This is a genomic window from Aeromonas bivalvium (assembly GCF_000819765.1).
GTDB classification, from domain to species: domain Bacteria; phylum Pseudomonadota; class Gammaproteobacteria; order Enterobacterales; family Aeromonadaceae; genus Aeromonas; species Aeromonas bivalvium.
Genome location: NZ_CDBT01000054.1, coordinates 154,684 through 212,321 on the forward strand (window position 1 = coordinate 154,684; position 57,638 = coordinate 212,321).

Below are 57,638 nucleotides of genomic sequence, written 5' to 3' on the forward strand. Positions count from 1 at the left end.
CAGCGTCAGCTTCTGTATCCACAGCTATGACTGCGACAAGACCCGCAAGGTGCTGGAGCGCGAGTTCGAACTGGAATTCAAGAACCAGCTGCTGGACCCGCTCGAGATCATGCAGGATCTCGCCATCATCTCCCTCATCGGCGATGGCATGCGCACGGCCAAGGGGATGGCCGCCCGCTTCTTTACCTCTCTGGCTCAGGCATCCATCAACATAGTCGCCATCGCCCAGGGCTCGAGCGAGCGATCCATCTCCGCGGTCGTGCGCTCTGGCAAGGTGGCTGAGGCCATCAAGGCGTGCCATCAGAACTTCTTCGGCAGCCAGCAGTTCATCGATCTCTTCGTGGTCGGGGTGGGCGGTGTCGGTGCGGCCCTGGTGGATCAGATCGCCCGCCAGCAACCGGTACTGGCGGAGCAGGGCACCGGCCTGCGGGTGGTCGGCATCGCCAACAGCCGCCAGATGGTTGCCAACAAGGATGGCCTGAGCCTCGCCAACTGGCGTGAACAACTGGTGGAAGCGCAAGGCAGCTTCAGCCTGGAGGCGGTCAAAAAGCTGGTGGAAGAGAGTCACCTCATCAACCCGGTGATCGTCGATTGCACCTCGAGCGAGGCGGTCGCCGTCCAGTATGCGGACTTCCTGGCGGCCGGCTTCCACGTGGTCACCCCGAACAAGAAGGCCAATACCGGGTCGCTCGATTACTACAAGGCGCTGCGCCGCACCGCCCGTCAGACCCGCCGCAAGTTCCTGTACGAGACCAACGTGGGCGCGGGCCTGCCGGTCATCGAGAACCTGCAGAATCTCATCAAGGCCGGTGACAAGCTGCGGGCTTTCGACGGCGTCCTGTCCGGGTCCCTCTCCTTTATCTTCGGCAAGCTGGACGAGGGCATGTCGTTTAGCGAGGCTACCGGCATTGCCCGCGGCAACGGCTTCACCGAGCCGGATCCCCGCGACGATCTCAACGGCATGGACGTGGCCCGCAAGCTGCTCATCCTGGCCCGGGAGGCCGGCATGGCGTTGGAGCTCTCCGACGTGGAGGTGGAGCAGGCGCTGCCGCCGGGCTTTGATGTCAGTGGCGACGTGGATGCCTTCATGGCCCGCCTGCCCGAGGCCGATGGCTGGTTCCGCGATCAGTTTGCGGCGGCCCAGCGTGAGGGCAAGGTGCTGCGCTACGTCGGCTCCATCGAGGGGGGCAAGTGCAAGGTCGCCATCAAGGCGGTCGGCGCCGACGAGCCCCTGTTCAAGGTCAAAGACGGGGAGAACGCGCTCGCCTTCTTCTCCACCTATTACCAGCCCATTCCGCTGGTGCTGCGCGGCTATGGCGCAGGAACCGAAGTGACTGCCGCCGGCGTTTTCGCCGACGTGCTGCGCACCCAGAACTGGAAGCAGGAGCTGTAACATGAGTTCAGCGATGAACCCCGATTTTGAACAAGATGCCATGGTGCAGGGCGGCAGCGTGGTCGCCTATGCCCCGGCCTCCAGCGCCAACCTGAGTGTGGGCTTCGATGTACTGGGGGCGGCGCTCGCCCCCGTGGATGGCTCCCTGCTTGGGGATCGCGTCCAGGTAAAGGCGGCCGATGTGGCGTTTGCCCTCTCCTGTGTGGGCCGCTATGCCCACAAGCTGCCGGACGATCCGAAGAAGAACATCCTTTATGACTGCTGGCTCGTCTACGGCGAGGCGCTGGAGAAGCGCGGCCTGACACTCAAGCCGCTGGAGATGGTGCTTGAGAAGAACCTGCCGGTGGGCTCGGGCCTCGGCTCCAGTGCCTGCAGCGTGGTGGCGGCACTCGAAGGCCTCAACGCCTTCCACGGCGCTCCTCTCAATGAACACGACCTGCTGCTCTTGATGGGGGAGATGGAAGGCAAGATCTCCGGCTCCGTCCATTACGACAACGTGGCCCCCTGTTATCTGGGGGGCATGCAGCTGGTGCTGGAAGAGGGGGGCGTCATCAGCCAGGGCATACCTGTGTTCGAGCAGTGGTACTGGGTGGTCTGCTACCCGGGCACTGTGGTTTCCACCGCCGCCGCCCGCGCCATCCTGCCGGCCCAGTATCGCCGCCAGGACTGCCTCACCTATGGTCGCCGTCTGGCTGCGTTTGTGCACGCCAGTTACACGGGTCAGGAGGGATTGGCCGCCAGCGTGCTGAAAGACGTGATCGCCGAGCCTTACCGTGCGGCCCTGATTGAAGGCTTCAACGAGGTGCGGGCCCAGGGGGCCCAGAACGGGGCGCTCGCCACCGGCATCTCGGGGTCCGGTCCCACCGTGTTCGTGGTGATGAAGGATCTGGCCCAGGCCGAGCGGATGAAAGAGTGGATGGAGGCGCACTTAGTGCGCAATGAAGATGGATTTGCCCGGGTCTGCAAACTGGACATGGCCGGGGCACGGGTAACAGGAAGCGAGCTATGAATCTTTACAACATCAAGGACAAGAGTGAACAGGTGAGCTTCGCCCAGGCGGTGCGTCAGGGTCTGGGCCGCGAGCAGGGGCTCTTCTTCCCCGAGCAGCTCGAGCCGCTGGCCGACGTGGATGCCCTGCTGGCGCTGCCGCTGGCCGAGCGCTCGGCGCGCATCCTGAGCCACCTGCTGGGTGACGAAGTTCCCAAGCCTAAGGTGAGCGAGCTTATCGACGCCGCCTTCACCTTCCCGGCGCCCCTGGTCAAATTGAAAGACGGCACCTATGCCCTCGAGCTGTTCCACGGCCCGACCCTGGCGTTCAAGGACTTCGGCGGCCGCTTCATGGCCCAGTGCCTCGCCGCGTTCAGGACCAACGACAAGATCACCATACTCACCGCCACCTCCGGCGACACCGGCGCCGCCGTGGCCCACGCCTTCTACGGCCTGGAGGGGATTGAAGTGGTGATCCTCTATCCCAAGGGCAAGATAAGCCCGTTGCAGGAGGCGCTGTTCTGCACCCTGGGTGGCAACATCCGCACCATCGCCATCGACGGCGACTTCGATGCCTGCCAGGCGCTGGTCAAAGATGCCTTTGACGACGAGGCGCTGAAGAAGGCGATTGGCCTTAACTCCGCCAACTCCATCAATATCAGCCGCCTGCTGGCCCAGGTCTGCTACTACTTCGAGGCCGTGGCCCAGTTGCCGAAAGCCGATCGTGCCAAGGCGGTCATCAGCGTGCCGTCCGGCAACTTCGGCAACCTCACTGCGGGCCTTATTGCCAAGGCGCTGGGTCTGCCGGTGAAGCGCTTTATCGCCGCCACCAACGCCAACGATACCGTGCCGCGCTACCTGAAAACCGGCCAGTGGGAGCCGCACCAGACGGTGGCAACGCTGTCGAATGCCATGGACGTGAGCCGCCCCAACAACTGGCCGCGGGTAGAGGAGCTGTGCCGTCGCAACGGTTGGGCGCTGGAGACCCTGGGGTCCGGCATGCGTGACGATGCCCAGACTCGCGATGCGCTCAAACGCCTGCATCAGCAGGATTACCTGTGCGAGCCCCACGGCGCCATCGCCTGGGATCTGCTGAACGAGCAGCTGGCAGAAGATGAAGTAGGGGTGTTTCTCTGCACCGCCCATCCTGCCAAGTTCAAGGAGTCGGTGGACGAGATCCTGAGTCTGGATGTGCCGCTGCCCGGCCCGCTCGCCAAGCACGCCGCGCTGCTGCTGCTCTCCCACAACCTGCCCGCAGACTTTGGCCGCCTCAAGGCCTTCCTGCTCGGTTAAGCCGCCATGAGACGCTGACGATCCCCCGCTTTTATATTGAAAGCGGGGGATTTTTATGTCCGGCATAAGGCGGGAAACCCGCTCTGGATGATCCCCCTGAAACAAGGAGCACGGCATGAGCCAGCACCCCCTTCGCACCTTGTCGAGACCTGCGACGCCGCCATCTCCCGGCGCGACTTCGACGCCCTGATGGCCTTCTATGCCGAGGACGCCGCCCTGGTGGTCAAACCCGGCATGGTGGCGCGCGGCATTCCCGCCATCCGCCGCGCCTTCACCGCCATTTCCGATTATTTTGACGGCCAGCTTGAGGTGACCCAGGGGGCCATGGAGGTGATCGAGGGGGCCGACAACGCCCTGGTGATCATGGAAACCCGGCTGCGCTACCCGGACGGGCAAGGCGGCCTGGTGGACGAGACTCGCCGCGCCACCGATGTGTTTCGCAAGGAGGCGGATGGGCAGTGGCGCTGCACCATTGACAACTCCTACGGCACCACGCTGCTGGCGGCGCAGCAGTCCGGCGATCGGCCTGCAAACGATTAGGGGGAAGTTGGGACACCCACATTTTTGACACTGACAAAGCTGTGTGTCCCAGATCCCTACCTCACTCGCAACCCGCGTAGCAGCAACTCCAGGGCTGCCACGCTTCGAGCCAGGCGCGCACTGCCTTCTTCACTTTCGGCAATCCAGCACGCCGCTTCCTCCAGACTGCCGTAGATCAGCGATGCCAGCGCCTCAGGGTCGGCTTCGACCACCACATCTTGCTGGATCAATCGGTGGATTAGCTGCTGCATCGAGGCGATACAGTGGCGCTGCGCTTCCGGTGTGGTCCCCCCCAGCACCGCTTTGGCATCACGCAGCACTATGCGCTGGATCTCGGGCTCCAGTGCCATTTCCAGATAGGCTCGGCAGCGTGCGCAGAAGCCGTCCCAGGGATCCTCGGCGCTATCTGAGATGGACTGCAGGCGGGCATCCATCTCGGCATCGATCTGCACAACGACCGCCGCCAGCAGTCCTTTCTTGTCGCCGAAATGATGATAGAGCGCACCTCGGGTGAGATTGGCCTGTGCGGTGAGATCGTCCATCGAAGTGCTGGCATAGCCATGTTCGCTGAACACCTTGCGGGCCGTCGCCAGCAAGGTGGCTCGGGTTGCTTCCATGTCGGCGCGGGTGCGACGAGCCATAGTCTTCTCCTTACATACGATGCGTATCTTTATTTACATTCAGTGCGTATGTATGTTTTTATTCATACGCAATGTATGTATTGTCACGGCACAGCGATGCCGTGACAAGCAGAACCCTATGGAGAAATCGAGATGACCAACCCTTATCGCACCCTTTTTACCGCCCCCGGCAGCAAGGGCTTTGCCCTGGCGGGCTTGCTGGCCCGGCTGCCATTGCCCATGACAGGCATCGGCATCATCACCATGCTGGCGCAACTGCGTGGCAGCTATGCCTTGGCGGGTGCCGTGTCGGCGGCGTTTGTGCTGACTTATGCCCTGTTATCGCCGCAGATTTCACGGCTGGTGGACAGGCTTGGGCAGGGTCGGGTGCTGCCTGTGACCACTGCCATCAGCGTCATCGGCTTGTTGCTCCTGCTTGCCAGTGCATGGTGGCAAGCCCCTGACTGGACCCTGTTCAGCGGCGCTTTGCTTGCCGGCTTCATGCCAAGCATGTCGGCCATGATACGGGCACGCTGGACGGCCATCTACCGGGGACAGCCGAGCTTGCAGACCGCCTATGCGCTGGAAACCGTGCTCGATGAAGTCACCTTCATCGCCGGGCCACCATTGTCGGTGGGGCTTTGCGTGATCTTGTTCCCTCAGGCTGGCCCGCTGGTGGCGGCGCTGCTGTTGATGCTGGGGGTCTCCGCCCTGGTCGTGCAGCGCGAAACCGAGCCGCCGATCGAGGTGCAAGGCGCCACCACCGAAGATTCGGGCACAGTGATCCGGCTGGTGAGTGTGCGCTTGCTGGTGTTGCTGATGATGGCGATGGGGGTCATCGTCGGCACAGTGGACATCGTCAGCGTGGCCTTTGCAGAGCAACGGGGTCAACCGGCGGCGGCCAGTCTGGTGCTGTCGGCCTATGCCATAGGCTCTTGTCTGGCGGGGCTGCTGTTTGGGGCACTCAAGCTGCAAACCCCGTTGCATCGCCTGCTGCTGTTGGGCGGGTTGGCGACGTCCATCACCACGCTGCCGCTGCTGCTGGTGGACAGCATTCCCGCGTTGGCGGTTGCCGTGCTGATCGCCGGACTGTTTTTTGCCCCCACCATGATAGTGGCGATGTCCCTGGTCGAACGTCTGGTCCCTGAGCATCGGTTGACCGAGGGCATGACCTGGCTGCTGGCCGGCCTGAACGTCGGGGTTGCCCTGGGGGCGGCGGTATCTGGTCAGGTCGTGGATGAAGGGGGCGTCCGGGCCGGTTTCTTCGTTGCTCTATGTGCCGGTGCCCTAGTGCTGCTGATGGCTTTCTGGGGGTATCAGCACTTGCGCAGCCATGACTTGCTCACCCCGCACGCAGCCTGATGGCGGTACCGTCTTTTTAAATCGGGACACCCACCTTTTTGACAGTGGGTTAGTCGTGTACTTGGCTTGAGAGGTTACAGATCAGGGGGTGAGCCATGACCATTGCGCGTTCACGTCAAATCAGTTTGCAGGATACGCCTTACTACCATGTGGTCAGTCGCTGCGTGCGGCGGGCTTTTCTGTGCGGGGAAGATGCCCACTCTGGCCAGAGCTACGAGCATCGTCGCCAATGGGTGGTCGACAAGCTGGGCCAACTGTCGCGACTGTTTGCCATCGGCATTTGCGCTTATGCGGTGATGAGCAACCACTATCACCTGGTGCTCAAGGTGGAGCCCGACACCGCAGCTAGTTGGAGTGAGCGGGAAGTGGCCGAGCGCTGGGCGGCATTGTTCCAGTGGCCGCTATTGGTGCGACGCTGGTATCAGGGGGAATCCCTGATTGAGCCCGAACGGACTGTGGTGCAACAACTGATAGGGCAGTGGCGGGAGCGGCTGCATTCCATCAGCTGGTTTGTACGGCTGCTCAATGAAAACCTGGCGCGGCAGGCCAATCGAGAAGATGGCTGCAAGGGTCATTTTTGGGAAGGGCGCTTCAAGAGTCAGGCCCTGCTCACCGAATCAGCCCTGCTGGCCTGCATGGCCTACGTTGATCTCAATCCGATACGGGCGGCATTGGCGGACCGACCTGAGGAGAGCGATTACACCAGCATCAAGCAACGCTTTGAGGGAGAGCAACCAGACGCGCCATTGCCACCTTTGTTGCTGCCATTCGCAAGCCAAGCCCAAGCGGAGGGCCTGCCTTATGCCTTTACCGATTATCTAATGCTGGTGGATTGGACAGGTCGCGCGATAAGAGCTGACAAGCGGGGTTATATACCTGCTCACCTGGCTCCTATTCTGGCGCGATTGGGCCTTGATGGTACCCGTTGGTTGAAACAAGTGACACTGTTCAGGCGCCAGGGCATCAGAGTGGTGGGTGACAAAGACCACTGCCAGCAGTTTGCCTGGCACTGCGGCCAGCGACGATGCCATCAGCCACCTTGTTAATCCGTTAGATCCCGTTTTACCCCCCCTTGGCATTTGTGTGGTGTCAGGCATTGTCATGTCTGAACACGCGGCCCGCCAGGTAAAAATCGCTTGCTTGTCCGATCTCTAGCGGGTTCTTGGGGGAAATGTGTGTAATGAGAGAGTTAGCCAGCCGAGTAATGGCTGGCTCATAAAGGTGGGTGTCCTAGATTTTTATCCTTGGGGGAAATGTGTGTGATGAGAGAGTTAGCCAGCCGAGTAATGGCTGACACAGAAAGGTGGGTGTCCCAGATTTCCTGCTTGGAGGAAATGTGTGTGATGAGAGAGCTAGCCAGCCGAGTAATGGCTGGCACAGAAAGGTTGGTGTCCCAGATTTTTAGCTCAGAAAGGTGGGTGTCCCAGATTTCCCCAGGCCAATAGGGAAGATGGCTGCAAGGGTCATTTTTGGGAAGGGCGCTTCAAGAGTCAGGCCCTGCTCACCGAATCAGCCCTGCTGGCCTGCATGGCCTACGTTGATCTCAACCCGATACGGGCGGCATTGGCGGACCGACCTGAGGAGAGCGATTACACCAGCATCAAGCAACGCTTTGAGGGAGAGCAACCAGACGCGCTATTGCCACCTTTGTTGCTGCCATTCGCAAGCCAAGCCCAACCGGAGGGCCTGCCTTATGCCTTTACCGATTATCTAATGCTGGTGGATTGGACAGGTCGCGCGATAAGAGCTGACAAGCGGGGTTATATTCCCACTCACCTGGCTCCCATTCTGGCTCGATTGGGCCTTGATGGTGCCCGTTGGTTGAAACAAGTGACACTGTTCAGGCGCCAGGGCATCAGAGTGGTGGGTGACAAAGACCACTGCCAGCAGTTTGCCTGGCACTGCGGCCAGCGACGATGCCATCAGCCACCTTGCTAATCCGTTAGATCCCGTTTTCCCCCCCTTGGCATTTGTGTGGTGTCAGGTATTACCACGTCTGAACACGCGGCCCGCCAGGTAAAAATTGCTTGCTTACCCAATCTCTAGCGGGTTCTTGGGGGAAATGTGTGTGATGAGAGAGTTAGCCAGCCGAGTAATGGCTGACACAGAAAGGTGGGTGTCCCAGATTTTTCAAGATCCCGTTTACCTCCCTTGGCATTGGTTTGGTGTCAGGCATTACCACGTCTGAACGCGCGGCCACCAGGTAAAAATCGCTTGCTTACCCAATCTCTAGCGGGCTCTTGGGGGAAATGTGTGTGATGAGAGAATTAGCCAGCCGAGTAATGGCTGGCTCAGAAAGGTGGGTGTCCTAGATGTTTAGAATCCCCCAATGTCGGGGGATTCTTGTTTTCCGTATCTGGCAAGGGGGCGTTGCCTCTTCACTGCTGGCTGCTTTGCTGGTTGGGCTATGCGGCACTGTTTTTATACTGATGGTCGGCAATCATGACGATTTGCGACTTATACATCTATCTCCATCACAGTAACAGGGCTCGATTTAAACTCATCCATGCCGATCTTGTGCCACCCCAGCCGTGAGTAATAGTCGGGAATGGTGGGGTCAAACGCAAACAGGTAGAGTTTTTCAAAGCCAAGCTCTTTGGCTTTCAGAAGAGCGACATCAACCAGCATTTTGCCGATCCCCTGCTTCTGATATTCGGGAGCCACAACCAGTGAGCCAAGCCAGGGGGTCAATTTGTGGCGAATACCATCGTTTTCTCGCAACGAGGACATGCCAACCGCTCTTTCACCATCAAAGGCCACAAAGGTAATAGGTAATGCCCGATCATTGAGATGTTCGGCCAGTTTTGTGATGACGCGTTCAACGGGCACTTCGGGCGACCACATCTTGCCCAGCACCTCATACCAGATATTTGCCAGCTCAGGGATAGCGTCTGGGTGGTTCTGCAACAGATCAATCTTTATCATGCGCTTATCTCATCTCTTTGCACTGGTATAATATCCATTACCAAGCAGGATCTTGATTCTATGGGGTAAATCATAGTGTCAAACAGGGTGATGCTTGCCAAGGCTTACTTCCTTCTTGTGGGGCTTTGTTCTACGCCACGCAACAAATTATCCAAAACCGAAGGTTAATTTGGAGAAGGTTAATTGGTTAATTTGGACACCCACCTTTTCGTCGCCACAGCTGGCTGGATCCTTGGTCCGCTCGCGCCCATAGCTAGCCCTTGGATCGGGGGATCCGGCTCGCTCTCCAGGCGAGTCGCCGTGGCGCACGGGTTGATCTTGTTGGGGCATTTGGTTACCGTTACCGCTCTTCTGATCCCAAGAGTACTTCCTCCGATGCGCATTTAACCTGTCCGCACCCTCCAGTTTTCTGCCCCTCTTCATTGAGGCCGGGTGCGTCTTTACCGTGACAGGTTGATGTTGATCCATCATTGCATTTCTTGTTTGCAGGCGCTGCGTCCCTGTCATTTGGCTTCACTCTCGGCTCGTTGCTCCAGCATCGGCCTCAGGAGTTCAGATGACCCAACTCTCATGTCATATCAAACAGTTGCAACTGCCTTATCTGCCAGGCATTGCACCCCTCACGTTTTCCTTGCCACGGGCACCCTGCGCCCTGATAGGTCGTAACGGCATAGGCAAGAGTCTGCTGCTGGAACTGCTGGCAGGCCAGCGTGCCCCAGCTGCGGGCAAGATAGAGTGGACCCAGCCCGTCGCCTGGCTACCCCAGTTTGTCCCCGCGAGCGATAGCTCTGTGGCTGACTTCATTGGTTGGGGGGAGGCTCTGGGGGCGCTTGGGCGCATCGAGCAGGGCAGTATCGACAGCCGGGACTTCGACTTGCTGGCCGATCGCTGGACATTGCGAGACGATCTCGCCGCCCTCTTGGCCGAGGCGGGGCTCAGGGTCGATGCCAAGCAGCCTCTCAATCAGTTGAGCGGCGGCCAGCTCACCCGACTAAGGCTGCTGGCACTCTTTGCCGAGCCCGAACACTTCCTGTTGCTGGATGAGCCGGACAATCATCTCGATGGCGAGGGGATAGCGTGGCTGGCGCGGCGACTGGCCAACCATAGCGGCGGCTACCTGCTGGTAAGCCACGACCGGCGCTTGCTCAATCAAGCCAAGCAACTGCTTGAGTTAAGCGAGCAGGGGCTGCAAAGCGCCCAGCTCTCGTTTCAGGCCTTCTTGCAACAGCAGGCTCAGGAACAGGCTGCCCGCACCGCCCGGCTGGCCCAGGCTGTACGCAATGAGAAGGCGGCCGCCCTGGCGCTGCAGAGGGTGCGCGAACAAGCTGCGCAGCGCGCCAGTCAGGGCCGCCGGGATCGCGGCTCTCAGGCCAGGATCCTGCTCGATTTCAAAGCGGATCAGGCGGGGAAATCCCTCGGCAAGGCGCAGGATCGCCATGAGCGCGGTCATCAGCAGCAACTGGGGCTTAAGGAGGATGCGGCTGCCGCATTGGCGGCGGTACAGCCCTTGCGGTTGCAGTGGCAGGGGAGGGGCGATCCTGGCAAACAGGGCAGTGCCCAGCCCCTGGTGATAATGGCTGCCAGCCATCCTCGCTGGCATCATCAGCGGGTTAGCCTGGTGCTGCAGCGGGGGGATCGCTGTCTGCTCGTTGGTAAAAATGGCGCCGGCAAATCCAGTCTGCTCAAGATGCTGCGCGGGGAGCTGGCCCCCGAGTCGGGTGCTTTCAGGCTAACTGGCCCCCTGGCTTGTCTGGATCAGGGCTTGAGCCTGATTGCGCGGGATCTCAGCCCCCTTGCCAACTTGTTGGCAGTGGCGCCTGGGCTGGCGGAAAGCGATGCGAGAACACGACTGGCGGGCATAGCCCTTCGCGGGGAGCGCGCCCTGCAACCGACACACCAGTTGAGCGGTGGTGAGCGGCTGAAGCTGGGCCTCTTGATGGTATTGGCACAGCAACCTGAGCTGCTGCTCCTCGATGAGCCGGATAGTCACCTGGATAACGCCTCTCGCCAGCTGCTCACTCAGGTGCTGGCCGATTATCCGGGCACATTGCTGCTTGTCTCCCACGATCCCGAGTTTGTGGCCGGGGTGGGGATTGGGCGGGAGTATTGGTTGGAGGGGGATAAAACATGAGCCAGCCGAGTAATGGCTGGCTCACAAAGGTGGATGTCCCAGATTGTATGTCGAGTAAGGCCACGCTGATTTGGGAGCCGGTCGTGGTGAATGGCGGTCTGCTATCTCGGCCGTTGGTAGCTGTCGGGTAAAGGTGTCGGCTGCTTTGCCGTGGGCTGTCCTGTGGGGCGATGCAACTGGCCAAATGACTGCCAATAAAAATCCCCCATCATGGGGGATTTTTATTGCTCGGGTTGGGCGCCTGTTTGGCGAATCTGGCGGGCTCAAGGTGTTGCCTGTTTGCCCGCCAGCGTCAGCGGGCCATCAGGCCCCGGTTTCGGGCGGGGTATGCTCGGGGGCGCCGCTCAGCAGATCCTGCCCCTGATCCTGACTCAGCATCAGATAGCGTTCGTACTGGCGCAGCACATCGGCGCTCAGTTCGTCCCGGGTCAGGTACTGAACGTCATACCCGGCGCGGCCATCGGCGAAGAAGGTGATGGGCTCAAAGATGCGGGCCTCGGGATCATGGTTGTGGGTCGCCTCCAGGGGGTTGAAGGCGGGAGCGGGGCGGGCCTCGATGCGTACCCCGTAGCAGAAGTCGCGCCGTCCCTCCTGGGGCACCAGCAGGTGGCACTGCTGCGCATCCTGCTCGACCCGGCTGGCGAGGCCACGGGTCTCGAACTCCCGGCACAGGGCGGTGAGGGCGGGCAGTGCTATGTCGCGCAGGAAGTTGCTGGCCTCCTCTTCGGTGGAGGGGCGCAGCAGGTGATCCATGCGGGTGCGCCACTGCTTGCCGTTCCAGAAATCGGTGGCGGGGGAGAGGCGCCTGGCCGAGTGCTCCTTGTCCGCGATGAGGCCGCGCACCAGACCGAGACAGAGCAGCACCATGATGAGGGCGAACGGCAGGGCGGCGATGAGGGTCATGGATTGCAGCGCCGCCAGGCCCCCGGTGCTCATCAGGGTGCCGGCGGTGACCCCGAGCAGCAGGGCCCAGAACAGACGCTGCCAGATGGGGGAGTGCGCCTTGCCCTGGGTGGCGATGTTGTCGATGACGAAGGCCCCCGAGTCGGCGGAGGTGACGAAGAAGACGCTGATGAGGATCACCGCCAGCGCCGAGGTGATGTCGGCCCCCGGCAAGAGGTCAAAGAAGTTGAACAGCAGGGTGTCTATGTTGCCGACCGAGTCGATGAGGGTCTGACCCCCCGCCTGCTGGCTGGCCCAGATGGCGGCGTTGCCGAACACCGTCATCCACAGCAGGTTGAAGGCGGTGGGCACGAACAGGACGCCGAGGATGAACTCGCGCAGGGTGCGCCCGCGGGAGATGCGGGCGATGAAGAGGCCGACGAAGGGGGACCAGGAGATCCACCAGGCCCAGTAGAGCAGGGTCCAGTTGCCAAACCAGCCCGCCTGGCGGGTCTCGCTGTAGGTGAAGGTGCGGAAGGTGAGCTGGCTTAAAGAGGAGACATAGTTGCCAATGTTCTCGGACAGGGCCCCCAGCAGGTACTGGGTGGGGCCGGCCACCAGCACGAACAGCAGCAGCACGATGGCGAGGAAGAGGTTGAGCTCTGAGAGGCGTTTGACCCCCTTGTCGAGGCCGGTGACCGCAGAGATGCCGGCGAGGGCGATGACGACGCCGATGAGGCCGAAGCGAAACAGCTCCCCCGAGGTGTCCATGCCGGTGAGCCGGGTGATCCCCGCCGACAGTTGCAAGACCCCGTAACCGAGGGTGGTGGCGATGCCGAAGATGGTGCCCACCAGGGCGAACACGTCCACGGCGTGGCCGAGCGGCCCGTGGATCTTCTCCTTGAAGATGGGGTAGAGGCCCGAGCGTATGGTCAGGGGCAGATTGTAGCGAAAGCCGAAATAGGCCAGCACCAGGCCGACGATGGCGTAGATGGCCCAGGCGTGAAAGCCCCAGTGGAAGAAGGTGGTGACCATGGCCTCGCGGGCGGCAACCGGGGTCAGGGGCGTCGCCTGGGGCGGAGAGACGAAGTGGGTCATGGGCTCGCCCACCCCGAAGTACATGAGCCCTATCCCCATGCCGGCGGCAAACAGCATGGCGAGCCAGGAGGTGAAGCTGAACTCGGGGCGCGCGTCGTCCGGTCCGAGCCGTATGTTGCCGTAACTGCTGAAGGCCAGCACCAGCAGCAGGATCAGGAACATGCCGACCACCAGCACATAGAACCAGCTGAAGTGCTGGGCTATCCAGCTCTGGCCGTCGCCGAAGAAGCGGGCGGCCGCCTCCGGCGCCAGGGAACAGACGGCCAGCAGCGCCAGGATGAACAGCAGGCCGGGAATGAAAATGGGCAATGACAGGGTACATCTGGGGGGGCGGGGTGCGGTCATGGGACACCTTGGGGTAGTGGGACTCAAGACACTATAGGGCCATGTGCGCAAAAGAGGGGGAGTTGTTTGTCAAATCAGACGTTGGCTACCCCCTTTCAAGCTTTCGGTGACGGCGAGACACGGCGCGCACTGACAGGCAAGCGGGATGTGGTTTGTTGATGGCGCAGATATGCGCGATCACCTCTGCCTGGGGGCTGTCGCCGAGCAGGTCGATGCTGCCCCGGTTTGCCCGGTTCAGGGGGCTGGCAGGGACTGGGCGCGGCAGAAGGTGAGGAAGCGGCGCAGGGCGGCGGAGTGGAACTTCTGCTTGTGCCAGGCGAGAAAGAGCTGGCGGGGGAAGCTCTGGCTCGGGGTGAGTGCCACCAGACGGCCGCTGTGCAGCCGATCGGAGACCGCGAGGCGGGAGATAAAGGAGATGCCGAGCTCCTTCTCCACCGCCAGCATCACCGCCTCCAGGGTGTTGAGTTCGAGTCCCGCCTGCCAGCGCGGCAGGTGGGGCTGGAGCTGCTGCTCGAACTGCTCTCGGCTGCCTGACTGCGCCTCGCGCAGCACCCAGGTCTCATCGGCGAGCAGGGAAAGGGGCAACTCCCGCTGCCCCGCCAGGGGGTGGTGGGGGGGGGCGATGATCAGCATTTCGTCTTCGAGCCAGGGCTCGCTCACCAGATCCGGGTGGTGGTTCTCCCCCTCGATGAGGGCCAGATCCAGCTCGAAGTGGGCCAGGGCATGGCACAAGAGATGGGTGTTGGCGATGGTGACCCTGGGGGCGGCGCCCAGGGCCTGGGCACTCCCCGCCAGCAGGGTGGGCAACAGGTAGTTGCCTATGGTCTGGCTGGCCCCCAGGCGCAGCTGGCCGCTCGGCTCGGCGTCAGGGCGAAACAGCTGCTCTATCTCCTGCATCCGGGTCAGCAGCTCCTCGGCGGCCGGTTGCAGCAGGCGTCCCTCGCCGTTGAGCTGGAGCCTGGGATGCACCCGATCGAACAGCGGGGTGGCGAGCTGGCGCTCCAGCTCCTGCAACGACTGGGAGACGGCCCCCTTGCTGAGGCAGAGCTCGCTCGCCGCGCCCCCCAGGTTGCCGTGGCGGGCTATGGTGGCGAACACCTTGAGTTGTTGCAGGGTCAGCTTCATGTCGTTTGATTTCCCTAAACGCTTAGTTCAATTCATTTAGATATCGTAAACGATAGACCCTCTTTATCCTATACACATCGTCATCAACAAGAGGGTACCCGTCATGATCGCACGCACCCGTCGCTCCCTGGCCGCCGCCCCGACTCCCATGGCCGGTCTGGCACTCGGGATCGCCAGCCTCGGCTGGTGTTGGGAAAATGCCGGTCAGTTCGATGGCCGCCTGCAACTGCTGGGGGCCGCCATCGCCGCCGTGCTGCTCCTCGTTCTCACCTTCAAGTTCCTGCTGCACCCGCGTCTGCTGTGGCAGGATCTCGCCCACCCCGTGGTGGGCAGCGTGGTGCCCACCTATGCCATGGGGACCATGGTGGTCTCCAAGGCGGTGGGGCTGCTGCTCCCGACCCTGGGGCAGGGGCTCTGGCTGTTTGCGGTGGCCATTCACCTGGTGTTCCTCGCCACCTTCGTCTGGCACAGGGCCAAGGCGTTTGAAATTCACCACATGGTGCCGAGCTGGTTCGTGCCACCGGTGGGGATCATAGTGGCGGACGTCGCCTATCCGGGCGGCCCCTTCGCGGCCCTGGCCAATGGCCTGCTCTGGTTCGGCATGGCCTGCTACGGCCTGATGCTGCCGCTGATGCTCTATCGCCTCATCTTCAGTCACGAGGTGCCGGATGCCGCCAAGCCCACCATCGCCATCCTGGCGGCCCCGGCCAGCCTGTCACTGGCTGGCTACCTCACCGTGAGCCAGGATCCCTCCCTGCTGCTGGTGGCGGTGCTGCTGGGGATCGCCGTGCTGATGACCGGCATCATCTACCTGGCCTTCATCAAGCTGCTGCGCCTGCCGTTCTCGCCGGGTTATGCCGCCTTCACCTTCCCCCTGGTGATCGGCGCCACCGCCCTGTTCAAGGTGAGCCAGCTGCTGTCGCAGTGGCCAGAGGCGGCCCGCTATGGCGAGCAGCTCCATCAACTGGCCTATCTGGAGCTGGGGGTGGCCACCCTGGTGGTGGGATATGTGGCGCTGCGCTACCTGATGTTCTTCCTGCCCCTGGGTCAGCCCGACGCCTTGGACCAGGCCGTGCGCCGCTGACGATGAGCGTCATCCTCCAGCCACAGACCCCGTCTTGCGGGGTCTGTCTCATTCTGGTGACGGGAGAGTATCGCCCTGCTCAGGCCATCCATCGCCATGTGACTGGCATGTTCAGCCACCATGGGGAGGCGACCCAACGGCAAAACCCATGGATGGTGGTGGGGCTGGCGGGCGAGGGTATGGCATGAAAAGACCATCCCCCAGGTCGGGGGATGGTGGTGATGGCGGCCACGAGGGCGCGCGACTGGCTTCCCGGCTCGGCGCTATCCGGCTTATGGTTGGTGCCCGGATGAGGGGCGGCGCCCCTAGAAGCTGGCCCCCAGGCTGATGTATTGCCGCCACTCCTTGCCATCTATGCCAATCCGGCCATCGGGCCCATTGAACCAGGCGTCGTCCCAGTCGAGCTCGCTGGACCAGGAGAGGCGCACGTTGTCGTTGAAGTAGTAGCGCATGCCGATGCTGCCGTTGACGCTCTGGTTGAGGGTAAACAGCGGCGTGTCCTGATCCAGGTACTTGATATAGGTGCCCTTGCTAAACAGTTCGACCTGCTCGTTCCAGACAGGTTGGCGATAGTCCCAGCCGAGGTTGGCGAAGGGGTAGGAGGCGTGCAGCTTGCCAAACAGTTCCATGATGGCGTCGTTGTCATCACTCCAATAGGCGTGACGTACCCCGCCCTGGGCGATGAGTTCGAGGCGGCGCTTCTTGTCGTTCCAGAAGCGGTAGCCCGGGCCAGAACCAAGGTCCAGAGAGAGGTAGTTGGTGTCGATCAGGTCGTACTCGTAATCCAGCGAGCTGCGCCAGAACCAGTTCTGATCGAAGAAAACATCGACGATGGGCTTGAGCTGGTAGTCATGGTTGTCGGTCTTGCCGTCCGTGGTTTCGTAGTTGTATTCCCCCTCCAGGGTGTAACGCCAATCCATGTTGGCGACCTCCAGATTGCCCTTGAGGTTGACGTCATTGCTCCTGCTGGTGTTGCTCTTGAGCTTGATGTTGACGTCGCCGTTGCCCGTCATGTGCCAGGTGCGCTCGGCATTCCCGAGGGGGCTGAAGTCTATCCCCCCCTTGGCGGTCGGCTTGGGCTTGTAGGGCTTGTCGAGCCGCCAGCGCATGATGGCGCTGCGTTCTATGGTGAGGGGCTGGCCATAGGGCAGCTTGATGCGCACCATCTTGTCGGTCATCTCCTCGACCTTGCCGCTCAGGCGATCGCCGTTGTGCATCCAGAGGATGTCGGCGCCATGGAGCGGGCCGGCCCCCAGCAGGAGGCAGAGAATGAGCAGGGGCCGCAGCCGGGTCACAGAGTTCATCATGGCGCGGCTCAGCCACCCACCAGCAGCGGCATGCCGATCTTGCGTTCCAGCGCCAGGCTGGCCTGACCCGCATCGACCTCGGGGGCGTCGATAAAGCCCTTGACCGCCGGGCTCAGCACCAGGGGGGCGCCTTGCTCCAGCTCGAGTTCGGTGCGAGACAGGGGGGAGTGCACCTCCAGCCAGCGGCTGCCGTCGGGCTCGATGGCGCCCTTGACCGGCTGGTTGATGACGCGAACCTGGGTACCGAGCGGCACCATGGCAAACAGGGACTCGATGTCATCGGGACGCAGGCGGATGCAGCCGGCGCTGACCCTCAACCCCACGCCGAACGCCTTGTTGGTGCCGTGGATGAGGTAGTCCTTGTTGCCATACCCCAATCGCATGGCGAATTTGCCAAGGGGATTGTCCGGGCCCGGGGGCACCACGGCGGGCAGGTCTATGCCCTTTTGCTCCAGCCAGGACTTGCGCACCATGGGGCCGGGGGTCCAGGTGGGATTCGGGTTCTTGGCGATGACTGTGGTGGTCATTTCCGGGGTTTCGCGGCCTATGTCGCCTATGCCGATGGGCAGCACCACTACCTCTGACTTGCCCTTGGGGAAGTAATAGAGCCGCAGCTCCGGCAGGTTGATGACGATCCCCTCCCGCGGTACGTCCGGCAGCAGCATCTGGGTCGGCAGGGTCAGGCGGGTGCCTGGCTTGGGCAGATAGGGGTCGACCCCGGGATTGGCCTCCAGCAGAGCGAGGAAACCTGTCTGGGTGCGTGCCCCGATCAATTCCAGGTGATCCCCCTGTTGCACTATGTAGTCTTCGGGGGCGCCGATGAGGCGGCTGTTGGCCTCGGGCAGGGGATAACGGGTGGCGAGGGCAGAGCCTGCCCAGCAGGCGGTCAGGAGCGGCAGCAGAATACGCAAGTTGAGCATCATGAGTCCAAGTCGTCGAAACGGGTCCCTCTGGGAGGGGAAATTGAGGGCGAAATTGTCAACCAATCGGGCCGTGAAAGCCAGTCCGGCAGTCGAAGCAGGGAGGGGGCGCCCCTGCCCGGGCCGAGCTGGGAGCCAGTCAGGTCTAGCTTGTCGTCTGGCGAGGGAAGAGGCCCTGGCGCAGCGAGCCGCCCAGGATGGCGTATTTCTATCCAGTCGGTTGATCTTCAAAGAGATTGAGATTGATCTTCGCGCCGGGAGTGAGTCAGAATAGCCGCCACGGAGAGATGCCGGAGTGGCCGAACGGGATTGACTCGAAATCAATTGTGGCAGCAATGCCACCCAGGGTTCGAATCCCTGTCTCTCCGCCACATACCAAGCCCAACCTGTTGCAGGTTGGGCTTTTTGCTGTCTGCCTTTTCCCGCCCAGGCCGGCCGCCGTGTTGCATGGGGGGCGTGCCATTTCACGGGGCGGTGCCATTTCACGGGGCGGTGCCATGGTCGGCTCATCGTGACCGTGTCGGTCGCAGCCCTGTCAGCTGAGGCCACCAGCCCGACGGACTGGCTTGGGGGTCAGTGACCGATAAACCAGCGGTAGTAGGGGTTGGCCCGCTCCTCTGGGGTCATCTGGCCGACCCCGCGCGCCCAGGCGCCCCTGTCTCCCTGATAGGCATAGAAGGCCACCGAGTAGAAGTGATCCAGCGACTGCCACTGGCGCTCGACTTCTCCCTTGAAGGCCGCATCCGCCTGCTGTAGCGGGGGCGGTGAGCGCAGCGCCAGCAGTTCGGGCAGCACCCGGGTGATCTCGTTGCGCCTGACCCAGGGGGCGTATTCGATGCGCGGCCAGTCATCGGTGACCGGCAGGGCGTCACCGGCAAAGCGCAGCAGGCCATCCCTGTCCGTGACCCAGGTGGCCAGCAGGGCGGCGGGTGTGTCTATGCCGACGTCGGCCAGGGCCGCGGCCACCCCGGGCTCGGCGAAGCGCGCCCTTATCCGGGGAACATCCAGCGCCAGCGGGTCGAGGGATCCTATCAACAGCATCTCGTGAAACTCGGTCGTCCACAGGGTGGCGTGAGGAAAGACCTCCACGAAGCTGCGTACCAGGGAGCGACTCTCCTCGCTGTTCTGGGTGGGCAGCGGCAACCACTGGGCCACCATGCCCCCCCGATGCAGGCGCCGGGCGGCCAGCTGATAGAAGTCACGGGAGTAGAGGTTCACCACCCCGGCCGCCGAGGGGGGGGGCGGCTCCAGGGTGATGAGATCGTACTGCTCGTCGCTGCGCAGCAGCTCCCGTCGCCCGTCCCGCAGCCTGATGTCGAGGCGCGGATCATGGACGGCATCGTAGTTGCCCTTGAAGAGGGGGGCGGCTTCGAGCACCTCAGGCAGCAGCTCGGCCACCACGGGGCGGGTCAGTCCGGGGTCGCGCAGCATGGCGCCGGCCGTGATGCCGGTGCCAAACCCGATGACCAGGGCCGATTCCGGTTGCTGGCCGTGGATCAGCAACGGCAGCAAGGCTTGCAGTCGCATGTAGCGCAGCGAGGGCATGGCATCCCCTGTGTTCGAGACCCCCTGAATGTAGAGACGCTGGAAGCGGCGCTCCCCCTGCCCCTGGGTGACGACGGCCACAGTGCCCCCCTTGCCCTCATGGTAATAGGCAAGGTGCCCGTTTCTGGCCCCGGGCAACAGCTCGGCCAGCCGCTCCGGCGGCGTGAGCGCGCCGAGGAGGATTGTCATCAGCGTCATGGCCAGTGTGGCCCCGGCCAGGTAGCGGCGAGGCGCCGGGCTCTGCCAGGTCGCAATGCAGCCAAGCAGGGCCGCCAGCACGGCCAGGAGTGCCAGGGTGCGCACCAGGCCAAGGCTCGGGATGAGCAGGAAGCCGGTCAGGGCCACCCCTGCGATGCCCCCCAGGGTATTGAGGGCCACCAGGGTGCCCACGTCCCGCCCTATCTGCGAGCTGGTGGCCGCCAGCCGCAGGGCCAGTGGAAAGGCGGCGCCGAGCAGTGTGGTGGGGAGGAAGACGGTGGAGAGGGCCACGGTGAGGAAGCGGGCACACATGCCGGCCAGCTCGTTGCCGGTCACTTGCAGGGCCCAGAGCTCCATCTGGGATTGGGCCATCACGAGCCAGCGCCCGAGGCCCGCCACCTGCAACAGCGCCAGCAGGCCGGCCGCGGTGATCAGCAGACCAAACAGGCCCCAGGGGTTCTGGATGCGCTCGGCGCGTCTTGCATAGAGTGCGCTGCCGAGCATCAGGCCGGTGAGATAGGTGGCCAGAACCACGGCGAACGCAAAGGTGCGGGTGCTCATGAACTGCACTATGGACTGGCTCCAGACCACCTCGTAGCCCAGGGCTATGCCCCCGGCCACGCAATAAAGGGCGACGGCCACTCTGGCCCGGGGGAAGGGACTGTCCTGGGGCGGGGCGACGGCCAGGGGCGTGCGCTCCTTGCGACACCAGAGCCAGGCCCCCAGGGCGGCCAGCAGATTCAGGGTGGCGGCGGCGAAGGCGCTGCCATGGACACCGAGCTGGGGCAGCAGCAGGAAGGCGGTCAGCAGGGTGCCGAGAATGGCACCTGCGGTGTTGGCCGCATAGAGGCTGCCCCCGGCGCTCGCCACCCTGTCACTGGCAGGGGTCAGGGCCCGCACCAGGACCGGCAGAGTTCCCCCCATCAGCACGGCGGGCAGGCCGACCAGCACGAAGGGCAGCACCCAGGCGAGCAGGCCCAGACTGGCCTCCAGACGAGCGAACGGCTCGGCCACGTGGGAGAGGGCCAAGGTGGCTCCAACGCCGAGCAGTGCCACGGCCAGCTCGAGCCAGGCGTAGAGGCGCACCGGATCCTGTAGCCGGTCGGCTCTGCGACCGAAATAGAGACCGCCGAGGGCAAGCCCGGCAAAAAAGGCACTGATGCCGGTGGTGACGGCATAGACCTCCACCCCCACCACCAAAGAAAGTTGTTTGACCCAGAGCACCTGGTAAATCAAGGCCGCACCGCCGGAGGCGAACAAGAGAGCGGCGGGAAGCAGCATCTTCAAAGAGGCCCGTTGACGGGAGGAGACTTCCACCTTGTCACGGCGGTTGGCAACGGGGGAATGGGCGGCTTTGGACATCGAATGAGCCTTATCGGGCGGGACTATTCCGCACGAGCAGAAGAGAGAAAAAGGTGCCCGCCGGGGCGGGCACCTGGCACGATACTTATTGTTTTTGGTTCATTTTTTCTTCTATTTTCTTGTCCACGTCGGCCCGGATCTGGTCGATGCTGAAGCTGGCAGGACGCTGGCTGGGCGGGTAGTCCACGAAGGTCTGCAGGAACTTCGCCGCCTTCTGGGTGCCCTGGAACAGCAGGTAGTCGTTCTTGGTCAGCCAGTCATAGTACTGATCGGAGACGATGTCAGCCCGCTCGTACGGATCCATGCGCAGGTTGAACAGCTTGGGCACGCGCAGGCAGGTGAAGGGCTCGCTCCAGACCTGCAGGCCACCCGGCGCACGCTGTTCGCACCAGACGATCTTCCAGTTGTCGAAACGCATGCCCACCAGCTCGGCATCATCGTTGAAGTAATAGAACTCCTTGCGAGCCCCCTTGTCGGCCTTGCCGGTCAGCAGGTCGAGCTGGTTGTAACCGTCGAGGTGTACCTTGAAGTTCTTGCCACCGAGATCGGTGCCCTTGAGCAGTCTCTCCTTGATGTCGGTGTCACCCACAGCGGCCAGCAGGGTCGGGAACCAGTCAAGACCGGAGAACATCTCGGTAGAGATGACATCCGGCTTGATGTGGCCCGGCCAGCGCACCATGGCAGGTACCCGGTAGGCCCCTTCCCAGTTGGAGTTCTTCTCGTTGCGGAACGGCGTGGTGGCCGCATCCGGCCAGGACCATTGATTGGGCCCGTTGTCGGTGGAATAGACCACAATGGTGTTGTCCGCGATCTTCAGGTCGTCCACCGCCTTGAGGATCTTGCCCACATGGCCATCGTGTTCGAGCATACCGTCGGCATAGTCGTTGCCCGGCATGCCGCTCTGGCCCTGCATGGATTCACGCACGTGGGTAAAGGCGTGCATGCGGGTGGTGTTCATCCAGACGAAGAAGGGCTTGTCGGCCTTGACCTGCTTCTCCATGAAGTTGATGGCGGCCTGGGTGGTCTCGTCGTCTATGGTCTCCATGCGTTTGCTGTTGAGCGGACCCGTGTCCTCGATCTTGCCATCCGCAGTGGAGTGAATGACTCCGCGCGGTGTCGCGGCCTTGGTGAACTCGGCATCATCCTTGGGCCAGAAGGGACGTTCGGGCTCCTCTTCCGCGTTCAGGTGGTAGAGGTTGCCGAAGAACTCATCGAAACCATGGGCCGTCGGCAGGTACTCGTCACGATCCCCCAGGTGGTTCTTGCCGAACTGACCGGTGGCGTAGCCGTGGGATTTCAGCGCCTGGGCTATGGTGACATCACGAGCCTGCAGCCCAACCGGTACACCGGGCATGCCCACCTTGGACAGACCGGTTCGCAATATGGTCTGACCCGTGATGAAGGTCGAGCGTCCCGCCGTGCAACTGTTCTCCGCGTAATAGTCGGTGAACATCATGCCTTCCTTGGCGATGCGGTCGATGTTGGGAGTCTGATAGCCGACGACCCCCTTGCCATAGGCGCTGATGTTGGTCTGACCAACGTCGTCACCGAAGATCACCAGGATGTTGGGCTTGTCTGCCGCCATGGCGGCCGAGGCCCCCAGGGCCGTCGCGATGGACAGTGCCAGCCCGGGCATCCATTTTCTTGCAAATGTCATAGTTGTTTCTCCATATCACGCTACATTCCTTGTCCGCGACGGCGAGTGCCGGAAAGCTGATGACGGCGTGTCATCCCGAGACATCCTGCGGCCCTTTTCTGCTTGCACTTCCTTACGCTACCTGAGCGACTCGAACGGGTAGACACGGCGCCACTCTCTGGCCATGTCCACGACGGTCCAGTTACCCCTGTTCGCTGCACTCAACGCCTTGTCCAGGCGTCCAACCTTGCTGTTCCTGTCATAGGCCCATTCCCGTTTGGCATCGGTGTGATGCACCAGACCGGCGAAGCGCTTGCCTGGCCCCGCCATGGTCCATTGCAGCATCTGCAGGTCGCCATCCGAGTTGCCAAAGGCGAAGAGGGGGCGGCGACCTATGATGCGGTCTATGCTCTCCGGCTTGCCGACCCCATCGTCGTTGTGCACCAGCTTGGGCAGACGCTGGATGCTGAGGCGCCCCGCCTTATCTTCGAAGCGGCTGCCGAGGGTGGTGCCTATCACCTGCTCGGGGGGGATGCCGTACACCTCCTCGGCGAAGGCGCGCATGAAGACCACCTCGCCCCCTGACACTATGTAGGTCTTGAAGCCGTTGGCCCGCAGGTAATCGAGCAGCTCCAGCATGGGCTGGAACACCATCTCGGTGAAACGGCGCCCCGTGGTGGGGTGGCGGGCGGTGTCGAGCCAATGCCGGGCATTCTGGATGAACCGGGCCGAGCTCATGCCGCTGTGGGTGGCGAGCACTATCTGGAGCAGGCCCGCCATGCCGCTCTTGGCCAGGGTCTGCTGATCCCCCTCCAGGGCGGCCTTGAAGGGCTGCTGTTGTTTCCATTCCGGGTGCTCAGGCGCCATCCGCTTGAGCTCGGACAGGGCAAACAGCACCTGGAAATAGGCGGGCTGCTCGCTCCATAGGGTGCCGTCATTGTCGAACACGGCGATCCGCTCAGCGGGGGCCACATAGTCCTTGCCTCCTTCCGTCGTCACCGCGGTGACGAAGGCCTCGATGGCCTGGCGCGAGGGGCCATCCTGCCAGGAGGGGAGCGGATCGGCTGCCCGTGCCAGCAAGGGCAGTACGAGCAGCAGCAAGGCACACCAGCGCATGAACGACAGCATGGGGGGATGACGCTTTATGACCTCCTTGTATGACGACGATGATCCGGTTCATCCAGCCCAGGATTCAGGGGTTGCAAGGCATGGGGCCGGGATCGGCGTTCGGTTGTTTCCATCATGGCCCCTTCGAGGGCCGGCACTATCTTCTCGGCGAGGGCGGCGGTGGCGTCCTCTCCCGAGGGTTTGTTGTCAAGGCCGTAGTTGAGTCTGAAGAAGGCTAGCACAGGGTGGAGGCGACTCGTCGGGCCGGTTTGCAGCAAGGGGGCAATGGCCAGCAATCCGCTACGTCGCCTCACCCAGAGATAGAGTCCGCCCAGCTCGGCGGGTTGCTGCCGCAACTGGGTGCGTGCGAGGCGCAGTGCGTAGTCGGGGGAGTCAAGCCAGGCGAGCCGGCGATGTGTTCGCCATGTCTGGAGGCGGTGCCACAAGGCTTGCAGCCGGGGCCGCCCCAGCCAGAGGAGGGCGACCGCCATCAGACCCAGGCCAGCGAGCAACACTCCCTTGCCGGCCAGGGTGATGCGGGCCTGTTGTCCCAGGGCGTGCAGATCCTCGCTGATGGAGAAGGGGGCCTGATAGGTGCCCGTCGCCGCGCTCAGGGCGACCTCGGGGACCGTCAGCTCCCGGGACTGGCCGCTGCCTGCATCCCACCAGGTGAGCCGGATGGGGGGCAGGGTGAAGTGGCCGCTCTGCTCTATCACATAGGTGGCCTTGTCCTCGCGCACGCCCCCCGTGGTGGTCCCGCGGCCGTCGCCCATGGCCATCACACTGGGGGTCTGCACATAGCGCCTGAGCCCCTTCACCGCCGCGAAGTGCGGCACCGGCAGCAACATGGCCTGGGCCCCCTCCGCTTCGATGCGCAGCTGACGCTGCACGCTGTCACCCACCCGCAGCGGGGTGTGAGAGCGCTGGATCTGCTGGGTGAAGCGCACCTCGTTGGCGACCAGCTGGGGTGTCTTGCCCCCATGAGGCAGGGCCCTGGCCTGGAAGCTCAGGGGCGTGCTGCTGAGGCTGACCGGCCCCGTGCCCTGCCCGGGCTGAACCTGGAACTGCAGGGGGGGGATCTCGAATGTCTGGGCAAGCTGAGGGGTGATGCGGTAGGTGAACCTCATGCCAAAGAAGGTCTTGCCATCGATCTGCTCGGTCAGATGGCTGGCCTCGCTGCTGGGGGGGGCAACCACGGCCCCCGGCAGCTGGAGGGGGGCCAGCACGGGGGCGGCGGTAAACCAGGTGTCCACCAGCAGATCCACTTCAAGCTTGAGGGTGCCGCCCACGCTCACGCCGTCGGCGGGCACCAGCCTGCTCTGAATGCGGGCCTCGGGCTCGGCTGCCTGGGCAAGGGCGCCGAGGCCGAGCAGCAGGATGATCAGCAGGGCTCTCATGGGGCAGGCTCCGGCGTGCGCGTGCTGGCCGCATCCTGCAGCAGGAACTTGCGCCTGAGGAACTGGGCCGGCGAGGTGTTGAGGTTGTCGAGCCAGAGCTGATCCGAGCTGGCCTGGGGGGTCTGCTGCTGTTGCGCCTTGCCTCCCTTGGAAAGGGTCTGGTCCTCCAGGGTCTGGTCGGCCTTCTCATCCGGCGTGCCTGCCTCCTGCTGATCCTGGTGATCCTGCTGGAGCGCCCGGGCCAACGCCAGATTGGCCTTGGCCTCGGGGAAGTCGGGTTGCTGCTTCAGGGCCTGCTGATAGGCGAGGATCGCCTCCGGGAACTTGAACAGCTTCACATAGGTGTTGCCGAGGTAGAAGTAGGCATTGGCCGTGTCCAGCCGGGCCAGGCTGGCCTGGGCGAGATCGAAGTCGGCGGCCAGGTAGGCCGAGAGCCCTTTCCAGTAGGGATCCTTGAAATGCGCCGCCGCCTCGGGATAGTGGCCCTGCTCGAAGGCCCAGCGGCCCTGTTGATCTGGGGTGAGGAATGCATCGGCCAGGGCGTTGGCGTGCGTCGGTGCGGACGTAGTGCCCAGGAGCAGCATCAGCAACAGGCTCCCCAGCCAGTGCACCTGCCAGCTCCGGCGCACGCAGCACAGGGCGATCAGTGCCAGGGGCCAGCACAGCCAGTAACCGGCATCCTGCCAGTGGATCTGCTGGTCATCCCCCTGGGCCGCCTGAAAATGCTGCTGGGCGTGCAGCCCAATCCAGTCGAGATCGTCAGCGTTCAGGGTCAGGCTGCCCAGGGGGGCATTGGCGGCGCTGGCCAGCCCCTTGAGGGCGGCCTCATCGAAGCGGCTCACCAGGGGGCGGCCGTCAGGACCTGTGAGGGGCTGGCCCTTGGCATCGCGGATCAGGGTGCCATCCTGACTGCCCACCGCCAGGATCAGCACCTGAAGCTGGCTGCCCGCGAGGCGCTTGCCGATGGCATCAAACTGGCTGGGATCGGCGCCGTCGGTCAGCAGGACCAGGGTGCCGGGGGAGTGCTCGGCGGCTAGCAAGCGCTGGGCCACATCGATCACCCCCAGCACGTCCTTGCCGGCCCTGGGCATCAGATCGGTGGCCAGCGCCTGGACGAAGGTGTCCAGCAGGGCGGGATCCTCGGTCGCGGGCAACACCAGGTGCGCGCTGCCGGCATAGGCGATGAGGGCTGTGCGGGCACCGGCCCGGCGCTGGACCAGGTCGTGCAGCTTGTGGCGGATGGCGGCGAGCCGGGTCGGCGGTACGTCATCGGCATCCATGGAGGAGGAGAGATCCACGGCGAGGATGAGCGGGGCCCGGTCGTCGAGGAAGGCGGGGATATCTTGCTGCCAGGTGGGTCCGGCGGCGGCCAGCCCCCCCAGCACCAGCAGGCTGGCCAGCAGGTGTATGGGGTGCAGGGTGCGCTCCCTGGCCGGGGTGATGACCAGGGACGCCACCAGATGGGGGGCTATGATGCCACGCAGCTGCCGCTGGATGTCGTGGCGACGCAGCCAGAGCAGCGGCAGCAGTATCCCCGGCACCATCAGCAGCAGCCAGAGGGGGCGCAGGAAATGGAAGGCTGCGAGATCCAAGGTCATGACTGCTCCTCGATACCTGAGGGGGGCGTGCGCCTGCCGAGCAGGGCGGCCAGGAGGTGACACACCAGCAACAGCAGCAGGCCGGTCCCCAGCGGCCACCAGAACAGGTCGCGCTTGGGCTGGTGGCTGAAGGTCTTCACCTGATGGGGGGTCAGCTCGTCCAGGGCGGCATAGACAGCGTGCAGTGCCTGGCGATCGTCTGCCCTGAAGAAACGCCCGCCCGTGGTATTGGCGATCTCCATCAGCACCTGCAAGTCGACCCTGGCATCGCCGCTGGCCGCCGGATCGCCTATGCCTATGGTGTGCACCCTGATCCCCCGGTCGCGAGCCAGCTGGGCGGCGTGGGCCGGGGTGATGGCGCTGCCGGTGTCATTGCCGTCCGTCAGCAGGATAAGCACCTTCTCTCTCTCCCGGGTCTTCTCCAGCAGCTTGATGGCCAGACCAATGGCGTCCCCGAGCGCCGTATTGGGGCCCGCCATGCCGATGCCGACCTCATCGAGCAGCAGTTGCAGGCTGGCGTGATCCAGGGTCAGCGGCGCCTGGGGGTAGGCGCCGGTGCCAAAGACGATGAGGCCGAGGCGATCCTCCTTGCGGCGCTGGATGAAGTCCTGCACCGCCCCCTTTACCGCGCTCAGGCGATCGCTCTGGCGACCATCCGGGGTGGTGTAATCCCGGGTCTCCATGGACTGGGAGATGTCGATGGCCAGCATGATGTCGCGGGTGGGGCTGTCATGGCGAATGGGGGGCTCGATCAGCACGGGGCGGGCGCAGGCCGTCACCAGCAGCGCCCAGACCAGCAGGTTGAGGCCCAGTTGCCAACGCCCCCCGCCCAGGGTGCGGGGAGACCGGCCCAGGGCCTGATCCATGGCGGCGAAGAAGGGCACGCGCAGGGCACTGCGGGCGGCGCGATAGGGGGGCAGATAGCGGTAGGCCAGCCAGGGCAGGGGCAGCAGAAGCAGTGCCCAGGGGGCGTCAAACTGCCACATGATGCTCTCCTATCCAGCGTCGGCTGAGCTGGAAGATCTCATCGATGCGGCCGTGGGGGATGTCCAGCACCCGGCTGGACGGGGCATAGGCCAGGGTGAACAGATCCTCGGCAAAATGGGCGGGCAGGGGGAAGGGGGCGCTGTGGGCCAGAAATGCCATCCAGGCGTCGCCACCGAGCGGCCGGGCGCCCTCGCCGCCAGGCATGGAGATCGCCACCCGTTTGAGCAGGCCGGGCAGTGCCCGCAGGGCCGCCAGGCGGGATTGGGGGTCGGCGAGGGAAAGACGCAGCTCATCTAGCCTTGCCTGCGCCTCCCGGCGGTAGCGATCGCGTCGCCATTGCCACCAGCGGCGCCCTCCCCAGAGCAGGAGCAGGGAGAGGACGAGCAGCAGCAACAGCAGCCAGCCCCAGGTCTGGGGCAGATAGCTGACAGGGGGCGTGGGGATGGCCAGCTCCTTGAGTTGACTGATGCTGGGGATCTGGGCCGTCATCGCGCGCTCCCGGTCAGGCGGCCGAGCTCCAGGCGCAATTGCCCCAGCGCATCCTCCCCCGTGCTGAACATCATCAGGGGCACCCGACTGCGACGCAGCAGCTCGGCCACGTCCCGCAGGCGACCGGAGAGGAAGTCGCCGAGCGGCCCATGCACCTGGCGCTTGTCCACCTGCAGCTCCCGTTGCACCGAGCCCTGGGTGATGGTGATCCTGCCCTTGTCGGGGAATTGCAGGGCGATGGGGTCATAGACCTGCATGGCGATCACGTCGTTGTGGGCGCTGAGCTGGCGCAGCAGCTGCAAGGTCTGATCGCCGGCACCGGCGAAGTCGCTGATGATGCAGATGAGGTGGTCGTGGCCGGCACTGGCGAGGCAGTGGCGCAATACCGTGTCTAGCCTGTCCGGCTGGCCGGTCTCCGGCAGGGCGGCATGGAGGGCGTGATTGGCACGGATCACGGCGGCGCACAGGGCTTCGATGCGGGCGCGGCTGCGCTGGGGGCGGATATGCTCCAGGGTCTCATCGCCAAAGACCAGGCCGCCGACCCTGTCGCCGGCATGAAACGCCATCCAGGCGCAGAGGGAGGCCAGCTGTGCCGCCGCCACCGACTTGAAGCAGTGACGGGAGCCGAAATACATGCTCATCCGCTGATCCACCAGCAGCAGGGTCGGGCGGTCGCGCTCCTCGGTAAAGGTGCGCACGAAGGGTTTGCCGTAACGCAGGGTGGCGCGTGCGTCCAGGTGACGAAGGTCATCCCCCGGGGTGTAGTTGCGCAGCTCGTCGAAGCTCAGACCGCGCCCCCGCAGGCGGGAGGCATGGGCGCCCGAGAGAATGCTCGACAGGGGCTGGCGGGAGAGGAAGCTGAGCCCGCGGCTGTGGTGCTCCAGCGCCATTAGCTGGGGAAGGGAGGCATATACGAAGCCATCTGGCGAGCGCAGGTCCGTCTCTGCTGTCATGGTGCTCCCTAGGCCACAATGGCCACTTTGTCGAGCAGCCGGTCGATGACATCATCCCCGTTGACCCCGTCGGCGATGGCATCGTAGGAGAGCTGCAGCCGGTGGCGCAGCACGGGGTGTACCACGGCGCGAACGTCATCGGGCGAGACGAAGTCGCGCCCTGACAGCCAGGCTTGCGCCCGGGCGACCCTGTCCAGGCTGATCCCGCCCCGCGGGCTGGCGCCGATGGCGATCCAGCGGGCGAGATCGGCATCCACCTCGGCCGGGTGGCGAGTGGCATTGATGAGGGCCATCAGGTAGGTGTCGATGGCCTCGGAGACATGGATGGCTGCCACCTCGCGCCTCGCCGCGAAGATGACCTCCTGGGGCAGGTGGCTCGGTTGGGGATGTTCCCCCGCCTGCTGCCGATCCTCGCCCCGGATCAGGCGCAGGATGCGGATCTCGTCCTCCACCTTGGGGTAGTCCAGTTGCAGCTTCATCAGGAAGCGGTCCATCTGGGCCTCCGGCAACGGATAGGTACCCTCCTGCTCTATGGGGTTCTGGGTGGCCAGCACCATGAACAGAGAAGGCATGGGGTAGCTATGCCCCGCCACCGTGATCTGGCGCTCCTCCATGGCTTCGAGCAGGGCGGCCTGCACCTTGGCGGGGGCGCGGTTGATCTCGTCGGCCAGGATGACGTTGCCAAACAGGGGGCCCTGCTTGAAGGTGATCTGGTTGCCGCTGGGAGTCTGCTGGAGGATTTCGCCCCCGGTGATGTCTGAGGGCAAGAGATCCGGGGTGAACTGAATGCGGCTCATCTGCGCATCTAGGTGGGTCGCCAGTGCCTTGACGGTGCGGGTCTTGGCGAGCCCGGGCAGGCTCTCCAGCAACACATGGCCATTGGCCAGGAGCCCCAGCAACACGTGGCGTATGGTAGCGGCCTGGCCGAATACCAGCTCGGCGACATTGGCCTCCAGCTGGGCAATCTGTTCGCGTGTCGTCACCATTGCATTCCTTGGCAGAGTGAAGTTCGCTCATCGACGGCATCCCCATGGGGGGCGCGATGATCCGTCAGATCCAGACTAACAAGATTTCTGTTAACAACTGAACAACCATAACACAGCATGTCAGCGCTATCGTAGTGAGAACATTACCGTTTCTCAATTACCCATTTGTGACGCCGACCCCTTGCCTGCGTCATTTCTAGCCGCCAGGCGGGCGCAGTATGGGGTACGAATGCCCCCCCATCCCGAGGATCACTTGGTCCAATAGGGTTCGATGGCCAGCAGCCGCGGATCCTGCGGGGCTGCCTTGCGCATCCGTTTGACGTATCCGAAAGCCTCCTCCTGTTCACCGGCAATGGCATGCAGGTAGATCAGGGTGTAGAGCAGATCGGGATCGTCCGGCGCCTGCGCCAGCCCTGCCCGCAGGGCGGCCAGTGCCTCCTCGCGCCGGTTCAGCTGGGAGAGCAGCAGACCCTGGTTGTAGCGGATCCGCACGTTGCCCGGCAGTTCGGCGGCGGCCTTGTCCAGCCAGTCGACAGCCTCTTCGGTCTTGCCCCGCTCCACCAGCAGCAGCGCCAGCATGTAGGCGAGATTGCCATGATCGGCGACCGGCATCTTGTCCAGCGCGACGCCCTCGCGCAGCAGGGTTTCCGCCTCATCCAGCTGCTGGGCCGCGCTGGCGAGGGTCACCAGGTTGACCCGGGCCGGCACGAAGTAGGGATCCATCCTAAGGGCCTGGCGATACTCGTCCATCGCTTCCTGCTGGCGCCCCTGGCGCGAGAGCAGCACCGCCAGATTGAGGCGCCCGCCCGGCAGATCCGCATTGCCACGCAGGCGCTGCTCATAGTCGGCAAGCAGGCGCTGGAACAGGGCGCGATCCTCGGTGGGCAGGCGCGCCGGCGCAATGTCGGCCAGGGCCCGGATGGTCTCGTCCCGCACCGCCAGGGTCGGGTCCCGCAGCAAGGGCAGGAGATCGTCGAGTCGCGCCATGGGTGGCGTATTGGCAAATCCCGAGACGGCATAGGCCCGAACCAGTGCACTCTCGTCCTTGAGGGCGAGACGCAGCTCAGGGATGGCTGGCAAGCCGAGGTCGGCCAACTGCTCGGCCGCGGTGGCGCGCACTATGGCGGGCTTGCTCTGATCTGCAAGCAAGGGGGGAAGCAGGGCAAGGGGGGAGCCCTGGCCGCTTTGCACGGCATGGAAGCTCTCCCCGTAGTGGGGGGGCCGTTTGGGCTTGCCATACCAACCGTCGATGGCCTTAGCCGCCCAGGCGGGCTCCTTGTCCTGATGACAGGCGGTGCAGGCATCCGGGCTGCCGCTCTTGGCCGCCAGATCGGGGCGGGGGATGCGCAGGCTGTGGTCACGGCGCGGGTCGACCACCATGTAGGTCTTGGTCGGCATGTGGCAGTTGACGCACTGCGCCCCGGCGCTGCCCGGTTCATGGTGATGGTGGGCCTTGCTGTCATACTCCCTGGCTTGCAGGTTCGGGAAGCGGCTCGTCGGGGGCTGGGGATTGTGGCACTGGAGGCAGAGGCCGTTGCCCTCCAGCTTGATCTTGGTGGTGTGGGGGTTGTGGCAATCGGTGCAGCCCACCCCGGCGGCGGACATCTTGCTCTGCACGAAGGAGTCAAACTCGTAAACTTCGCCATCTATCTGACCATCCGCATGATAGAGGGAGGCCCGCAATGTGGTGGGCAGGCTCTGATCCAGCTGCGGGTGACCCGGCTGCTGACCCGTCCCCAGCCCTTGTCGCCGGCTGTGGCAGAAGGCGCACTGCTCCACCTGCCTCTGACTGCCGAGGGCCTTGAGGTTGACGGCCAGGCCGTAGTGGCCGTCCGCTGCCTTGGCGCCACTCCCTTCTTTATGCTGGCTGGCCCAGGTCAGGTGGTTCTGGCCGGGGCCGTGACAGGCCTGGCAGCCGACGGTCTGCTCGTGCCAGGTGGTGGTGAAGCTGTCGCTCTTGTCGTCGTAACCCTTGTCGAGGGCGGTGGAGTGGCAATCCGCGCACATGGCGTTCCAGTTCTGGTAACGCCCGGTCCAGTGCAGGGGATCGCTGGTGGCAAAGCGCTGGCCAGGATAGAGGGAGAACCAACGTTGTCCGCCTTGCGCCTTCGGGCGGCTGTCCCAGGCCAGGGTCAGGGCTTGCAGGCGGCCGCGGGAGAGGGCGACCAGGTATTGCTGCAGCGGATCATGGCCGAAGGTGTAGAGGATCTTGACGTCAACCGGCTTGCCGTCTTCCCCCTCGAGATTGACGAAATAGTCCTCTCCCTTGCGAAAGAAGCGGGCCTTGACGCCAGCCTCGTCGAAATGGGCGTCGTTGAAATCCCCAAGCACATTGTCAGGGGTGGCGTGGCGCATGGCCCAGGCATGGTCTGACCCCTTCCACTGGGCCACCTGGCTGTCGTGACAACCGAGGCAGCTCGCCTCGGCGGCATAACCCTCGGCCTTGGCGGCCAGCCGGGGGAGCTGACCTGGGCTGGTCGGCTCCGCTGCGGCATGGGCCAGGGTGGCGATGCACCAGATCCCCCCCCAGAGGGCGGATAACAAGCATGTCATGACCCTTCGCGGCAACCCGCCCTGATAACGCCTCTCCCTCACTGATCGCTCCTTGATCCTGTATCACCCCGGATCTGGCTGTTTGCCTGTGTCCGGGATGGTGCTCCCCTGCCGCTCGGCATCGAGGTCGCTGGCGTGGTCATGTGTCCGACATGATTGATTTTTCTGATTATTTAACTATCACTAAGCGCCAACAGCATCAAGTGCTAAATGGCAACCTGATGCGCAGACCCGTCTGAGGAGCCAGCCGCTGTCTGGTCTGGACGGCCATTCGTTCATCTCCTGCCGTTGATTGAATCGCCTCGTGACATGCCGCCCGGGCCAGCAGGGCGCGGATTGTGAAAGCGCCCGTCGAACGCCCGGGCGAGGTCTGTCGCCCCCAAACGATGGGGGCAACAGGATATGACGGCTCAAGATCAGCACGCCTGTCTACATGGTCCAGAACAGGACTCGGGCGGTCACCCGATCACGCGCCCAGATGCTGCTGGAAGAAGGGCACCAGTTGCGCCAGGGCCTGACCGGTGGCCTCGGGCTGGTCGTACAGATCGTAATGGCTGGCCCCGGGCACCATCTGCATCGTCTTGTGCGCCGAGCGGGCGCGGCGATACAGCTCCTGGCCATCGGCATAAGAGCCGAAGGCACCAGGCACGGCGCCAAAGACCACGTGCAGGGGCTGGGTCAGCAGCACTTCGGCCAGGTGGAAGGCATCCCAGCCCAGGGCCGCACCCGCACTGGTGAGGCGCAGCTTGTTGGGGGAGCCTGGCTGCTGGCCGCGCGGCGTCAGGTAGTAGTCGATGGCTTGCAGCATGTCCACGTCCTTGATGCCTGCCTGCTCGCACTCCCCCCGGTTGGCGAAGGGGATGTAACCCACTATCAGGGGGTCGGCGCCGCGCGCCTCAGCGGTGCGCTGCTTGCCGATGAGCGCCAGGGTCTTGAGGGCGGCATCGGGCGAAGTGTCGCCGTCACGCATCATGCGGCCGTAGTTGGTGGCAACCACAGTGCCCACGGCCTTGATGCGTTTCTCTGTCATGGCGACATTGGCCGCATAGGCGCCGCCGCCGCACACCCCCAGTACGCCGATCCTCTCCTCATCGACGTAGGGCAGGGTAACCAGGTAGTCCACCGCGCAGCGAAAGTCTTCGACGCGGGTGGCTGGGTCTTCGCTAAAGCGCGGCTCGCCGCCGCTGGCACCCTGGGTGGAAGCATCAAACGCCAGGGTAATGAAACCCGCCTTGCTGAGTGCTTCCCCATAGATGGCGCCAGCGGTTTGCTCCTTGCAACTGCTGATGGGGTGGGCGCAGATGATGGCCGCATACTGCTTGCCGGCATCGAAGTCCTCGGGCAGGCGCAGGGTGGCGGCCAGATCCCAGGTGCGGTTCTTGAACGTAACAGATTGCATCGTCGTCATGGGGTTCTCCTCTCAGGGATATGGGGTTACAGGTGTGTTTTGTAGAAAGGCGCCAGTCTGTCCATGGCCGCCTCGACCAGGTGCGGCAGGTCGTACATGCCGATGTGGGTACCGCCCTCGACAATCAGCAGCTCCTTCTCCTGGCTGGCGGCCCTTTGGTGCAGCGCTTCACTCATCCAGCGGGTGCCTGCGTCGCTGCCGGCGATGACCAGCAGTGGCTGGGTGAGGAACAGCTCCACCTTGCTGAAGGCATCGTAGGTCACCAGTTGTGCCAGGCTGCGGGTGGGCAGCTTGCTGGGCGCATTGCCGTGTCGGGCACGGTCGGTGCGGTAGTAGTCGAACGCTTCGGCGAGATCGGAGTGCGGGGCATCCTCGGGGCGCTCGGGCGTGGTGGGCAGATACTGGATCGCTTCACCATTGGCCTCTGCGGTGCGGGCCGCCATCGCCAGGTCGCGCAGCGCCAGGCACTCCTGTGGCTTGGCGCTGTTTTCCCAGCCCTGTCGGTACATCTGGCCGTAGTTCACTGCGCTGACAGTGCCTATGGCCTGGATGCGGGTATCCATCATGGCGGCGTGGGCGGCATAGCCCCCACCGGCGCAGATGCCCATGACCCCGATGCGGCCGCTGTCGACCCATTCCAGCGTCGTGAGGTAATCGACGGCCGCGCTGATGTCTTCGACGCGGGCATAGGGATTTTCAAGTTGCCTTGGCTCACCGCCGCTTTCACCCTGGTAGCTGGCATCGAAGGCCAGGGCAATGAAACCGGCCTCGGCCAGCCTGGCGGCGTAAAGCCCGGCCGTCTGCTCCTTGACGCCGCCAGAGGGGTGGACGCAGACGATGGCCGGGTAGCGGACACCGGGCTGAAGGCTGGCTGGCATATGGAGATGACCGGCCATGACGAGCGGGGGATTGGCAAAGCGGACTGCATGCATCAGTTTTTCCTCGGGTGGACAAAGCGTCATCGATTGGCAGTGAAGGGAGCATATCCCCCCGAGGGTGATCTGATTAGCCAGGATAATCTGAATGCTTTAATACTGATTTCTTATCAATGATGGCATGGTCCTCGCTGGTGAGGCGCGCGATAGTGCAGATATCCCGTGCTTTGGCGTCAGGCAAACGGGGGCAGGGGAGCTGGTTCGGATATGGAGAGGTTGTTGGGGACTGGCCCGGGCCATTGCGCCGCGCTTCAGAGTGCGGTGATGAATCGGTTGATGGATATAATCAGAAGTCTTCTATCTTCATTTCTTATCAATCATGAAAGAAAACCTCAATGAACTGGCCGCCTTCATGGCGGTCGCACGGGAGCAGAGTTTCACCCGGGCCGCAGGCAAGCTGAATACCTCCCAGTCGGCGATCAGTCAAACGGTGAAAAACCTGGAACAGCGGTTGGGGCTCAAGTTGCTATCCCGCACCACCCGCAGCGTCACCCCCACCGAAACCGGTGAACGCCTGATGGCTCTGGTGGGGCCGGCCCTGGAGCAGCTCGATGCCGGCCTGGCCCAGATCGCCGCGTTGCGAGACAAGCCGGCAGGGACCATACGCATCACGGCGGACGAGTACGCCATCAATGCGGTGCTCTGGCCAAAGATCAAAGGCTTCCTGCATCAATATCCGGATATCCGGATTGAGCTGACCACGGACTATGGCCGGGTAGACATAGTCGCGGAGCGTTACGACGCCGGTGTCCGGCGGGGCGGGCTCATCGCCAGGGACATGATTGCCATCCCCATCAGCGGTGACATCAAGATGATGGTGGTGGGGGCACCTCACTACCTGCAACTCAGGGGCCATCCCAAGCGACCCCAGGAGCTGGCCAATCATCACCAGTGCATCAATCTGCGGCTGCCCACCCATGGCGGCTTCTTCTCGTGGAGCTTCATGGAGAGCGGGCGGGAGCTCAAGATCAGGGGGGAGGGGCCACTGGTGTTCAACAGCATAGGCAATGTGCTGGACGCCGCCCTGGCTGGCTACGGGCTGGCCTATGTCCCCCAGAGCATGGCCGAACCCCATCTGCAGGCGGGAAGGCTGGAGGAGGTGCTGGCCGGATACAACATGGTGCATCCCGGTTACCACCTCTACTACACCAGCCGATTGCAGGCATCCCCCGCGTTTTCGCTGCTGCTCGAGGCGCTGAGGCACAGAGGCTGATCCCCGGGGGCCGAGCCGCCACGGTCAGGGGGTGGCCGCCTGCGCCTGAGCGGGGGCGTCCCTGGCGGGGTCATCGCGCCCCCCCAGGGCCAGGTAGAGATCCGCCATGGTGTTGAGCTGGCTCTGCTGCTGGGCGAGCAGGGCCAGCTCGGCATCCCAGCGGCGATTCTGCTCGTCCAGCCACTCCTGTACCGGGCTGTTGCCCGCCTCGTAGCGCACCCGGGCCAGGCGATCCGCCTCGATGGCGTAGCCTTGCTGCTGGGTGAGACGGGTCAGCTGGGCCTCGCCATAGCGGCGGGCGGCCAGGGCGTTCTCCACCTCGAACAGGGCATCGAACAGTCGCTGGCGAAACTCGGCCTGGGCTATCTGGTAGTCGTTCTCGCTGCTGGCGACGGCGATCCGGTTGTTGTTGTACTCGAGGAAGGGGAGGGTCAGGGCGGCCCCCAGGCTGCCCACCGGATTTTCCAGCACCTGGGCCAGCCTGTCCGAGGCGGTGCTGGCGCTGCCGGTCAGGGTCAGGGCCGGGTAGAAGCTGGTGCGCACCTCATCCCCCCTGGCGAGGGTCTTGCGCAGGCGCAGCTCGGCGGCCTTCACGTCCGGGCGTCGGGCCAGCAGATCGGCCGGGATGCCGACGGCGATGGCCGGGATCGGGGTCAGGGGCAGGCCATTTGGCTCGAACGGCACCGGCCCGCGCTTGCGACCGAGCAGCTGCAGCAGGGCATTGCTGGCCGCGACCCTCTGGCTGCGCAGGCTGGCCTGGGCCGCCTGCTTGCCGGCGAGCTGTGCGCTGGCCTGCACCAGATCCAGGCGTGGCACGGCGCCCGCCTCATACTTGACGCGGGTCAGGCGCAGGGTATCGCTGAGATTGGCGAGCTGGCGCTCCCCCAGGGTGATGGCGCTATTGAGATAACCGAGTTGCCAGTATTGCTGCAGGGCCTGGCGGATCAGGCTCTGGCGGGTGGCGGCGAGATCCTCGGCGCTGGCGGCTGCCTCCCAGCTTGCCTGATCCCGCACCGCCGCCAGCTTGCCCCACAAGTCCAGCTCATAGCTGACTGTCAGGGTGGGGCCCATGCTGTGGCTGCTGACGCCGCTCTTGAGGTTCTTGTTGCCGTTGGCATCCAGGCTGGCATTGACCCCTGGGGTCAGGTTGGTGTCGGCCTGATCGGCGGCGAGGCGTGCTCCCCTGAGCCTGAGTCCCGCCACGTGGAGATCCGTGTTGGCGGCGAGCACCGCCTCGACCAGGGCGTCGAGGGCCGGGTCGTGAAAGCCTCGCCACCATGGACCGGACGACGGGGCCGCGGCCAGGGCATCTTGCTGTTGCCACTGGGCGGGCAGGGCATAATCCTCCCTGTGATAGGGGCTTGGCTGGGCGCAGGCCCCGAGGAGCAGAGCGAGGCCGAACCAGGGCAGTCTGAGTCTTTTCATGTTCACCATTGCGAGTCTCATCATCACTCCCTGGCCAGGGCGACCACGGGGTCGAGGCGGGCGGCGTTGCGGGCGGGCAGGTAACCAAACAGGATGCCGATCAGGGTGGAGCAGGCAAACGCCATCAGGATGGAGAAGAGGGAGAACTGCATCTGCATCGCATCGACCAGGGAGGAGAACAGCAGGCCGATGAGGAGGGCGAGCCCGACCCCGAGTAAGCCCCCCAGCAGGCTCACCATCACGGCTTCGATCAGAAACTGCTGCAAGATGTCGGACTGGCGGGCGCCGACCGCGATGCGGATCCCTATCTCCCGGGTGCGCTCCACCACCGAGACCAGCATGATGTTCATGACCCCGACGCCGCCGACGATGAGGGAGATCACCGCGATGGCGGAGACCAGCAGGGTCAGGGTGGCGGTGGTCTTCTCCACCGACTGCAATATCTTGTCGCTGCTGAAGGTGAAGAAATCCTTGCTGCCGTGGCGCTGGCGCAGCAGGGCAATGACCTCTCGCTCCGCCAGGGCCGGCTGGACGCCATCGCGCACCCTCAGGGTTATCTGGTTGAAGTGGCTCTGGGAGATGAGGCGGCTCATCACGGCGCGGTAGGGCAGCCAGACGCTCACCGACTGGCTCGGCTGGCGAAAGCCGGTCTCCTCCTTGATGAGGCCGATGATCCGCACCGGCAGGGTGCCGATGAGCAGCACCTTGCCGATGGGATCCTCGTCGCCGAGCAGCCCCTTGATGCTGTCGGCGTCGACCACGGCCAGGGAGGCCCGATCCAGGCTGTCCCGCTCGCTGAACAGGCGACCGCCGACCAGGGTCATCCCCTTGACCCGGAAGAAGTCGCTGCTCACCCCGTTCACGGTGCCGCTCTTGGTCTGGTTGCGATAGCGCAGCTGCGCCGAGGTGGAGAGCTGGGGGCTGGCCCCCTCCAGATAGGGTTGGCCCTGGAGGGCACGCAGATCCCCCTCGTTCAGGGTGCGGATGCTGGCGGCCTTCTCGTCGCCCCAGTCCTTGCCGGGGAAGATGTCGATGGTGTTGGTCCCCATGGCATTGATCTCGCCTATCACCTTGGCGCGGGCCCCCTGGCCCAGCGCCACCACGCTCACCACAGCGGCGATGCCGATGATGATGCCGAGCATGGTGAGGAAGGTGCGCATGCGATGGGCCAGCATGGCGTGCAGCGCCATGCGCGCGGCCTCGCGGTAGCGATCCAGCCCCTGGCTGCCCTTGGGGATGGCGGCAGGGGTCGGTGGCGGAGGTAGAGAGGCGGGGCTGCCGCTGTCGCTCTGCACCCGGCCATCCTTGAGGGTGATGATGCGGTCGGCATGGTCCGCCACCGCCATGTCGTGGGTCACCAGTATGATGGTGTGGCCCAGGCCATGGAGCTCCTTCAAGATGGCCATCACCTCCTTGCCGCTCTGGCTGTCGAGGGCGCCGGTCGGCTCGTCGGCCAGGATCACTTCGCCGCCATTGGCCAGGGCCCGGGCGATGCTGACCCTTTGTTGCTGGCCGCCGGAGAGCTGACCCGGGGTGTGGTGGCTGCGATCACTCAAGCCCAGCCGGGTGAGCAGGGCCCGGGAGCGGGCATGGCGATCCGCCTTGGCCATGCCGGCATAGACGGCGGGGATCTCCACGTTGGCGGCGGCATCCAGGTGCGGCAGCAGGTGATAGCGCTGAAAGATGAAGCCGAAGTGATGGCAGCGCAGCCTGGCCAGGGCCAGGGCGTCCAGGCTTGCCGTCTCCTGGCCGCGAAAGCGGTAGTGACCCTCGCTCGGCCTGTCCAGGCAGCCCAGCAGGTTCATCAGGGTGGACTTGCCCGAGCCCGAGGCGCCGACGATGGCCACCATCTCCCCGGCCTGGATGGAGAGGTTCAGGGGATGCAGCACAGTCACCTCCTGCTCCCCGCTCAGGTAACGGCGACTGACTCCCTCGAGTTCGATGAGGGGGGCGTCGATAGGGACCTGGTTCATGACAGCTCGTCCTCGTCAGCCTCATCCGGGGCGCCATTGCCCGCCGGTGCCTGGCCTATCACCACCCGGTCACCCTCCTCGAGCCCGGCCAGCACCTCGACCTTGATCTCGTCCTGGAGCCCGGTCTTGATGGTGAGGGTCTGGGGGACGTCCCCAGTGAGCCGTTGCACCTGGTATTCCCCCGGCCCCAGCCGTTTGCCGAGGGCGGTTCTGGGGATGGTGAGGACCCCCTGGCGCCGGTCGCGCACTATGGTGACCTGGGTGGTCATGGCGACCCGCAGGGCATGGTCGGGGTTGGCCACGTCGAACAGGGCATAGTAGTAGACGGCAACATTGGTGCCGCTGGTGCTGGTGGTCTGATCGTTGATGTTGGTGGGGGCCAGCTCCACGGTGCGCAGCCTGGCCTGGTAGCGGGTGTCGGGATCCCCTATCAGGGTGAAATAGACCGGCATGCCGGCATGGACCTTGCTGACATCGGCCTCGGAGATCTGGGCCTTGACCGTCATGGTGTCCAGGTTCGCGAGCTTGAGCAGGGTGGGCACCGTCTGGGTGGCGGCCAGGGTCTGACCCTGACGGGTGACGATGGCGATGACGGTGCCATCCATGGGGGCCAGGATCTTGGTGTAGCCGAGCTGGGTGCGGGCACGCTCGACCTTGATGGTGGCGCTGTCGATGTTGGCCTGGGCATTTTGCACCTCGGCCCGGGTCACCGCGAGCTGGGCCTCGGCGCTCTCGAGATCGGCCCTCGAGCTTGCCTGCTGGCTGAACATCTGCTGCTGGCGGCGCCAGGCGAGTTCGAACTGCTTGAGCTGGGCCAGCTTGATCTTGAGCTGGGCCTGGCTGCTGGCGAGTTCGGCCTGGGCCGTCTTGAGGTCGTTCTGGGCGATGAGGGGATCTATCTCGGCCAGCAGTTCTCCCTGCTTGACCCCTTGGCCATTCTCCACCAGCAGGCGGGTCACCTGGCCCGAGACCTGGGCGCCTACATCGACCTGCTCCACCGCCTCCAGCACGCCGCTGGCGAGCACCGCATCTTCTATGTCCTCACGGGTCACGGGGGCACTGAGCTGGGGGGAGGGGGCCTTGGCCGGCCAGAGCAGCCAGACAGTCAGGGCCAGCAGCAGGGCTGCGAGCAGCCAGCGCAGCCTGGGAGTAAGGGGCATCTTCATGATTTTGCTGACATCCACACAAGAGGAAGAGACAAAAGGAAATATCCTGCAGTAAATGGCGGCCAAAAGACAGCCGCCAAGATGTAACAAAGTTTGTCGCCCCGGCCCGCTCGCGGCCCTTCGGCCGGGGCGCCCGGGTCACTCCCGGGTCAGCTGGGCGCCGAGCCAGGGCAGCCCCTGCTTCTTGCGACTCACCACGCCGGCCAGGGTCACGGGCTGGCACGGCAGGCGAGGATCCGGGCGATCCGGGTGGCAGCAGGCCGAGATCCGGCTCTCCCTCGCGCCAAGGTCCGTCACCATCAGTACATAGGCATCCAGGTTCTCCTCCCGAACCCGGCGCGCCATCTCGGCTTCGAGGGCCGCCAGCAGGGGGGTTATCTGCCCCAGGCTGGCCACCTCTATCTGGCTCATCACCAGGTTGCGCCCCGCCAGCTGGTAGCCCTTCTCGTCCTGGCGCAGCAGCTGGGCGGCGTCCAGCCCATCGAGATCCGTCTTGGCCGCCAGCAACTGCTGGCCAAATTCGGCCAGGGCGAGCCCGGCCAGGGGGGCGAGCCGCTGGCAGGCCGCCTCGTCCTGGGCCGTGGTGGTGGGGGAGCGCAGGCAGAGGGTGTCGCTCAGGATGGCGCCGAGCAGCAGGCGGGCCTGGGATGGGGTCGGCTCGCCGATGAGATCCAGCACTATGGTGGCCGAGCTGCCCACGGCGCGGATCCAGGCATCGAGCGGCGCCTCGGTGCGCAGGGAGCCCAGTCTGTGGTGATCCACCAGGCCGATGACGTTGGCCCTGGCCAGTCCCTCTGGCCCCTGCTCTAGCTCGCTGAAATCCACCAGCCAGACGTCCAGCCCGCTGACCTCCCGCGCCAGCAGATCGGGGGGCGCCACGCCGGCACGGGCGAGAATGAAGCGGGTCTCGGTGCGCAGCTCTCCCAGGCGCCAGGGGGTGGCGGGGCGACCCTGGCCATTGAGCCAGTCCGCCAGCACCAGGGCGCAGCAGATGCTGTCGCTGTCTGGGTTGCGATGACCGAATACGTGGATCATGAAGGCCTCCGGATGAGATGGGTCGGGCACGGGATGCAGGGGCATCAGCATAACAGCCGAGGCAAGCGATGGGGACTCATTATTGCGGGGTTAAGGGGGCAGAGAGTCTGTGTGCCAGGGCAGGGAATACCGGGCCTGGCCGGGGACACAGGGGCCAGAGAGAGGCGTCGAGGTATATTGGGCTGGAGCCCGAGGAGCCGGGGCCTGAGGGGCTCTGGCGGTCTAGCCGCCTCGCGCCCTGTTGCGAAAGCGTATGGGCACTGGCCTGCATGCAGGACGGCGGTTTATCTGCCTCGCTTGGCGCACCATGGGTGGCGGCTGAGGGCGTGCTCTCCTTGGATGGCTGCTTGCTGCTTGCCGCCTGCCGCCGCCAGGGCCCGGACTTGCCATCCCGTCGGCTAGGGCAGCCGGCGGCGGCTGGTCCGGCTCTTTGCTTCACACCCGGTTGCGGCGGCGTATGGAGACAGATCTGCACAGTGGCTGTTTGCCTCTATCGTCGCGCCCGCTCGGGGCTGCGCAGCAGGGTGGCCGCTTGTTTCACCGCCAGCCCCTGGCTTCGGATTCAGGCTTGCAACAGTTCGCGGGCGTTGGCCAGGGTGTTGTCGGTTATCTGGTCGCCGCCGAGCAAGCGGGCGAGTTCATTGAGACGGGCCCTGTCGTCAAGCGCGCTCATGCGGGTCTCGGTTGTCTTGCCGTCCGTGTGCTTGCTCACCACCAGGTGCTGGTGGCCATTGCCCGCCACCTGGGGCAGGTGGGTGACCACCATCACCTGGGTCGATTCGCCGAGCTGGCGCAAGAGGCGGCCCACCACGGCGGCGGTGGGGCCGCTGATCCCCACATCCACCTCGTCGAAGATCAGGGTGGGGGTGGCGACCTTGCGGGCGCTGATCACCACTATGGCCAGGCTGATGCGAGACAACTCGCCGCCGGAGGCGACCTTGCCCAGCGGCTGCATGGGCTGGCCCGGGTTGGTGGTGACCATGAACTCCACCCGATCGATGCCGAGGGGGGAGAGGCTGGCGTTGGCATCCGGCTTGATCTCGATGGCGAAGCGGCCATCGGCCATGGAGAGCTCCTGCATGCTGGCGGTGACCTGGGTGGCCAGTTCGGCGCCGTAGCGTTGCCGGCTCTGGCTCAGGGCCTCGGCAGCCTGGAGGAAGGCGGTGCGGGCCTGGGCCAGCTCGCTCTCCATCCCCTCGAGGCGCTCCTCATCTGAGTGCAGGCGGGCGAGATCGCTGGCCAGATCCTGGTGGAACTGGGCCAGTTCGGCGGGTTTGACATGGTGCTTGCGGGCCAGGTTGATCGCCTTGGAGAGGCGGGCCTCCAGCTCGTTGAAACGCTCGGGGTCGAGCTCCAGCCGATCCAGGTAGCTGCGCAGCTCGCTGTGGCTCTCCTGCACCCCTATCAGGGATTCGTTCAGCATCTCCAGCACGGGGGCGAGGCGGGCATCCATGGCGACCAGCCCTTCCGCCCTGTCCACCGCCACCTGGAGCAGGCCGGCGATGGTGGTCTCCTCGTTGTCATGGAGCAGGTCGAGGCAGAAGCCGCACTCCTGCATCAGCTCGGTGCCGTTGGCCAGGCGCTGGTGCTCCTCTTCGATGGCTTCGAACTCGCCCGGTTGCAGTGCAAATTCGTCAAGCTCCTGCACCTGGTATTCGATGAGCTGGCGGCGGGCCTCCCGCTGTTGCTGCTCGGCCTTGAGGCGGTTGAGCTCGTTTTGCAGCTGACGCCACTGCTGATAGTGCTGGCGCACGTCCGCCAGCAGCAGATGATGGCCGGCGTAGCCGTCCAGCAGGGCGAGCTGGTAGTCGGGCTTGAGCAACAGCTGGTGGGCGTGCTGGCCGTGGACGTTGACCAGCAGCTGCCCCAGGTTGCGCAACTGGGTCAGGGGGACGGGGACACCGTTGACATAGCTGCGGGATCGCCCTTCCGCCGAGACTACGCGCCGCACTATGCACTCCCCTTCGCTCTCGAGTTCATTGCCGGCGAGCCAGGCGCGGGCCAGGGGATTGCCGTCGAGCAGGAAGCGGGCGCTCACCTCCGTCTTGTCGCTGCCTGGGCGCACCATGGCCGCCTCGGCCCGCTCGCCGAGGCACAGGCCGAGGGCGTCGATGGCGATGGACTTGCCCGCCCCCGTCTCCCCCGTGATGCAGGTCATGCCGGGTTGCAGATCGAGCTCGAGAAACTTGACGATGGCGAAGTTGTTGACGGTCAGCTGGGTCAGCATGGTCTCATCCTGTATGGGTCAACATTACTGTGTATGCATCCAGTATATACTGGTCTTATATACAGTAAAGTATGCCGAGAGAGATTTTTCCGGACAAAGAGCGCGATGAACCGGGAGAGGGGCGCAAAGGAAGGAGCCCTGGCTTGGGATCGCTCGCCTCCTGCGGGGCTTGTCGAGGGGGAACCTTGTGGAGTCGGGATGGCTGAGACACACTCGAGACAGGCCTGGCTCAGGTTGAGCCGGGGCAGGCTCTTCTGCCCTCACCAAGGATGCGTCAAGATGATCCACACCCCGACCCTGCTGTTGATCTCCCTGGCAATCAATCTGATGTCGGCGCTGCTCATGCTGTTCATCCACACCCTCAAGCCCGGTCGGCGCAATTTCCTGCTCTGGTCCCTGTCGGCCTTTCTCTTCTCCCTTTCCATCTTGCTGCTCAGTCTGGGGGTGTTGGCCGGGTACCCGGCCCTGGGCATGCGGATTGGTGGTCTGGTCTCCCTCATGAGCATATTGCTGTTGCTGGCCGGTTTTTATGCCCTCTATGGTCTGCCATGGCGACCCCGCCCCTTGTGGGCAGGGGTTGCCCTGTTGCTGCTTTCCTATCTGGGGCTGTCGAGCCTGGTGGACGTGCGGCTGGTGTTGGCGCTGATGGAGTCCGCGCTCTACCTCTGGTGCGCTTGTCTCATCGTCTCCCTCAGCCAGCACCAGAAGCGGGTGCTCTATACGGTTTCTGTCATCTACCTGCTTCATTTCGCGATCCTGCTGAGCCAGGGGGTGTTGCTGCTGGCCAAGGCGCAGGGGCACTGGCTGCTGGACGGCATCTTCTTCATGCACATGGTGCTGACCATAGGATCGGTATTGCTGTTGCCCCTGGTGGCCTATGTGGAGACGGAGCAGGCGCTGTTGGCGCTTTCGGAGCGGGATCCCCTCACCGGGGTGCTCAACCGGCGCGGCCTGTTCAGGCTGGGGGAGCGGGCGCTGCCGGGGCAGATGCGCTGCGTGGTGGTGCTGGACATAGACCACTTCAAGCGCGTCAATGACAAATTCGGTCACGGCTGCGGTGACGAGGTGATCCGCTATGTGGCCAGGGTGCTGGTGGCAGAGGTGCGCAAGGACGATCTGGTGGGGCGCATCGGTGGCGAGGAGTTCGCCATCATCATGGAGGGGGTGAGCGGCGAGATGGCGCACTCCATCTGCGACCGGATCCGCCGCCAGATAGAGACAGGCACCCGCGAGGGTGCCTGTCCGCCGTGCGAGGGGGTGACGGTCAGCGTGGGGGGGATCTGCGCCCGGGGGGGATCAGGGCTGGCGCAGTTGCTGACCCGGGCCGACGAGGCCATGTACCGGGTGAAGGCGGCGGGGCGAAACGGCATCCATTTTCAGCCCGACTCCGAGCCGCTGCGGCTGGTCGAAGGGGGCGAGATTTAGCCTGTTCCCTGTTCCGGTTAGCGCCTGCCGCTGACCAGAAGGGCCTCTTGTCCGGGATCTGGGCTAGAACAGCTTGCTGCCCCAGCCGAGCTTGTTGCGCAGCACGTGGAAGTAGCTGTAATCGAGCGGGTGCACCAGGTGCAGCTTGTGCTGGCTCTTCTTGATGAGGATCTCGTCCCCCGGGTGCACCGCCAGGGTGACCTGACCATCGCAGCTCACCTGCATGGCATCGTCCTGGTTGTCCGGGGAGACCAGCAGCCGCACCTCGCTGTCGGCGTCCAGTACGATGGGACGGCTGCTCAGGGTGTGCGGAAACATGGGTACCAGGGTGATGGCGTTGAGCTTGGGGGTGAGAATGGCGCCACCGGCCGAGAGGGAATAGGCGGTGGAGCCGGTGGGGGTGGCCACTATGATGCCGTCGGCCCGCTGGCTATACATGAAGCTGCCATCGATATAGACCTCGAACTCTATCATGTGGGCTATCTTGCCCGGGTGCAGCACCGCCTCGTTCACCGCCAGATTGCTCGCCTTGCGCTCGCCATGGCGATAGACGGCGGCCTCCAGCAAGAATCTGTGTTCGCTCTTGAAGTGGCCGGAGAGCACCTGCTCCAGGGGCATCAGGTAATCCTGGGGCGAGAGATCGGTGAGAAAGCCGAGGTTGCCCCGGTTCACCCCTATCACGGCCACATCGAACCGTGACAGCACCCGGGCCGCCCCCAGCATGTTGCCATCCCCGCCGACCACGATGGCGAGATCCGCCTGCTCGCCCAGCTGCACCAGATCCATCACGTTTTCATCCAGGATGCCGAGGGTATGGGCGACCCGGCTCTCCACCAGCACCCGGAAACCCCGGGTGGTCAGGTAGTGGTGCAAGCCGGTCAGAGTCTGGTTGGCCCCTTCGTGATGGGGTTTGCCAATCAGGGCGACGGTTTTGAACGGAGAATCCATGGCTTATCGGGTCTGGGTGAGTATTGGGGGGAGTATACCGCGCTTTGCCGGGGATTTGTCTGCCTCCATGGCAGTTGGCGCAATCGGCTCTGAAGCGCGGCAAAATGGCCGGTTGGCAGGCACCATTGCCCACGACATGGGCTTTTCCCCTTGAAAGCCGGGGCTGCGTCCCCATAATAGCGCCAACACAGGGGTTGCTGAGGTGTCGTCCCCTGCCTGAGCCTCAGCAACCCCTCACAAGCAACCCTGAACATTGGAGATGTCATGAACCACGAAGAGCAAAAGGTTGAAGCGATGGAGCAAGTGGAAGTCCAGCCAGTCGAGCCGACCGATGTAGACAGTGAAGTGACAGCCGAGCAGGTGCGTATCGCCGAGCTGGAGGCGCAGCTGGAAGCCGCCCTGCTGGCATGCCAGGAAGAGCGCGAGCGTGCCGTGCGTGCCGTCGCCGAGATGGAAAACCTGCGTCGCCGCGCCGCTCAGGACGTGGAGAAGGCCCACAAGTTCGCCCTGGAGAAGTTCGCAGGCGAATTGCTGCCGGTGCTGGACAACCTGGAGCGTGCCATCGAGCTGGCCGACAAGGAGAGCGAAGCCCTCAAGCCCATGATCGAAGGGGTGGAGCTGACCCTCAAATCCATGCAGAGCGGTGTCGCCAAGTTTGGCCTGGTGGCCCTGGACCCCACCAACCAGCCGTTCGACCCCAATGCCCATCAGGCCATGAGCATGGTGCCGAGCGCCGATGTGGCCCCGAACACCGTCATCGCCGTGATGCAGAAGGGCTACGAGCTCAACGGCCGCGTCATTCGTCCGGCCATGGTGATGGTCTCCAAGGCACCGGCCTGAGCCCCATCCCAGTGCTGAGCCCGCCGCTCGGCGGGCTTTTTGTTGGTCGAGGTGGCATTTTTTCGGGCAGGCGTGCAACAAAACCCCGCGTTTTTTGCATGGTGCCCTTGAAGCCATCTGGCCCGGCCCCATATAGGTGACAAGGCACGGTGGCAGTAAAAATTTACTGTCGGGAGCTTGAAAGCGACTCGCGAAGCCCCCACCTAGCCGTTAACGCATTAAGGCGAGCGATTCGCCTGTTTAATCTAAGTATTTGGAGATTCGTCAAATGGGTAAAATCATCGGTATTGACCTGGGTACTACCAACTCCTGCGTCGCCATTCTGGATGGCGACACTGCTCGCGTGATCGAGAACGCAGAGGGCGACCGTACTACTCCGTCCATCATTGCCTATGCCGATGATGGCGAGATCCTGGTTGGTCAGCCTGCCAAGCGTCAGGCCATCACCAACCCGAAGAACACCCTGTTCGCCATCAAGCGTCTGATCGGCCGTCGCTTCGAAGATGAAGAAGTGCAGCGTGACCTGAAGATCATGCCGTACGCCATCGCCAAGGCCGACAACGGCGACGCCTGGGTTGAAGTGAAGGGTAAGAAAATGGCACCACCGCAGATCTCTGCCGAAGTGCTGAAAAAGATGAAGAAGACCGCCGAAGACTACCTGGGCGAGCCGGTCACCGAAGCCGTCATCACAGTACCGGCCTACTTCAACGACGCCCAGCGTCAGGCTACCAAGGATGCCGGTCGCATCGCCGGTCTGGATGTAAAACGCATCATCAACGAACCGACTGCAGCTGCTTTCGCTTACGGCGTGAACAAGGTCAAGGGCGAGCGCAAGGTTGCCGTCTATGACCTGGGTGGCGGTACCTTCGACATCTCCATCATCGAGATCGACGAAGTGGAAGGGGAAACCACCTTCGAAGTACTGGCGACCAACGGTAACACCCACCTGGGTGGTGAAGACTTCGACAACCGCGTCATCAACTACCTGGTTGAAGAGTTCAAGCGTGAGCAGGGCATTGACCTGCGCAACGACCAGCTGGCCCTGCAGCGTCTGAAAGATGCCGCTGAGAAGGCCAAGATCGAGCTCTCTTCCGCTCAGCAGACCGACGTGAACCTGCCGTACATCACCGCAGATGCCACCGGTCCCAAGCACATGAACATCAAGGTGACCCGCGCCAAGCTGGAATCCCTGGTGGAAGACATGGTCAAAGACTCCCTGGAGCCGGTCCGTGTCGCTCTGAAAGACTCCGGTCTGGCAGTTGGCGAGATCGACGACGTGATTCTGGTGGGCGGTCAGACCCGTATGCCGCTGGTGCAGAAGACTGTTGCCGAGTTCTTCGGCAAAGAGCCGCGCAAAGACGTCAACCCGGACGAAGCCGTGGCCATGGGTGCCGCCATTCAGGGTGCCGTCCTGTCCGGTGACAAGACAGACGTACTGCTGCTGGACGTGACCCCGCTCTCTCTGGGTATCGAGACCATGGGCAGCGTGATGACTGCGCTCATCGAGAAGAACACCACCATCCCGACCAAGAAGTCCCAGGTGTTCTCCACTGCCGAAGACAACCAGTCTGCCGTGACCATTCACGTGCTGCAGGGTGAGCGCAAGCGCGCCAGCGACAACAAGTCCCTGGGCCAGTTCAACCTGGAAGGCATCCGTCCGGCGCCGCGCGGTCTGCCGCAGATCGAAGTGACCTTCGACATCGACGCCAACGGCATCCTGCACGTCTCCGCCAAAGACAAGGAGACCAACAAGGAGCAGAAGATCACCATCCAGGCCTCTTCCGGTCTGTCTGATGAGGAGATCGAACGCATGGTACGCGAGGCGGAAGCCAACGCGGCCGAGGACAAGAAGTTCGAAGAGCTGGTGCAGACCCGCAACCAGGCTGACGGTCTGGTCCACTCGGTACGCAAGCAGGTCACCGAAGCCGGTGACGCCCTGCCTGCCGACGACAAGACCAAGATCGAGACTGCACTGTCCGAGCTGGAAGCCGCCATCAAGGGCGACGACAAGGCCGCCATCGAAGCCAAGCAACAGGCGCTGATGGAAGCCTCCCAGAAGCTGATGGAAATTGCCCAGCAGCAGGCTCAGGCGCAAGGCGCCGGTGCCGATGCCGGTCAGTCCTCCTCTTCTGCCAAGGCGGACGACGACGTGGTCGATGCCGAGTTCGAAGAAGTGAAAGACGACAAGAAGTAAGCCTTACCCAGATGGGCGAAGTTCCCTTCGCCCATTGGCTTGAGTCTATGAATTCACGGGCGTTGGGTAACCAACGCCCGTCTGCATAACTGCTGAAAACCCAATAGGATGAGTATGTCGAAGCGCGATTTCTATGAAGTGCTCGGGGTGGCCAAGGGTGCCGACGAGCGCGAGATCAAGAAGGCGTACAAGCGTCTGGCCATGAAGTATCACCCGGACCGCAACCAGGGTGATGCCGCCTCCGAAGAGAAGTTCAAAGAGGTCAAGGAGGCCTACGAGGTCCTGACCGACGAGAACCTGCGCGCCCGTTACGATCAGTACGGTCATGCCGGGGTGGATCAGAGCCAGGGCGGTGGTCACGGCGGCTTCGGCGGTGGTGCCGATTTCGGTGACATCTTCGGTGACGTGTTCGGTGACATCTTCGGTGGCAGCCGTGGCGGCGGTCGTCGCGGCCCGGCCCGGGGCTCCGACCTGCGCTACACCATGGAGCTGACCCTGGAAGAGGCGGTGCGCGGTGTCTCCAAGGAGATCAAGGTGCCGACCCTGGTCCACTGCGAGGTCTGCAACGGCTCCGGTGCCCACACCGGCAGCTCTGCCCAGACCTGCCCGACCTGCCACGGCGCCGGTCAGGTGCAGATGCGTCAGGGCTTCTTCGCGGTGCAGCAAGCCTGTCCCCACTGTCACGGTCGCGGCAAGATCATCAAGGATCCGTGCCGCAAGTGCCATGGCGAGGGCCGCTACCAGAAGACCAAGACGCTGTCGGTGAAAATTCCGGCGGGCGTCGACACCGGGGATCGCATCCGTCTCTCCGGCGAAGGGGAAGCGGGGGAGGCCGGCGCACCGGCCGGGGATCTCTACGTACAGGTGCACGTCAAGGAGCACGAGATCTTCGTGCGTGACGGCAACAACCTCTACTGCGAAGTGCCCATCAGCTTCACCGCGGCTGCCTTGGGTGGCGAAATCGAAGTGCCGACCCTGGATGGCCGGGTCAAGCTCAAGGTGACCCCCGAGACCCAGACCGGCAAGATGTTCCGCATGCGGGGCAAGGGCGTCAAGTCCGTGCGCTCCGGCCAGGTGGGGGATCTGATGTGCAAGGTGGTGATCGAGACCCCGGTCAAGCTGACCGAGACCCAGAAAGATCTGCTGCGCCAGCTGGACGACTCCTTCAGCGGTGCCGCCGCCAAGACCCACAAGCCGAAATCCGAAGGCTTCTTCGAAGGGGTGAAACGCTTCTTCGACGATCTGACCAGCTGATTTTTGCGACCCAGATAGACAGAGCCGGCCATGTGCCGGCTCTTTTTTTGCCTGTCGTTCGGCCCGGACTCGCCCTATTGAGTGGATCCCGATGAGGGATCCGCTTCACAACTTCCAGCAAGGCTTGCTGCGCAAATGCTACCTCGCTCACAGAGTGGCTGAAACGGTTTAGCTGGCATATTGAGTTAGCTAAAGCGGTTTAGCTATGCTCTGCTCGTCCATAACAACAGCGCCCGGACGGGCGGCAGATGACAGGTGAGGAAGATGACGATGTTCAAGAGCAAGTTGGCGCTGGCCGTGGCGCTGGGATTGGGGATGAGCAGTCCGCTGTGGGCGGCGGATGGTGGTATAGAGGCCCGCCTGGCGGCGCTGGAGGCGCGGGTGCAGGCGGCAGAGGCGCGCGCCGCCGCCGCCGAAGCGCGGGCCGATGAGGCCCAGAGCAAGGCGAGCGAGGCCCGGGAGACCGCCGTGGTGGCCAAGGCCCGGAGCGAGAAGGTGGACAAGCAGACCGCCGGCGCCCAGGGCTTCGAGTTCCACGGCTATGCCCGCTCCGGCCTGCTGGTCAACGGCAATGGCAACGGCGGGCGCGGTGGCCCCTACATCACCCCGGCCGGCTCTGTGGGCGGCGCCGTGGGGCGCCTTGGCAACGAAGACGACACCTACATGGAGGCCAACCTGCTGAAGACCCAGACCTTCGACGATGGCAGCTGGGCCCGCTACAAGCTGATGCTGGCGGACGGGGTGGAGACCAGCAACGACTGGACCGCCAGCGATTCCAGCCTCAACACCCGCCAGGTGTTTGCCGAAATCGGCGACCTGGCGAGCTTTGGCGGCCCCTTCCAGCACTCGGTGCTCTGGGCGGGCAAGCGCTTTGATCGGGACAACTTCGACATCCACTGGCTCGACTCGGACGTGGTCTTCCTGGCCGGCACCGGCGGCGGCGTCTACGACGTGCAGCTGGCCGACAGCTGGAAGGCGAACTTCTCCCTCTACGGGCGCGACTACGGCGACATCAGCGCCAGCGGTCTGTCCGACATCGAGAGTTACATCCTCACCATGAACAACCGCGTCGGCAACTGGCAGTGGATGGTGAACGGCCTCTCGGCCAAGGACAACGAGGCGCGCATCAACGACGGCGGCGTTGGCAGCGAGGCGGCGGACAAGGGGGCGCACACCCTGGTGGCCTACCACGCGGACAGCTTCTTTGGCATCAACCCCGGCTTCTCCAAGGCCGCCGTGCTGTACGGCCATGGCCTGGGGGCCGAGCTCAAGGGACTGGGATCCGACAGCGAGCTGCTGCCGGATGCCGACGCGGTGCGGGTCGCCGTGTTTGGCGCCACCGATATCACTCCGCGCTGGCGCCTGGCCCCGGCCCTGCTGGCCGAGCACAGCCAGGACCGTTACGTGAAGGGAGACGAGTATCAGTGGCTGACCCTCAACACCCGGGTGGCCCAGGTGCTGAGCCAGAACGTCGAGCTGATCTACGAGGCCACCTGGCAGTACATGGATCTCGATCCCAAGGGCTACAAAGGCCGTCAGGCGGCGAGTGGCGACTTTGCCAAGCTCACCTTCGCCCCCACCTTCAAGGCGCAGACCGTCGGCTTCTTCGAGCGGCCGGAGTTGCGGGTATTCGCCACCTGGATGGACTGGTCCTCCGAGCTCGACAACTACGCCAGTACCGATGCCATGGGCCAGAGCGACTTCAGCGCCGGTGGCGAGTGGAACTTTGGCGTGCAGATGGAAACCTGGTTCTAGTTCGTTATCCCGATCACAAAAATGGCAGCCGATCTCGGGATCTCTTGGTTAGCTAAAACGGTTTAGCTGATAATGCGGACCAAGAACTCGGAGCCTGGCTCCGGCAAATCCTGTGCAGCAGTGGAGTAGCAAGGTGGGGAATCGTGTGTGGGTAATGGGGGATGCGGTGGTGGACCTTATCCCGGAAGGGGATCGGCACTACCTCAGGTGTCCGGGGGGCGCACCGGCCAATGTGGCGGTAGGCGTTGCCCGGCTTGGCGGGGAGTCGGCCTTTATCGGCCGGGTCGGCGCGGATCCCTTCGGCCGCTTTATGGCCGATACCCTGGCAAGGGAAGGGGTGGATACCGCTTGTCTGCGGGCGGATCCCGCCCACCGAACCAGCACAGTGCTGGTGGAACTCGACGCCGAGGGGGAGCGCAGCTTCACCTTCATGGTGCGCCCCAGTGCCGACCAGTTCCTGAGCCCCGCCGATCTGCCGGTCTTCCAGGCCGGGCAGTGGCTGCTCACCTGCTCCATTGCGCTCTCCAACGAGCCGGTGCGCGGCAGTTGCCTGCAAGCCATGGCGACCATCCGGGCCGTCGGGGGACGGGTCTGCTTCGACCCGAACCTTAGGCCCGAGGTGTGGGGCAATCCCGCCGAGATGCTGCCCGTGGTGCGCGAGGCCATTGCGCTGGCGGACGTGGTCAAGCTCTCGGTGGAGGAGCTGCAACTGTTGAGCGGTCTGGACGATCTGGCCGCGGGGCTCGCCACCCTATCAGGGCCGGAGCTGGTGCTGGTGACCCGGGGGGCGGCCGGTGTGGTGGCCCGTCTGGGGGGCGAGTTGCTGGAGTGGGTGGGGCCCAAAGTGACGCCCATCGACACCACGGGGGCGGGGGATGCCTTCGTCGCCGGTCTGCTGGCGGCCTTGGCCGAACGGACCTCGCTGCCCGCTCTGAATGAGCTGCCCGCCATCCTGGCCCGGGCCCACGGCTGCGGGGCGCTCGCCACCACCGCCAAGGGGGCCATGACGGCGCTGCCCACCCGCACCCGGCTGGATGAATTTTTGCGATCGGGCGCAGACGGCTGTTGATCTGCGGCTAGAAGCCCGGGTCGACAGCCCCTACTCTCATGTGACAAGGGCCCGCCAGCGTGGCGGGTCATAAGAGGAAGATTATGAATATCAGTGCGATAGCCCAGGATCTGGTGCCCCTGCTCGGGGGCAGGGAGAACATCGTCAGCGCCGCCCACTGCGCCACCCGGCTGCGGCTGGTGCTGGCGGACGACAGCAAGGTGAACAAGGCCGCCATCGACAAGCTGGACGGGGTCAAGGGGTGCTTCAGCAACGCGGGCCAGATCCAGGTCATTTTCGGCACCGGCCTGGTCAACAAGGTCTATGCCGAGTTCGTCACCCTGACCGGGACCGGCACCGCCAGCAAGGCGGAGCTGACCGACATGGCGACGGCCAAGCTCAATGTGGCCCAGCGCCTGGCGCGGACCCTCTCCAACATCTTCGTCCCCATCATTCCGGCCATCGTCGCCTCCGGCCTGCTGATGGGGCTGCTCGGCATGGTGCGCACCTACGGCTGGGTCAATGCCGACAGCGCCCTGTTCGTCATGCTCGACATGTTCAGCTCGGCTGCCTTCATCATACTGCCGATCCTGATTGGCTTCACGGCGGCGCGGGAGTTTGGCGGCAACCCCTATCTGGGGGCGACCCTGGGCGGCATTCTGACCCACCCGGCCCTGACCAACGCCTGGGGCGTGGCGGGCGGCTTCAAGACCATGGACTTCTTCGGGCTGGACGTGGCCATGATCGGCTATCAGGGCACCGTCTTCCCTGTGCTCTTGGCGGTCTGGTTCATGTCCCATTTGGAGAAACAGCTGCGCAGGCGCATCCCGGATGCGCTGGATCTCATCCTCACCCCGTTTTTGACCGTCATCATCACCGGCTTCGTGGCGCTGCTCTTCATCGGCCCCGCCGGGCGGGTGCTGGGGGATGGCATCTCGTTCGGTCTGAGCGCCCTCTATGAGCAGGCGGGCTGGCTGGCGGGTCTGGTGTTTGGCGGCACCTATTCGCTCATCGTCATCACCGGCATCCACCACAGCTTCCACGCCATCGAGGCGGGCCTGCTGACCAACCCGCAAATTGGCGTCAACTTCCTGCTGCCCATCTGGGCCATGGCCAACGTGGCACAGGGCGGGGCCTGCCTGGCGGTCTACTTCAAGACCCGGGACCTGAAGATCAAGGCCATTACTGTGCCGGCGGCCATGTCCTGCCTGCTCGGCATCACGGAGGCGGCGATCTTTGGCGTCAACCTGCGCTACATCAAGCCCTTCCTGGCCGGTCTGTTCGGCGGGGCCTGCGGCGGCGCCTACGTGGTGGCGGCCAAGGTCGGCATGACGGCGGTGGGCCTGACCGGCATCCCGGGCATGGCCATCGTCCAGCCCATGAGCCTCATCCACTACGTCATCGGGCTGGTGATCGCCTTTGGCGCCGCCTTCGCCGCCTCTTACCTGCTCAAGTACAAGGTGGAGTGATGAAGGAAAGCCAATTCCTCAACCAGGTTGTCCGGTCCCTGCTGGCCGGACAGCTCAAGGCGGCGGCCGATCTCCATCGGCCCCGCTGGCATCTGGCAGCCCCGGTGGGGCTGCTCAACGACCCGAACGGCTTCATCGAGCACGACGGGCGTTACCACCTCTTCTACCAGTGGAATCCGCTCGGCTGCGAGCATAGCAACAAGGGCTGGGGCCACGTCACCGCCACCGATCTGCTGCACTGGCAGCACGAGCCGGTGGCGCTGCTGCCCACCGAGGACTATGAGAGCCACGGCTGCTACTCGGGCTCGGCGGTGAGCGACGAGCAGGGGCGCCTGACCCTTGTCTACACCGGCAACGTCAAATACCCGGATGGCAGCCGCACCGCCTACCAGTGTCTGGCCCGCGCCGACGGCATGGGGAGCTTTGCCAAGCTGGGGCCCGTGCTGGAATTGCCCGAAGGCTACAGCGGCCATGTGCGAGATCCCAAGGTGTGGCACGACGGCCAGCAGTGGCTCATGGTGCTGGGAGCCCGCACCCTGGATGACAAGGGTGAAGTGCTGCTCTATCGCGGTGAGACCCTGCAAAACTGGCAACTGGTGGGCCCCATCGCCGGCAGCGGGCGCGGGGGGCTGGGGGACTTTGGCTATATGTGGGAGTGCCCGGACCTCTTCCCCCTGGGGGATCGTCATGTGCTCATCAGCTGTCCCCAGGGGATTGCCCCGGTGGGGGACGATTATCGCAACCTCTATCAGTGCGGCTGGTTGGCGGGCAACTTCGACGGCGAGCGCTTCGAGCACGGGGCTTTCCACGAGCTGGACCGGGGCTTCGAGTTCTATGCGCCGCAAACCACCCAGGACCGCCAGGGGCGGCGCCTGCTGTTTGGCTGGCTGGGGTTGCCGGAGGAGAACGAGATGAGCCAGCCCACCATCCCCTATGGCTGGATCCACCAGATGAGCTGCCCGCGGGAGCTGTTCTGGCAGGACGACTGGCTCTGCCAGCGGCCGGTAGGGGAGCTGGCCGCCCTCAAGGGGGAGCAGACTCGCTTCGAGGGGGGGCTCGGTGAATTTCCGGGGCTGGCCATCGACTCGGCCTGGCTCGATCTGGCCTTGAGCGGGGAGGGGAGCCTCTGGTTCGGGGCCGTGGCCGAGCTGGTGTGGCAGCCGGGGCGCCTTGTCCTGCGGCGCCAGAACTGGCAGAGCGGGGAGTGGGAAGAGCGAAGCGCCCCCTGGCTTGGGGGCAAGATCACCGTCCTGTGCGATCGCTCCAGCCTGGAGTGCTTCGTCGATGGCGGGCGCCAGAGCCTGTCGACCCGCTACTTCCCCGGCGAAAAGCCTCAACTTTCATCGGGTAAGGGCGCTGATGGCAGCAAAATTTGCCTGGATCACTGGCCGCTGGCGACCTGCCTAGTACAATAGCCCGGTCTCAGTGTGCCGGGAGGTCAGGTGGAGAAGAAGAAACGGATCACGATTGCCCAGATAGCCGAGCTCGCGGGGGTCTCCAAGGCCACCGCCAGCCTGGTACTCAACGGCAAGAGTGCGGAATACCGCATCGCCGACGATACCCGCAAGCGGATCCAGGCGGTGGCGGACGAGTGCCACTATCAGCCCAGCATCCATGCCCGCTCCCTGCGCGAGAGCCGCAGCTACACCTGGGGGCTGGTGATCCCCGACCTCACGAACTTCGGCTTCGCCAGCATCGCCCGTGCCCTGGAGGCCCGCTGTCGGGAGGCGGGGATCCAGCTGCTCATCGCCTGTTCAGAAGATGACCCCACCCTGGAGCAGCGGGTGGTGGACAACCTCATCAGTCGTCAGGTGGATGGCCTCATCGTCGCCTCCAGCGGCCACAGCGACGACATCTATGCCCGCATCCACGACCGTCTGCCGGTGGTGCAGCTCGACCGCCACATCGGGGAGTCGCGCCTGCCCATGGTGATCTCGGACGCCTGCAAGGCCACCGCCGAGCTGGTGCAGGACATGGCCCGCGAGTGCGGCGAGGAGATCTACTACTTCGGCGGCCTGCTGGATCTCTCCCCCAGCCGCCACCGGCTGGCGGGTTACGAGCTCGGGCTGCACAGAGCCGGGCTGGAGGCGCCAGAGAGCCAGGTACGCCATCGCGACTATCAGCCAAGCTCCGGCTATCAGCTGATGGCCGAGCTGGTGGCCGAGCTCGGGGCGCCGCCGAAGGGGCTTTTTACCGCCTCTTTCACCCTGCTGGAGGGGGTGCTGCGCTACCTCAACGAGGCGGGGCTGATGGAGACCGGCATGCGCCTGTGTACCTTCGACGATCACGATCTGCTCGACTGCATCCCCATGCGCATCGATTCCGTGGCCCAGGATTGCCCGGCCCTGGCCCGGGCCGCCTTCGAGCTGATGCAGCAGCTCATTGCGGGCAATCCCCCTGCCCAGACCGCCCAGGTCATTAACCCCAGGGTGCGCTGGCGCAGCCGCCGCTAGGCACGCGGTTCCCTTTCCTGTGAAAAAGCCCCGCCGGATCCGGCGGG

The 57,638-nt window shown here is 64.2% G+C and carries 41 protein-coding genes, 1 tRNA gene and 1 pseudogene (1 of these 43 running past the window's edge); 19 read left to right on the top strand and 24 right to left on the bottom strand.

Going from position 1 to position 57,638, the window contains the following annotated elements; translation table 11 throughout:
• From thrA to BN1119_RS15555, 4 genes and pseudogenes are all read left to right on the top strand, one after another.
• Positions 1 to 1,393, top strand: partial view of a bifunctional aspartate kinase/homoserine dehydrogenase I gene (gene thrA, locus BN1119_RS15540; RefSeq protein ID WP_041999980.1) — the 3' portion only. It extends 1,067 nt beyond the left edge of the window; the window shows 1,393 of its 2,460 coding nt (coding positions 1,068–2,460); its start codon lies beyond the left edge, outside the window; its stop codon occupies positions 1,391 to 1,393.
• 40 nt (positions 1,394 to 1,433) lie between these two features.
• Complete coding sequence (gene thrB, locus BN1119_RS15545; RefSeq protein ID WP_157438674.1) at positions 1,434 to 2,402, top strand: homoserine kinase; 969 nt, start codon at positions 1,434 to 1,436, stop codon at positions 2,400 to 2,402.
• On the top strand, positions 2,399 to 3,673 hold the full coding sequence (gene thrC / locus BN1119_RS15550) for a threonine synthase (RefSeq protein ID WP_041999986.1): 1,275 nt from the start codon (positions 2,399 to 2,401) through the stop codon (positions 3,671 to 3,673). Before thrB ends, thrC begins: the two co-directional genes overlap by 4 nt.
• 115 nt (positions 3,674 to 3,788) lie before the next feature.
• Positions 3,789 to 4,213: pseudogene (locus tag BN1119_RS15555) on the top strand (YybH family protein).
• A gap of 56 nt (positions 4,214 to 4,269) precedes the next feature.
• On the opposite strand, the gene BN1119_RS15560 reads toward BN1119_RS15555, so the two are convergent.
• Positions 4,270 to 4,854 (bottom strand): TetR/AcrR family transcriptional regulator, encoded by a 585-nt coding sequence (locus BN1119_RS15560; RefSeq protein ID WP_041999992.1) that lies wholly within the window; start codon positions 4,852 to 4,854, stop codon positions 4,270 to 4,272.
• A gap of 132 nt (positions 4,855 to 4,986) precedes the next feature.
• On the opposite strand from BN1119_RS15560, the gene BN1119_RS15565 reads away from it, so the two are divergent.
• Entirely contained in the window at positions 4,987 to 6,195 is a 1,209-nt protein-coding gene (locus tag BN1119_RS15565; RefSeq protein ID WP_041999995.1) for an MFS transporter, read from the top strand.
• 95 nt (positions 6,196 to 6,290) lie between these two features.
• Positions 6,291 to 7,241 (top strand): transposase, encoded by a 951-nt coding sequence (locus BN1119_RS15570; protein ID WP_041999998.1) that lies wholly within the window; start codon positions 6,291 to 6,293, stop codon positions 7,239 to 7,241.
• A gap of 1,411 nt (positions 7,242 to 8,652) precedes the next feature.
• Here BN1119_RS15570 and BN1119_RS15580 read toward each other — a convergent pair.
• Positions 8,653 to 9,120 carry a GNAT family N-acetyltransferase gene (locus BN1119_RS15580; RefSeq protein WP_042000001.1) on the bottom strand — a complete coding sequence of 156 codons (468 nt, stop codon included), beginning with the start codon at positions 9,118 to 9,120 and terminating at the stop codon, positions 8,653 to 8,655.
• Positions 9,121 to 9,676: 556 nt separating this feature from the next.
• Between BN1119_RS15580 and BN1119_RS15585 the strand changes: the two genes are divergently transcribed.
• Positions 9,677 to 11,251 (top strand): ATP-binding cassette domain-containing protein, encoded by a 1,575-nt coding sequence (locus tag BN1119_RS15585; protein ID WP_042000004.1) that lies wholly within the window; start codon positions 9,677 to 9,679, stop codon positions 11,249 to 11,251.
• Between the two features lie 303 nt (positions 11,252 to 11,554).
• On the opposite strand, the gene BN1119_RS15590 is transcribed toward BN1119_RS15585, so the two are convergent.
• Positions 11,555 to 13,576 carry a BCCT family transporter gene (locus BN1119_RS15590; RefSeq protein WP_042000006.1) on the bottom strand — a complete coding sequence of 674 codons (2,022 nt, stop codon included), beginning with the start codon at positions 13,574 to 13,576 and terminating at the stop codon, positions 11,555 to 11,557.
• Positions 13,577 to 13,810: 234 nt separating this feature from the next.
• Positions 13,811 to 14,701 carry a LysR substrate-binding domain-containing protein gene (locus tag BN1119_RS15595; RefSeq protein WP_042000009.1) on the bottom strand — a complete coding sequence of 297 codons (891 nt, stop codon included), beginning with the start codon at positions 14,699 to 14,701 and terminating at the stop codon, positions 13,811 to 13,813.
• A gap of 103 nt (positions 14,702 to 14,804) precedes the next feature.
• On the opposite strand from BN1119_RS15595, the gene BN1119_RS15600 reads away from it, so the two are divergent.
• The gene (locus BN1119_RS15600) at positions 14,805 to 15,785 is read left to right on the top strand and encodes a TDT family transporter (RefSeq protein ID WP_042000012.1); all 981 of its coding nucleotides are present in this window, start codon (positions 14,805 to 14,807) and stop codon (positions 15,783 to 15,785) included.
• A 305-nt stretch (positions 15,786 to 16,090) separates the two neighbouring features.
• Here BN1119_RS15600 and BN1119_RS15605 read toward each other — a convergent pair whose 3' ends face one another.
• Together BN1119_RS15605 and BN1119_RS15610 are read right to left on the bottom strand one after the other, a co-directional pair.
• Positions 16,091 to 17,092: a DUF481 domain-containing protein gene (locus BN1119_RS15605; protein WP_111875002.1), complete on the bottom strand. Its 1,002-nt coding sequence runs from the start codon at positions 17,090 to 17,092 to the stop codon at positions 16,091 to 16,093.
• A gap of 8 nt (positions 17,093 to 17,100) precedes the next feature.
• The gene (locus BN1119_RS15610; RefSeq protein WP_042000117.1) at positions 17,101 to 18,012 is read right to left on the bottom strand and encodes a L,D-transpeptidase family protein; all 912 of its coding nucleotides are present in this window, start codon (positions 18,010 to 18,012) and stop codon (positions 17,101 to 17,103) included.
• A gap of 281 nt (positions 18,013 to 18,293) precedes the next feature.
• Between BN1119_RS15610 and BN1119_RS15615 the strand changes: the two genes are divergently transcribed.
• Positions 18,294 to 18,383: transfer RNA gene (locus BN1119_RS15615), tRNA-Ser, on the top strand.
• A 202-nt stretch (positions 18,384 to 18,585) separates the two neighbouring features.
• Here the strand turns inward: BN1119_RS15615 and BN1119_RS15620 are convergent.
• The 12 genes from BN1119_RS15620 to BN1119_RS15675 form a co-directional block, all read right to left on the bottom strand.
• A complete protein-coding gene (locus tag BN1119_RS15620; RefSeq protein WP_042000015.1) occupies positions 18,586 to 21,117 on the bottom strand; it encodes a fused MFS/spermidine synthase in 2,532 nt (843 codons plus the stop codon).
• 85 nt (positions 21,118 to 21,202) lie between these two features.
• Positions 21,203 to 22,774 carry an arylsulfatase gene (locus BN1119_RS15625; RefSeq protein WP_042000018.1) on the bottom strand — a complete coding sequence of 524 codons (1,572 nt, stop codon included), beginning with the start codon at positions 22,772 to 22,774 and terminating at the stop codon, positions 21,203 to 21,205.
• Between the two features lie 117 nt (positions 22,775 to 22,891).
• Complete coding sequence (locus BN1119_RS15630; RefSeq protein WP_042000020.1) at positions 22,892 to 23,881, bottom strand: HAD family hydrolase; 990 nt, start codon at positions 23,879 to 23,881, stop codon at positions 22,892 to 22,894.
• A 14-nt stretch (positions 23,882 to 23,895) separates the two neighbouring features.
• Positions 23,896 to 25,257, bottom strand: a complete 1,362-nt coding sequence (locus BN1119_RS15635; RefSeq protein ID WP_042000023.1) for a BatD family protein — start codon at positions 25,255 to 25,257, stop codon at positions 23,896 to 23,898.
• Positions 25,254 to 26,855, bottom strand: a complete 1,602-nt coding sequence (locus BN1119_RS15640) for a VWA domain-containing protein (RefSeq protein WP_042000026.1) — start codon at positions 26,853 to 26,855, stop codon at positions 25,254 to 25,256. The genes BN1119_RS15635 and BN1119_RS15640 overlap by 4 nt, the downstream gene beginning before the upstream one ends.
• Positions 26,852 to 27,841, bottom strand: coding sequence for a vWA domain-containing protein (locus BN1119_RS15645; protein ID WP_042000029.1), 990 nt, complete (start codon positions 27,839 to 27,841; stop codon positions 26,852 to 26,854). Before BN1119_RS15645 ends, BN1119_RS15640 begins: the two co-directional genes overlap by 4 nt.
• A complete protein-coding gene (locus BN1119_RS15650) occupies positions 27,828 to 28,331 on the bottom strand; it encodes a DUF4381 domain-containing protein (protein WP_042000031.1) in 504 nt (167 codons plus the stop codon). The genes BN1119_RS15645 and BN1119_RS15650 overlap by 14 nt, the downstream gene beginning before the upstream one ends.
• A complete protein-coding gene (locus BN1119_RS15655; RefSeq protein ID WP_042000034.1) occupies positions 28,328 to 29,284 on the bottom strand; it encodes a DUF58 domain-containing protein in 957 nt (318 codons plus the stop codon). The genes BN1119_RS15650 and BN1119_RS15655 overlap by 4 nt, the downstream gene beginning before the upstream one ends.
• A gap of 8 nt (positions 29,285 to 29,292) precedes the next feature.
• Positions 29,293 to 30,270, bottom strand: coding sequence for an AAA family ATPase (locus tag BN1119_RS15660; protein WP_042000037.1), 978 nt, complete (start codon positions 30,268 to 30,270; stop codon positions 29,293 to 29,295).
• Between the two features lie 249 nt (positions 30,271 to 30,519).
• Positions 30,520 to 32,823, bottom strand: coding sequence for a tetratricopeptide repeat protein (locus tag BN1119_RS15665; protein WP_084205506.1), 2,304 nt, complete (start codon positions 32,821 to 32,823; stop codon positions 30,520 to 30,522).
• A gap of 466 nt (positions 32,824 to 33,289) precedes the next feature.
• A complete protein-coding gene (locus BN1119_RS15670) occupies positions 33,290 to 34,231 on the bottom strand; it encodes an alpha/beta hydrolase (protein WP_209434928.1) in 942 nt (313 codons plus the stop codon).
• 26 nt (positions 34,232 to 34,257) lie between these two features.
• The gene (locus BN1119_RS15675; RefSeq protein WP_052448077.1) at positions 34,258 to 35,163 is read right to left on the bottom strand and encodes an alpha/beta hydrolase; all 906 of its coding nucleotides are present in this window, start codon (positions 35,161 to 35,163) and stop codon (positions 34,258 to 34,260) included.
• Between the two features lie 322 nt (positions 35,164 to 35,485).
• On the opposite strand from BN1119_RS15675, the gene BN1119_RS15680 reads away from it, so the two are divergent.
• Positions 35,486 to 36,379 (top strand): LysR family transcriptional regulator, encoded by an 894-nt coding sequence (locus BN1119_RS15680; protein WP_042000043.1) that lies wholly within the window; start codon positions 35,486 to 35,488, stop codon positions 36,377 to 36,379.
• A gap of 24 nt (positions 36,380 to 36,403) precedes the next feature.
• Here the strand turns inward: BN1119_RS15680 and BN1119_RS15685 are convergent, their stop codons facing one another.
• The 5 genes from BN1119_RS15685 to recN form a co-directional block, all read right to left on the bottom strand.
• Positions 36,404 to 37,804, bottom strand: coding sequence for an efflux transporter outer membrane subunit (locus BN1119_RS15685; protein ID WP_409337751.1), 1,401 nt, complete (start codon positions 37,802 to 37,804; stop codon positions 36,404 to 36,406).
• 23 nt (positions 37,805 to 37,827) lie between these two features.
• Positions 37,828 to 39,762 carry a MacB family efflux pump subunit gene (locus tag BN1119_RS15690; protein WP_157438676.1) on the bottom strand — a complete coding sequence of 645 codons (1,935 nt, stop codon included), beginning with the start codon at positions 39,760 to 39,762 and terminating at the stop codon, positions 37,828 to 37,830.
• Between the two features lie 11 nt (positions 39,763 to 39,773).
• Positions 39,774 to 40,937 carry an efflux RND transporter periplasmic adaptor subunit gene (locus tag BN1119_RS15695; protein ID WP_042000125.1) on the bottom strand — a complete coding sequence of 388 codons (1,164 nt, stop codon included), beginning with the start codon at positions 40,935 to 40,937 and terminating at the stop codon, positions 39,774 to 39,776.
• Positions 40,938 to 41,081: 144 nt separating this feature from the next.
• Positions 41,082 to 41,978 (bottom strand): DHHA2 domain-containing protein, encoded by an 897-nt coding sequence (locus BN1119_RS15700; protein WP_042000128.1) that lies wholly within the window; start codon positions 41,976 to 41,978, stop codon positions 41,082 to 41,084.
• Positions 41,979 to 42,540: 562 nt separating this feature from the next.
• The gene (recN, locus tag BN1119_RS15705) at positions 42,541 to 44,205 is read right to left on the bottom strand and encodes a DNA repair protein RecN (RefSeq protein ID WP_042000049.1); all 1,665 of its coding nucleotides are present in this window, start codon (positions 44,203 to 44,205) and stop codon (positions 42,541 to 42,543) included.
• 279 nt (positions 44,206 to 44,484) lie between these two features.
• On the opposite strand from recN, the gene BN1119_RS15710 reads away from it, so the two are divergent.
• Positions 44,485 to 45,630, top strand: coding sequence for a GGDEF domain-containing protein (locus BN1119_RS15710; protein ID WP_042000053.1), 1,146 nt, complete (start codon positions 44,485 to 44,487; stop codon positions 45,628 to 45,630).
• Positions 45,631 to 45,693: 63 nt separating this feature from the next.
• Here BN1119_RS15710 and nadK read toward each other — a convergent pair whose 3' ends face one another.
• On the bottom strand, positions 45,694 to 46,578 hold the full coding sequence (gene nadK, locus BN1119_RS15715) for an NAD(+) kinase (protein WP_042000056.1): 885 nt from the start codon (positions 46,576 to 46,578) through the stop codon (positions 45,694 to 45,696).
• A 264-nt stretch (positions 46,579 to 46,842) separates the two neighbouring features.
• Between nadK and grpE the strand changes: the two genes are divergently transcribed.
• The 8 genes from grpE (at position 46,843) to BN1119_RS15755 (ending at position 57,591) form a co-directional block, all read left to right on the top strand.
• Positions 46,843 to 47,418: a nucleotide exchange factor GrpE gene (gene grpE / locus BN1119_RS15720; protein WP_042000059.1), complete on the top strand. Its 576-nt coding sequence runs from the start codon at positions 46,843 to 46,845 to the stop codon at positions 47,416 to 47,418.
• A gap of 268 nt (positions 47,419 to 47,686) precedes the next feature.
• Positions 47,687 to 49,612: a molecular chaperone DnaK gene (dnaK, locus tag BN1119_RS15725; RefSeq protein WP_042000062.1), complete on the top strand. Its 1,926-nt coding sequence runs from the start codon at positions 47,687 to 47,689 to the stop codon at positions 49,610 to 49,612.
• Between the two features lie 114 nt (positions 49,613 to 49,726).
• The gene (gene dnaJ, locus BN1119_RS15730) at positions 49,727 to 50,866 is read left to right on the top strand and encodes a molecular chaperone DnaJ (protein ID WP_042000064.1); all 1,140 of its coding nucleotides are present in this window, start codon (positions 49,727 to 49,729) and stop codon (positions 50,864 to 50,866) included.
• Between the two features lie 264 nt (positions 50,867 to 51,130).
• On the top strand, positions 51,131 to 52,621 hold the full coding sequence (locus BN1119_RS15735) for a carbohydrate porin (RefSeq protein WP_084205507.1): 1,491 nt from the start codon (positions 51,131 to 51,133) through the stop codon (positions 52,619 to 52,621).
• Positions 52,622 to 52,733: 112 nt separating this feature from the next.
• Complete coding sequence (locus tag BN1119_RS15740; RefSeq protein ID WP_084205508.1) at positions 52,734 to 53,690, top strand: aminoimidazole riboside kinase; 957 nt, start codon at positions 52,734 to 52,736, stop codon at positions 53,688 to 53,690.
• Between the two features lie 83 nt (positions 53,691 to 53,773).
• Positions 53,774 to 55,138 (top strand): sucrose-specific PTS transporter subunit IIBC, encoded by a 1,365-nt coding sequence (locus tag BN1119_RS15745; protein WP_042000073.1) that lies wholly within the window; start codon positions 53,774 to 53,776, stop codon positions 55,136 to 55,138.
• Positions 55,138 to 56,553: a glycoside hydrolase family 32 protein gene (locus BN1119_RS15750; RefSeq protein WP_042000076.1), complete on the top strand. Its 1,416-nt coding sequence runs from the start codon at positions 55,138 to 55,140 to the stop codon at positions 56,551 to 56,553. Before BN1119_RS15745 ends, BN1119_RS15750 begins: the two co-directional genes overlap by 1 nt.
• Positions 56,554 to 56,580: 27 nt before the next feature.
• On the top strand, positions 56,581 to 57,591 hold the full coding sequence (locus tag BN1119_RS15755) for a substrate-binding domain-containing protein (protein ID WP_042000079.1): 1,011 nt from the start codon (positions 56,581 to 56,583) through the stop codon (positions 57,589 to 57,591).
• Positions 57,592 to 57,638 lie beyond the last annotated feature (47 nt).

Excerpts from the sequence above, each read along its gene's own strand:
- recN (WP_042000049.1), bottom strand. The coding sequence starts at position 44,205 with ATGCTGACCCAGCTGACCGTCAACAACTTCGCCATCGTCAAGTTTCTC.
- BN1119_RS15565 (WP_041999995.1), top strand. The coding sequence starts at position 4,987 with ATGACCAACCCTTATCGCACCCTTTTTACCGCCCCCGGCAGCAAGGGC.
- BN1119_RS15665 (WP_084205506.1), bottom strand. The coding sequence starts at position 32,823 with ATGACATGCTTGTTATCCGCCCTCTGGGGGGGGATCTGGTGCATCGCC.
- BN1119_RS15580 (WP_042000001.1), bottom strand. The coding sequence starts at position 9,120 with ATGATAAAGATTGATCTGTTGCAGAACCACCCAGACGCTATCCCTGAG.
- BN1119_RS15630 (WP_042000020.1), bottom strand. The coding sequence starts at position 23,881 with ATGCTGTCGTTCATGCGCTGGTGTGCCTTGCTGCTGCTCGTACTGCCC.
- BN1119_RS15695 (WP_042000125.1), bottom strand. The coding sequence starts at position 40,937 with ATGCCCCTTACTCCCAGGCTGCGCTGGCTGCTCGCAGCCCTGCTGCTG.
- dnaJ (WP_042000064.1), top strand. The coding sequence starts at position 49,727 with ATGTCGAAGCGCGATTTCTATGAAGTGCTCGGGGTGGCCAAGGGTGCC.
- BN1119_RS15600 (WP_042000012.1), top strand. The coding sequence starts at position 14,805 with ATGATCGCACGCACCCGTCGCTCCCTGGCCGCCGCCCCGACTCCCATG.
- BN1119_RS15655 (WP_042000034.1), bottom strand. The coding sequence starts at position 29,284 with ATGACAGCAGAGACGGACCTGCGCTCGCCAGATGGCTTCGTATATGCC.
- BN1119_RS15570 (WP_041999998.1), top strand. The coding sequence starts at position 6,291 with ATGACCATTGCGCGTTCACGTCAAATCAGTTTGCAGGATACGCCTTAC.
- grpE (WP_042000059.1), top strand. The coding sequence starts at position 46,843 with ATGAACCACGAAGAGCAAAAGGTTGAAGCGATGGAGCAAGTGGAAGTC.
- BN1119_RS15660 (WP_042000037.1), bottom strand. The coding sequence starts at position 30,270 with ATGGTGACGACACGCGAACAGATTGCCCAGCTGGAGGCCAATGTCGCC.
- thrC (WP_041999986.1), top strand. The coding sequence starts at position 2,399 with ATGAATCTTTACAACATCAAGGACAAGAGTGAACAGGTGAGCTTCGCC.
- BN1119_RS15620 (WP_042000015.1), bottom strand. The coding sequence starts at position 21,117 with ATGTCCAAAGCCGCCCATTCCCCCGTTGCCAACCGCCGTGACAAGGTG.
- BN1119_RS15560 (WP_041999992.1), bottom strand. The coding sequence starts at position 4,854 with ATGGCTCGTCGCACCCGCGCCGACATGGAAGCAACCCGAGCCACCTTG.
- BN1119_RS15595 (WP_042000009.1), bottom strand. The coding sequence starts at position 14,701 with ATGAAGCTGACCCTGCAACAACTCAAGGTGTTCGCCACCATAGCCCGC.
- BN1119_RS15735 (WP_084205507.1), top strand. The coding sequence starts at position 51,131 with ATGACGATGTTCAAGAGCAAGTTGGCGCTGGCCGTGGCGCTGGGATTG.
- BN1119_RS15605 (WP_111875002.1), bottom strand. The coding sequence starts at position 17,092 with ATGATGAACTCTGTGACCCGGCTGCGGCCCCTGCTCATTCTCTGCCTC.
- BN1119_RS15640 (WP_042000026.1), bottom strand. The coding sequence starts at position 26,855 with ATGACCTTGGATCTCGCAGCCTTCCATTTCCTGCGCCCCCTCTGGCTG.
- BN1119_RS15675 (WP_052448077.1), bottom strand. The coding sequence starts at position 35,163 with ATGCATGCAGTCCGCTTTGCCAATCCCCCGCTCGTCATGGCCGGTCAT.
- BN1119_RS15710 (WP_042000053.1), top strand. The coding sequence starts at position 44,485 with ATGATCCACACCCCGACCCTGCTGTTGATCTCCCTGGCAATCAATCTG.
- BN1119_RS15745 (WP_042000073.1), top strand. The coding sequence starts at position 53,774 with ATGAATATCAGTGCGATAGCCCAGGATCTGGTGCCCCTGCTCGGGGGC.
- BN1119_RS15680 (WP_042000043.1), top strand. The coding sequence starts at position 35,486 with ATGAAAGAAAACCTCAATGAACTGGCCGCCTTCATGGCGGTCGCACGG.
- BN1119_RS15645 (WP_042000029.1), bottom strand. The coding sequence starts at position 27,841 with ATGTGGCAGTTTGACGCCCCCTGGGCACTGCTTCTGCTGCCCCTGCCC.
- BN1119_RS15670 (WP_209434928.1), bottom strand. The coding sequence starts at position 34,231 with ATGACGACGATGCAATCTGTTACGTTCAAGAACCGCACCTGGGATCTG.
- nadK (WP_042000056.1), bottom strand. The coding sequence starts at position 46,578 with ATGGATTCTCCGTTCAAAACCGTCGCCCTGATTGGCAAACCCCATCAC.
- BN1119_RS15750 (WP_042000076.1), top strand. The coding sequence starts at position 55,138 with ATGAAGGAAAGCCAATTCCTCAACCAGGTTGTCCGGTCCCTGCTGGCC.
- BN1119_RS15610 (WP_042000117.1), bottom strand. The coding sequence starts at position 18,012 with ATGCTCAACTTGCGTATTCTGCTGCCGCTCCTGACCGCCTGCTGGGCA.
- BN1119_RS15635 (WP_042000023.1), bottom strand. The coding sequence starts at position 25,257 with ATGAGAGCCCTGCTGATCATCCTGCTGCTCGGCCTCGGCGCCCTTGCC.
- BN1119_RS15590 (WP_042000006.1), bottom strand. The coding sequence starts at position 13,576 with ATGACCGCACCCCGCCCCCCCAGATGTACCCTGTCATTGCCCATTTTC.
- BN1119_RS15650 (WP_042000031.1), bottom strand. The coding sequence starts at position 28,331 with ATGACGGCCCAGATCCCCAGCATCAGTCAACTCAAGGAGCTGGCCATC.
- BN1119_RS15700 (WP_042000128.1), bottom strand. The coding sequence starts at position 41,978 with ATGATCCACGTATTCGGTCATCGCAACCCAGACAGCGACAGCATCTGC.
- BN1119_RS15585 (WP_042000004.1), top strand. The coding sequence starts at position 9,677 with ATGACCCAACTCTCATGTCATATCAAACAGTTGCAACTGCCTTATCTG.
- BN1119_RS15625 (WP_042000018.1), bottom strand. The coding sequence starts at position 22,774 with ATGACATTTGCAAGAAAATGGATGCCCGGGCTGGCACTGTCCATCGCG.
- BN1119_RS15685 (WP_409337751.1), bottom strand. The coding sequence starts at position 37,804 with ATGAAAAGACTCAGACTGCCCTGGTTCGGCCTCGCTCTGCTCCTCGGG.
- thrB (WP_157438674.1), top strand. The coding sequence starts at position 1,434 with ATGGTGCAGGGCGGCAGCGTGGTCGCCTATGCCCCGGCCTCCAGCGCC.
- dnaK (WP_042000062.1), top strand. The coding sequence starts at position 47,687 with ATGGGTAAAATCATCGGTATTGACCTGGGTACTACCAACTCCTGCGTC.